We start from the raw sequence: 57,671 nt of genomic DNA, 5'->3' as shown, positions 1-57,671 counted from the left end.
TTTATTACATTCTTAAGACCTTTTTCTTTCAGAAAACAGACTTTATCAAAACAAAAGTTGCCGGCTTCAAAGGAACTTGAAACTGAATAAAATAAGTACACATGAGTTGATGTGATTCATTTTTTCTCTAACTTTTTGAGAGTTACATCATTTCACTGTCCCCGTCCCATCAACATTCTTTTCCAAAGTTATCAAGCAATGCACGCACTTCATCTGTTGATTTCGTGTTCATTAATTGATTTCTTAATTCACCAGCTCCACGGAATCCTTTGACATAAATTTTGAAAAAGCGATGAAGCCCTGTGATTGAACGTGGCAGTGCTTCCGCATATTGATCTTGAAGATCAAGCTGCAGTCTTAAAAGATCAAGGTATTCTTTACTGCTATGCTCTTTTGGCTCTTTTTCAAAAGCAAAAGGATTTTTAAAAATACCTCGCCCGATCATAACGCCATCAATACCATATTGTTCAGCAAGCTGCAGCCCAGTTTGACGGTCAGGAATGTCTCCATTGATTGTTAGTAGCGTATTTGGTGCGATACGGTCACGTAATTTTTTGATTTCCGGAATTAGCTCCCAATGCGCATCTACTTGGCTCATTTCCTTTCTTGTACGCAAATGAATAGAAAGGTTCGCAACATCCTGTTTTAAAATATGCTCTAGCCACTCCTCCCACTCATTTACATCCTTATAGCCAAGTCGTGTTTTCACGCTTACAGGCAGTCCGCCCGCTTTTGCTGCTTGAATAAGTTCTGCCGCAACGTCTGGACGCAGAATAAGGCCACTACCTTTCCCTCTCGATGCCACATTCGGTACAGGGCAGCCCATATTAATATCGATGCCTTTAAATCCTAGCTCTGCCAAGCCAATACTCATTTGACGGAAATATTCGGGATTATCCCCCCAAATATGTGCCACCATTGGCTGTTCATCTTCTGTAAAAGTCAAACGGCCACGCACACTTTTCATGCCCTCTGGATGACAATAGCTATCCGAGTTTGTAAACTCTGTGAAAAATACATCCGGTCGACCGGCTTCACTTACTACGTGACGAAAAACAACATCTGTCACATCTTCCATTGGTGCAAGTACAAAAAATGGTCGTGGTAAATCACGCCAAAAATTATCTATCATTTCAAACTCAAATCCTCTCACTATGGATACAACTTCAAACTCTCGGTCAAAAAATATAAAGCCAAATGTTCCACTTCTTTTACACTTATATCATGCTTAATAACTTATTATCAAACACAAGTACATTTGGACATTTATAATTTGTGAAAAACTATTGGTAAAAAGTTAAAGGAAATCTTAATACTAAATAATTTAACACCACAAATTCTCCATTCATTAGTTGAAAAGATTACTTGTACTTCAACTGGCGATATTCATATCAATATAAATTTGTTAATCTGTTACAAATAAAATAAGGAAAAGGCAACTCCCGTATAGGGTTAGTTGCCTTCTTTTAAAATGAGTTGAGAGACACACTCCACATGGCTCGTCTGCGGGAACATATCCACAGGCTGCATGGATTCTACTTCGTATAATGCGCTCAAATCTTGAAGGTCCTTCGCCAATGTAGACGGATTGCAAGATACGTACACAATGGTTTTTGGTTTAACTTTCAAGATTGTCTGAAGTAAGGATTGGTCACAGCCAGATCTTGGCGGGTCGACGACCAGAACGTCCGGTTTCCAGCCTTCTTTCGTCCAGCGTGGAAGGATATTCTCGGCTTTGCCTGTTTCATAGTATACATTTTTGCGATTATGTTTTTTTGCATTTTTCTTGGCGTCCTCAATCGATTCTTTAATAACGTCCATTCCTCTGACTTCCTTGGCATTTTCAGACAGCCATAGTCCTATGGTTCCAACGCCGCAATAAGCGTCAACGACCTTTTCCTTGCCGGTTAAAGCTGCTGCTTTTTTCACTTCATCATATAAGCGAACAGTTTGGACCGGGTTAAGCTGGAAGAATGTACGGGCTGAAAGCTCATATGAAAGGTCACCCAATGTTTCGTTGATGACTTTTTCGCCTGCCAGGTGAATCGTTTTTTCGCCAAAGATAAGCGACGTGTTTTGGTTGTTAATATTTTGAACGACTGATTTCACTTCAGGCAGTTGGTCACGTATTTGTTTAAGCAGCTGATCTTTTTGTGGAATTTCCTCTGCTCCTGTAACAAGGACAACCTGCACTTCGCCTGTTTCAAACCCTACCCGTGTGATGACTGTACGGATTACACCTTTTCTTTTTCTTTCGTTATAAATCGAGATGTTCAGGTTCTTCAGGATCTTTTTCACTGTACGTGTAACCTTATTTGTTGCCTTATGCTGTACAAGGCAGTTCGGGATATCGATCAGTGTATGGGAATTCAATCCATAAAGGCCAGCAATCAATTTACCATCTTTTTGTCCGACTTGGTACTGACTTTTATTGCGGTAATTCCAAGGATCTTCCATACCGATCGTTTCTTGTATATTTAATGAAGAAACCGGGAAATTCGAATGACGTTCCATTGCTTGAATGACGATATCGCGTTTTTCAACAAGCTGCTGGTTATAGCTTAAATGCTGTAACTGACAGCCACCGCATTCTGCGTAAACCGGACATGGTGCTGCAATTCGGTGCGGTGATTCTTTCCGGATGGTTTTAATTTTCGCCTCGGTGAAGTTTGGCTGTACCTTTGTGACCAATGCTACAATTTCTTCACCTGGTAAGGCTCCCGGGACGAAGACGACTTTCTTTTTGAAATATCCGACTCCCTCTCCGTTAATGCCTAGCCGTTTAATGGTCAGTGGAAGGGTTTGGTTCACTTCTAGTTTTGTATCTTGAATGTTTGTCATTTCTTTTCACTCCGTTTTTCGATGCTTCTCCACAAATAGAGGGAAGCGTAGCTTAGATATGGAGCCCATTTAACACTATAGGTTTCCATTTCTTCTTGGGTTGGCTTTTGCGGTAGGCCATATAGTATTTTCAAGGCATTTTGAATGCCAATATCGGCTTTTGGAAAAAGGTTCGGCCGTCCGAGTCCAAAAAGCAGGAAGTTTTCAGCCGTCCATCTGCCGATCCCGCGTATTTTTATTAGTGTATCCATAACCTCTTGATCGGATAGGTTAGCCATTAAATCAAGATTAAGATGGCCTTGAATGATTTGCTCGGAAAGTCCGATCACATATTCTGCTTTCCTGCCACTGAACTGAATGGCCCTTAATTGCTCAATTCTTAGTTGGGCGGTTGTTTCCGGTGTTGGATAAAACCATGCCCCATCTATCTGATAGCCGAATGTTTTTACGAATCTTTCTGTGAGCGTATGCGCAAAAGATAAGTTTAACTGCTGATGTATAATGCATTTGACGAGGCAACTGTAATAATCGAAATCCAAGACTATGGCTGTACCGCGGTGCTCTTCGAAGATTTCCCGTAAATCGGATTCCCGGAAATGCTGGGAAACCCCTTCTAATGGTTGATGCCAATGAAAAACCTTTTTTAACTGTTCGATTGCTTTAGACTTGTACGCCTCCGAATGGCCTTTAATGATAAAAGCTGGTTCTTCGATATTCCCAATTGCTTGAACCTGCAAAACGATAGGTTCTTTTTCTATATATAGCGGAACTTTTACCGTCCTGTTAGTAAAATCAACTACCTGAAGTGGGTCTAACGATAATCGTTCGAGAACTAGATCGAAATTATATGGTCCTTGGACCAGTAATTTTTCTGTCCACACAAGCGATCCATCCTTTAGCAGTTTTCCACGTATTATAGCATGTTTCCTGAAATATTACTTGAAATTGAGGAGAATGGAAAAAAGCGGGACCTGTATTTTCCCTGCAGGACCCGCCTTTTATTAATAAAGCATTCGGTTTGGCAATTGTTTTTCAATCATTAAATCATCAAGGCTCCTGAATGTGTACCCCTGTTTTTCAAGATCCGTCAAAATCGAGTCCATTGCCTCCGCATTATCTTTTGATACGGTATGCAGTAATAAAATTGCGCCGGGATGAATCTGCTTAAGCACTTCATCATGAGCGAACGCAGCACCCCTTTGTTGGTCAACGATCCAGTCTTTATAGGCGAGTGACCAGAAGATGTGGTAATATCCCTCTTCTTTTGCGAACTCCATGGTTCTTTCATTAAATACCCCACGGGGCGGCCTTAAGTAATTCATCCCCTGTTGCCCAGTTAATTTCTCCGTAGCTTTTTTAACCCGCTCCAGCTCGGTGCGAATGACATCGTCCGTTACACTGGTCATATCAGGATGGTTCCATGAATGGTTCCCTACGATATGTCCCTCATTCGCCATACGGACAACAAGCTCTGGTGCCGTTTTTAAGTAATGACCCGTGATGAAAAAAGCTCCAGGAGCCTTATGTTTCTTCAGAACATCTAGAATTTGTGCTGTATAGCCATTTTCATAACCGTTATCAAACGTTAAATAGATAGCTTTTTTCTTCGTATCACCTTTATAAATCGCATCATATTTAGGCAGCATCTCATTGAAGTTTTTTCCAGCATCGGCTGGTGTCCCATTTTTCCCTTTATTGAAACCCCAGTTATAGGACTCCGCCCAAGCCGGGCTTGCCAAAGAGCAGATCAAGCATATGAAAGCTGATAAAATCACCATTTTTTTCATTGGAATATCCCCCATGTCCATTTTTCTTAGTGTTTGGAACATGTAGATTTATATGCATGATATTGTGAAGGTCGGATATTTGGCTTGAAGGTCGAATTCCTCTCGCTTTAGGTCGATTTATTGGCCCGAAGGTCGAATTCCTTCCGCTCATGGCCGAATGATTCCCACCTGCGTGGAATCCAACATACAAACCTGATTCACCACGCAAAAAAGGGCCTTTCCTCCGAAAAGGATTGGCCCCCCATGTTATTTTATCCTTTAAATAGCGCTTGTGCCGCCTTCCAAACAATGACGATTGCGAAAATGATAACGATTACAATTCCGACTACGTCTAGGAAAGTTTCAAGACCGGAGAAGATCGTGTTTGCTACAGGAAGTTGGATGAAAGCAAAACCGGATAACATGGCAATAAAGAATAAGAAATAGCTATTCTGCATGAAAATCCCCCCTTTCTCTTCTAATGTATGTGCGAGGGTTCCAAAAGATTGTACTTTTTTGAGGTAATTATCGCCTTTTTTTTCATATACATTAGCAAGGGGGCGAATACGATGCTGGAATGGATAATAACCATAGGTTTTATTGGTTGTCTTGGTTTAGGTGCAGGAGTGTTTGTTCATTTTGTAAAAAGTGGATTGAATTTAGAGGATTCATCAAGGATTGATCCATTGCCGGATATAGAGGATTGAGGATAAAAAAGACGCTCAACCGATTGGTGAGCGTCTTTTTCCATTCTATTATTTAAATACAGGCTCTTTGAATTGAGCAAGTTTTTCCAATGAAGATTGCTGAACATCTTTATGCAGGCTGTTTCCATGTGAATCCATGGTAACCACAGCAGTAAATCCTTCAACGTTCAGATGCCACATTGCTTCTGGAATACCAAATTCAGTGAAGTTTACACCCTCGACTGATTTAATGCAGTCTGCATAATATTGAGCAGCTCCGCCGATCGCGTTTAGATAAACGCCACCGTGTTCGCTAAGGGCTTCTAGTGTTTTTGGCCCCATTCCGCCTTTACCGATAACTGCACGGATACCAAATCGTTTCATGATATCGCCTTGGTACGGTTCTTCACGAATACTTGTTGTCGGTCCCGCAGCCTTCACATGCCATTTACCTTCTTCGTCCTTCAGCATAACTGGTCCACAGTGATAGATGATTTGTCCATCAAGGTCGATTGGTGCTGGGTTTTCAGATAAGTGCTTGTGAATTGCGTCACGGCCGGTATACATTCTACCGTTAATATGGACTACGTCCCCAACTTTCAATTCACGGATTTGTTCTTCCGTAATCGGTGCTTGCAGGGTGATTTCACGGGAAGCTTCAACGTCTGTTTCTACAGCTGCTGCCACTTCTTCCTTTGCGGCTTTTTCTGCTTCTAGAGCAAAGTCGATTTTCTCACCATCTTGATATAGCCATTCATTGATATCGCCTGTTTCTGGATTCACTTTCACTCCTAAACGACGGAAAGCCCAGCAGTTGTATGCAACGGATACGAAAAAGCTTGCCGGGATACGGTGCATGACACCGATTTTACAGCCAAGCAGCGTGGTTTCCCCGCCAAAGCCCATCGTGCCGATTCCCAATTCATTGGCTGTCTCCATGATGTAATCTTCAAGTTTACGAAGATCCTCATTCGGATTCACATCTTCATTACTGCGGAAAAGTTGAGCCTTTGCCAGATCATATCCGGATGAACGGTCCCCTCCGATACCTACTCCGATGAAGCCTGCACTGCAGCCTTGTCCTTGAGCTTGGTACACCGAGTGAAGGATACATTTACGGATCCCGTCCAAATCACGGCCCGCTTTTCCCAATCCTTCAAGTTCCATAGGAAGACTGTATTGGATATTTTTGTTTTCACAGCCGCCGCCTTTTAAGATGAGACGGACATCAATATAGTCTTTTTCCCATTGATCGAATTTCATGACAGGAAGACCTTCCCCAAGGTTATCCCCGCTATTTTCACCCGATAAAGAGTCAACGGCGTTTGGACGAAGCTTTCCGCCTTTAGTCGCTAATATGATTGCATTTCGGATTGCTTCTTTTATTTCAAGTTGGTTCACGCCAACTGGAGTTTTAATTTTGAAAGTCGGCAGACCAGTATCCTGACAAATCGGCGATACATTGTCGTCAGCCATTGTAATATTATTCGTGATCGTAGCCAAGCTCAACGCAGAACGAGTTCCTGCATTTTCACGTTGTTTTGCGCCTTTGACCGCACGACGAACATCCTTTGGAAGATTCGTTGAAGTTTCAACGATTAGACTGTACATGCTTTCTTGGAATTTTTGAATATCCAAATTTCTCTTCCCCCTCTTATTTCCCCTAGATTTAATCATTTCCCCACTTCTCTATAAAGAGCGAATGATACAACACCCGTTTTATTATACATCTAACATAATCTTTCGAAAACAAGTAATTCATTTTCTTAAAGTGAAAAGCAATCTGGCTAAAATTGATCAAGTCGGCAAGAATGGCCCCTGAGAATAAAAGTATTCCCAATCATTACCTATTACAGGTGATGATTATCTAACTAAAAAAGGATGACGCTAATTTGCTCGTCATCCCTTCATGAATATTAACCTGGAAAAAATCATACTATCGATACAGATATTATTCTTCTTCGCGCGTTTTGAATTGTTCAACCTTACCTTCCAAATCATCTAACATGCCTATTAAGCGGTCTATATCTTCCAATTCAGTATTTTCCGGTTCGATATGATCAAGAACCTCCATGAACATCGTGAGGCGTTCTTTTAAGTATGTTAATTGTTCGTTTTTACCTGTTATGGATTTTCCCATGAGGCACTCTCCTTCCGTTCTTCTTTCATCGTAACGAAATCCGCTTGAATGTGCAATGGCAGGCTAAAAATACAGTTCTCCGCCATTTGACAATATTTGTCCCCATTGTTCATAATGGGTTAGTGCATTATTACGTAAGGAGTTATAAATATGGCTATAATCAAGCAAGATCTTTTAACACCAATTACACCCAAGTATGATCCTTGGGAAGCATATATGGACGTTGAACAATATGGAAAGCTCAGTCTGACCAATGTGGAATTCACCACCACCACCCTTTGTAATATGCGTTGCGAACATTGTGCTGTCGGTTACACACTTCAGCCCAAGGACCCGGATGCCCTTCCTCTTGAATTACTGATTCAGCGCCTTGATGAGATTCCTCTGCTTCGTTCCCTCAGTATAACTGGTGGAGAACCGATGCTATCAAGAAAACAAGTGAAGAATTATGTATTGCCTTTATTGAAATATGCCCGTAGCCGTGGGGTTCGGACACAGATCAATTCCAATTTGACCCTTGATTTGGAGCGGTATGAGGAAATCATTCCATATTTGGATGTCCTACACATTTCCCATAACTGGGGAACAATCGATGAATTCATTGATATCGGCTTCGCCATGATGGACCGTAAACCGTCCCGGGAACAGCGAAAGAAATTATTTGATAAAATGATCGAAAATTCACTTGCCCTTACAAAAGCTGGTGTGCTCGTTTCCGCAGAAACGATGCTTAATAAACGTACCTTGCCGCATCTTGAGCATATCCATAGACAGATCGTCGATGAAATGGGATGTCAAAGGCATGAAATTCATCCGATGTATCCAAGTGACTTTGCATCGGCACTTGAAACGTTATCATTGGAGAATATGCGTGAAGCGATTCATCATTTGCTTGATATCCGTGATGAAAATGTATGGATGCTTTTTGGAACACTGCCATTCTATCCTTGCAATAACAACGAAAAGGATATAGAGCTGCTTAAACGCCTTTATGGTTCACATAAAGTGACCGTTCGGAATGACCCTGATGGACGCTCTCGGTTGAACGTCAATATTTTCACCGGGGAAGTCATCGTGACAGATTTCGGAGATGCACCTACTTTAGGAAACATCATTGATCGGCCATTGACCGAATCGTATGACACATGGATGAATTCAAAACTTGCCAATGAATTGAACTGCCACTGCCCGGCGGTAAAATGTCTAGGCCCGAATGTTCTTGTCAAAAATGCTTACTATCCTAAGGAAGACTTCAAGATCAGGAAGTCGATCATATGAGAAAAAACTCGCCCATCCGGCGAGTTTTTCTATTTTACCTGGGTTGCTGCGAGACTGTAAAGCTGAAGGAAACATGGTCTTGAACCGGTATCCATGCCCCTATGCCTTGTGAAGTGATGTTTTTGATCGTAATCGTTCTTTTATTACCTTTTAGGTTCAAATACACTTCGCCATATGTGACCTTCCCTTTTTCATTGACGGCGGAAGCATAACTGGATAAGTAACCGATCCTATTTGAAGCAACATTGTATACTTCATCTTTTTTGGTACCCGCTCCAATGATCGTTTCGAAAGCCAATGGCAAATGGGTCTTTTCCGTGGCTTTTAACAGCATCATTTTTTGAACATCCTCGGACTTAGGGATTTTCGCTGTCAAACCGCCGCTTACTGCCTTTTGACCTTCCTGGACGTAACGGATCCTATATGGCACTTCACCGCCGCGATTATCATAGTAATTCATGTTGATTTTTTGGTATTCCCAGTTTGGAGCCGTTTCTGATGACTCATAGTTCAAGGCCCAATGGCCAAGATAAATGGTCGCTCTGTAACCAAAAGCAAGCGGAGCCTTTGCAACTGCTGATTCATTCAACATATGAATGAGTTCTGGATTTTCAATTTTTATATCCGACGAATCAATCAATTGTTGGGCAAACTTACTCGGCTGCAGCATCGGGAGATCCTGGGTCGGGTTCGGATACGTATTCTCCTTTGCTATATTCAATACAGAAGGCGGGATATTCACCTTATTCGGTGTTGCTTTATCCCTTGGTATATCGGCTGCATAACTTACATTCGCCTGAATAAAGGCAATTAGGGCAATCATCGTAATAAGAATAATTCTTCTCATGCTGTAGCACTCCTTTTTAAGGGTTCAATCATTTTGTTTATAGATTTTGTTTTTAGTCAACATTCTATACATTTCAATACGATGTCGATTTTGTAATGTATTTGTAAAGTTCAGAATATTTACTTTTCTATACAAATCGTTTATAATAAATTTACATTATAAAAAGGAGGCGAAATCGATCGTTCATACCTATTACAACTTCAGGAGGTATGCTTATCGAACAATCCATGACACCCTTTTCAAGGATGACAGAAAACGAATTCGCCTATACTTAAATTTGATATAAAAGGATGGTGTGACACTCTAGAATATTTCTCAACTTTTACAAAAGCATGATGAAAAATTTTGGATTAACTTATGAATGGTAATTTACTAATATAGAAATGACTCTGCTAAATCTAACCTGAGCAGAGTCATTTTTATTTATATAAAAAAACCTTCCGAGTCGGAAGGTCTGGAAATCTTATAATAAGTAAAAACCAATCCCCATAATGAAGTAAGCAGCTAATAGTGTAAGGCCTTCAAACCAGTTCGTTTCCCCGTCATTGGATATCATGATCATCAGAAAGACAGCTGAAACCATTGAAATCAGCTCTGGCCATGTAAAAATAAGCGGCATATGTGTCGGATACATTAACGAAACCAGTACGAGGACAGGTGCTACGAACATCGCTACTTGAAGTGTGGAACCAACTGCAATCTCAACAGCTACATCCATTTTATTTTTATAGGCCATTATGACAGCGGAAGCATGCTCGGCCGCGTTACCTACAATCGCTACGATTATGACACCGATGAATAACTCCGTCCACCCGAAGGTTTCCCCCACTTCATTGAACGTATGGACAAGTTTTTCCGATACGTACGCAACAGCCAGAGTAGCAACAGCAAGTATTGTTATCGCCTTTTTCTTGTTCCATTCCGGTTCTTCCTTTTCATGCTCCTCTATTTTCTCCGTATGCTGATATACCCCGCGGTGAGTAACCAATTTAAAGAACAATGCAGCAAGATATAATAAGATTAAAATAATGGAAATTCCGACACTCAACGACATCGTGCTTGATGCACTCATCTTTTGTGTGAACACTTCCGGTATAACGAAGGCTACAATAACAGCAAAGATTAACAGACCGGCATTATGTCTGGCATCGAATACATTAAATTTCTGCCGTTTGTATTTGGTCCCGCCAATAAAGAAGGAAAGTCCTGCCACCAATAATAAGTTTCCTAAAACCGAACCAGTCAAAGATGCCAATACGACACCCACCAGCCCCGCTTTCAATGAAAAGATAGATATGATCAATTCGACTGCATTACCAAAGGTTGCATTCAAAAGCCCGCCAATCCTTGGTCCCATAACAATCGCTAAACTTTCCGTCGCTCGGCCCATGAAGCCCGCTAGCGCAATGATTGTTAAGCAATATACGATGAACATGATTACGCTTGGCCAATGCAATAAAGAACCAATGACAGATATAGGGACACCTAATACGATAAGTCCCAAAAATATTTTATTCACGAAACTTCTCCTCACAATCTTTTATGTTCTTTTATGTAACAAAAACTTCGTGCTTTAACAAAGGTACATTTTATCATTGCTTCTCATCTTGTCAATATTTACCCAAATTTCTATTGCTTAATCCTCTTCCAAGGATGTAACATCAACAAGGTAAACAATTCTTAGGAGACATGGATTTATGAATCAAAAATTGCTTATAAGTGTTTTAATCTTTATGGTCGGCATATCAGGTTTTTCTCAAGGAATGCTATTACCCATCATTGCCATCATTTTTGAAAATGACGGGATCAGTTCTTCCTTAAACGGCTTTCATGCTGCGTCACTTTATATCGGAATTCTGTTGATTTCTCCTTTTATGGAAGCACCACTCCGTAAATATGGATATAAGCCTTTGATATTATTTGGCGGAATGACAGTCATCCTTTCACTTGCCTTGTTTCCTGTATGGAAATCATTCTGGTTTTGGTTCGTGCTTCGTTTCTTCATTGGCATCGGGGATCATACGCTTCACTTTGCTACTCAGACATGGATCACCGCTATTTCACCTAAAGCAAAGCACGGAAGGAATCTTGCCATTTATGGCCTTTTTTTCAGTCTTGGCTTTATGGTTGGCCCGCTGATGACGAAGCTTCTCGAAATCAATCAGTCATTGCCCTTCATCATCACATCCATACTTAGCCTGATCACTTGGTTAACTGTGTTCCTAATTAGAAATGAGCTTCCTGAACAGGATGAATCTGAAAACACATCATTCCTTGGCACACTCAAAAGGTTTACGAAAGTGAGCCGCATAGCTTGGGTCGCTTTTTTACTTCCGTTCACCTTTGGCGTGCTCGAAGCATCATTGAACAGCAATTTTCCAGTATTCGCCTTGCGATCAGGAATCGACTTAACTGCAGTATCCATTATCATCCCAGCATTTTCAGCTGGTACTCTGCTTACACAGATTCCTCTAGGAATGGTCAGTGACCGCTTGGGCAGGAGAAAAACCTTGCTGATTATCCTTTTTTTAGGATTTATCATATTTACACTTGCAGGAATTTATTCCCTCTCAGTACTTGGCCTTTTCATTTGCTTTATGCTTGGCGGAATGATGCTGGGTTCGACTTTCTCGCTAGGAATCAGTTATATGGCAGATCTTTTGCCTAGAAATCTTTTACCTGCAGGAAATTTGTTATGCAGTATCTTCTTTAGTCTCGGAAGCATCGGCGGACCATTTTTGGGTGGCTTGGTCATTGAACATATACAAGGGGGGAATTTTTTCTATATGATCAGCATCATGCTTTTCCTTGTCTTCATTTCATTAGCCCGGTTTAAGGAAAAAATGCCTGCAACAGATATGTAGTATAGTTTATTATCTGAACAACCCCATTTATTATTCAATTTGTTGGAGTTTATCAATAGTGCCTTTATATTGAAATAAATGGCACTTTATATTTTTTCCTAGATTAGAATCATTCTTCTTTATTTTTGAATAGGATATGTGGTAATATAATATTAGCAAAAAGGAAATCACGTATATAAACCTCTGAAATCATTGCTGTCATCGCAATTACGATGGCAGCTTTCATATTTTATCCAGAGATTTGACGTTGATTATCTTTCTCAATTATACGAAGCGCAAATGATAATCTATATCAATTACACAAAAATAGAGAAGAATGTGGGAGGGAATCTTATGACTACAGATACTAAACATTTAACCCAACCGGCTACGTGCAAAACCTCTTGGTTGGAAAAAGTAAAACCTCATTTAGAACTTATTGCTGCATTATTCAGCGGTTTATTAATAGTGTTCGGCTGGGCTCTTTCAAAGACCGGAATGGAGTCCACCTCCATCGTCATATACTTGGCCTCTTTCCTGATTGGCGGATATGCCAAGGCAAAAGAAGGCATAGAAGATACGATTGCTGACCGGGAATTGAATGTTGAGATGCTAATGATTTTCGCAGCCATTGGTTCTGCGATCATTGGATACTGGACAGAAGGTGCCATATTGATTTTCATCTTCGCTTTAAGCGGTGCACTTGAAACGTATACGATGAATAAAAGCCATAAAGAAATTTCGGCGCTTATGGACTTACAGCCTGAAGAAGCCCTACGCATCACTAACGGATATGAAGAAACCGTATCCGTTTCCCAGCTGCATATCGGGGACCTGATTTTAGTGAAACCAGGTGAAAGAGTACCTTCAGACGGAAAAATCACAGACGGACGCACCAATATCGATGAAGCGGCCATAACTGGTGAATCCATTCCTGTCAGTAAATCACTGGATGATGAAGTCTTTGCCGGAACGGTTAATCTTCGTGGAACGATTACCGTGGAAATCACCAAACCAGCAAGTGAAACGTTATTTCAAAAAATAATCACTCTCGTTCAATCCGCTCAAAGCGAAAAGTCCCCTTCTCAGCTGTTCATTGAACGGTTTGAAGGGACTTATGTAAAAGTCGTATTGACAGTTGTCGGCTTGATGATGTTCGTACCCCATTTCGTATTGGGCTGGAGCTGGACAGAAACATTCTACAGAGCGATGATCCTGCTCGTTGTTGCTTCTCCTTGTGCCCTTGTGGCCTCTATTATGCCAGCTACACTATCAGCCATTTCAAATGGTGCACGTCATGGGATTTTATTTAAAGGCGGTATCCATCTCGAGAATCTAGGTAACCTGCAGGCAATTGCCTTAGATAAAACAGGCACATTGACAAAAGGTAAACCAGAAGTGACGGATGTTATCATCCGCGAAGATTTAAACGAAGAAGATTTCTTATTTCATATTGCATCCATTGAAAATTATTCAAACCACCCTTTGGCAACATCGATCGTACGTTATGCTAAAACGAAATTGGAAAAGGACATCATGAAACCGGATAACATGGAAGATATCTCAGGTCATGGGGTTCAAGCTTATTTTAATGGTGTACTTTGGCAAGTAGGTAAAGCTGATTTCGTCGGTCGTAATGAAGCCGAACGATTCCAAAATGGCGTTGCGCTGACATTGGCAGAACAAGGAAAGACGATCGTTTATGCAAAAGATGATAAAGGGATTGCCGGTATACTCACTTTGAAAGATGTTGTACGTGAAGAAACGATTGCTGCCATCGAAGCTTTGAAAAATGAGGGCATCCATACTGTCATGCTGACAGGCGATGGTGAAAAAACGGCTAAAGCGATTGCGGCGGAGAGCCATATTGATGAATTTATTGCCGAATGCCTACCTGAAACGAAAGTGAATGAAGTGAAAAAAATGAAAGAGCACTTCGGCACTGTAGCAATGGTTGGGGATGGCATTAATGATGCACCTGCTCTGGCAACTGCTTCTGTCGGAATCGCAATGGGTGAAGGTACGGATGTTGCCTTGGAGACAGCGGATGTTGTTTTGATGAAGAATGACCTGCCTCGTATCGCGGAAGCCGTTAAATTATCCAAGAAAATGAATCGAATCATTAAACAAAATGTCATTTTCTCAATTTCTGTCATCATGATCCTGATAGCATCCAACTTCCTTCAATTCTTAGACCTGCCATATGGCGTCATTGGCCACGAAGGAAGCACAATACTGGTTATACTGAACAGCTTAAGACTTTTGAGAAATTAAAAATGGAAAAGGAGCCCTTAGGGCTCCCTTTTTTTATGGCACTTTCATTTAGTGATATCCGTTTTTACCGTTTGCTGAACCTGATGTTTTATGGTTCGAACCTTTTTTTCCTTTTTGCTTTGTGCTGCCATCCTTTTTACTCATGAAAGAACTCCTCCTCTATAAAAGTTGTCTTTTCAGAAATAGTATCTGCAGCAGGATCATACGCTATTACGGGAACTCCAGGAAGCTCATTCACATTCTGGATTTTCCTTTTCACTTAAAAGGGCATTTATTTCCCCGCCCAATATAATGATGAGTCCCGATAAATAAAACCAAACCATTAATATGATTATCCCTCCAAGGCTTCCATATGTCGCGGAATAATTAGCAAATCTCTCCACATAAAATGAAAACAAAAAGGAAACGAGGCACCATCCTGTAGTTGCAAAGACAGAACCAGGCAGCACGGTTAGGCATTTCAGTTTTTTGTTGGGCGCTATCCAATAAAGAATCGTGAACACAATTAAAAATACAAGCGAACTAATCACCCAGCGCAGTCTATTCCAAATCGTTAGAAACTCATCGGATTGTCCAATTTCGGCAAATAGGAATATTCCAATCTGTTTTCCGAATACCGGAAGCAATAAAACGACAATAAAAACAAAAATCATCGCTAAAGTGAGAAGAATCGACATTCCCCGGGAAATAAAGAAAGTTCGACTTTCTTTTACACTATATGCATGGTTAAAAGCTTTAATGATTGCATTCATTCCATTCGATGCAGACCAAATCGTTCCTATGACACCAATTGACAATAAAGTACCATTCGCCTCCATCACTTCCGATAGGTTAGCCTCAATGATTTTCATCGAATCTTCAGGTGCATATGTACGGACAGTATTTAATATATCTTCTTGGGAAAATGGCAGATAGGCCAATAAAGTGAACAAAAAAATTAGTAACGGAAACAGCGAAAGTAAGAAGAAATAGGCCAGCTGTGCAGCTAGTCCCGACACATCATCCATCTGTAACCGTTTTATGAAAGTTTTGAAGAATGAGCCTTTCAGCCATTCTTTTTTATTGGCCATACCTCCACCCCATTTTCTAATTTAAGGAAACACGTTCTTTCTGATCATCACTTGAAGACGATTCTTCCTGACCCTCTGAAGCAAAGACTTCCTTCGTCTCCATCACCACTTGCGCAACTTGCGATGGAATATCTTTCATCTCCTCTACCTTTTGGGAAATGAAGGATACATCATCGGTAATTTTTTCAACAGTGGAACGGACTTTTGATGATGTTTCACGTACTTGTGAAAGTACCCTATTGGGATTCTTTACGAATTCCTTCATATTACTCATGCAACCTTTGCTGTTTTCCAATAAAGACTCACGCGTGTTCTTATCAAAAAGGCTTACCGCGGCCCCTGCTAACGCCCCTAATAAAACTGCTTGCATAAATTTACTTTTCTTGGCACAATTATATTCTTCTCGAATGTTGCTCATATATTCTCCTCCTCTTCATATATTGGTTGATGGATAATGGTAGCTATCTCCATTATACAATGGATTAAAAAGTTTTTTCCTATCTTTTCCCACTCTCTCTCACTTTAAAACGTGGAGACACCCTTGTGAATTGGAGCTCATGCTTCGTTTTCTACTTGAATATTCATTGACTTCTAGGGGTAATCATGCAAAGATGAAAATAATTTAGGAACGTATGAAAGGATGAGTGAAATGGATTTAACACAAAACACTGCCGAAAGTGTCGAGTTTATGGTTGAAGCAATTAAGGATAAGTTAAAAGTGATGAACTTCGGTGCAATCAAATCCACCCATTTTGATATCGAAATGTACGAAGAACTGCATGATATTTATAAAATGGTGATGAAAAAAACGAATTTCAGTGTCCGTGAAATGGAAGCTATCGCTGAAGAACTTGGAAGACTCCGTAATAAGTAACATTCAGGTCCTCACATATTGGTGAGGATTTTTTCATTTTTTTATAAAATCTGCTACATTTGTTATATAGATTATTGTTGAAAAACAGAAGGGAGTTGTTCGCATGGTGGAAAGAAGAAAACCTATCAGTATCGCAGAAGCAGTGGAAAAAGTGATGAAACATCAACTAAAAGGACATGTGGAGCTGATTCCTCTTGACGAAAGCCAAGATCGTTTTTTGGCTCAGGATATAACAGCTACAAATGATGTTCCGCATTTTAACCGATCGCCATATGATGGATTTGCCCTAAGATCCAATGATACCGTTGAAGGGTCCTTAAATAATCCACTAGAGTTCGAAGTGGTTGAAGAGCTTGCCGCGGGTATGGTATCAACTATTCCCGTACAACAAAACCAAGTAGCAAGAATCATGACTGGCGCTCAGATGCCAGCTGAATGTGATGCCGTAATTATGCTCGAGCTCACAAAGGAGTTTGAAAAGGACGGAAGAAAATACATATCGTTTAAACGGTCCCTTAAGGAAGGGGAAAACGTTTCTTTTCAAGGTGAGGACGCAAAGAAAGGAGATATTCTCGTAAAAAAAGGCTCGGCGATCAATCCAGGGATCATCGGCTTGCTGGCAACATTCGGTTATGCTGAAGTGCCAGTTGCCACAAAGCCTGTCATCGGATTATTCGCTACGGGTTCGGAACTTCTTGATGTTAATGAACCATTGCAGCCCGGGAAGATCCGCAACAGCAATTCGCATGCCATCTCCGCCCAAATTCGAAGGGCTGGAGGAGAAGTCCGTTATTATGGAAAGCTTAAGGACGAATTTGAATTAAGCTACGAGGCCATTTCAACTGCCTTGGAGGAAGTCGATCTGCTCATTACAACAGGCGGCGTTTCCGTCGGTGATTTTGACCTCCTCCCTGATATTTATAAAAAACTTGGAGCCGATGTCTTATTCAATAAAGTGGCCATGCGACCGGGAAGCGTGACGACTGTAGCGGTATATAATAATAAATTTTTATTCGGTTTATCCGGTAATCCATCCGCCAGCTATGTCGGCTTTGAACTATTTGTAAGACCGATGATCCGAACTATGCTGTTTTCTGAAAAGCCCCATTTACGAAAAGAGAGGGCACAATTGGCAGAGGACTTCTTAAAGCCCAATCCATTCACACGTTTGCTGCGGACCCGGTTATTTTACGAATCTGGCCAGTTGAAGGTAATTCCTAGCGGTGTGGATAAATCCAATATTACAACAAGCTTGGCAGGTGCCAATTCACTAACCGTCTTACCTGGGGGGACCCGTGGTTTTCAAACGGGAGATATCGTGGACATCCTGCTACTTGATGACCAAGAAGGATGCAAATGGTCTTGGTGAAGAAGCCCTTTATTTTTCAGGTGGTTGGCTATCAAAATAGAGGAAAAACGACATTCATAACGAATATGATCGAAAAGCTTCGCGCAGTAAAAGTAGAGACAGCCGTTTTAAAGCACCATGGACATGGCGGAAAACCAGATATCATAGGTATGAAGGATTCCCAAAAACACTTTCAGGCTGGGGCTGCCGCTTCACTTGTTGAAGGAGATGGAACAATAGAGTTGCTCGGCAATTTCAAGACTGGAGCCCCTATTACTGAGCTCATTCAATTATTGGGTCTTTTTTCTCCCGATGTGATTTTAGTAGAAGGCTATAAGCAAGAGGATTTTCCTAAGGTCATTCTAATCAAAGAAGAAAGTGACCTCCTCTTATTGGAACGGCTTACGAATGTCAAAGCAGCGGTGGCTTGGCCAGAATGCCTGGAACGAACCAGAAATCATGCCTTAGTACCCGTCTTTCCTTTGAATTCTGATCAATTCTTTTCATGGCTTTTAGAACAAATATGAAGGAGGACACAATGTTCATTCAATTTCCCTTAGAAAAACGACGCAAGATGATCGAACGTATCCAAGAGTATGTGTATCAGGAACACGGAAAGGAAATCGGTGAAATCGCTGCTGAAAATCACTTGCAGTTCATTTTCGAAAACATAGCTCCCTTTATTTATAACGAAGGTATCAAAGATGCTAAAAAAGTCATTGAGGACAGATTAGGAAATATTGAAGAAGATTTGTATTCATTGGAACGACCGATTGATTAAGACAAAAAACAGCATCATACTTGATGCTGTTTTTTTCCATTCATTGTTCGGTCAGAATAAGCGGACCGTTCTTTGTTATGGCAATCGTGTGCTCATATTGGGCCGAGTATTTCCCGTCTGCTGTGGAAGCCGTCCATCCATTTGCATCCCTACTGGCTTTATATGTTCCTACGTTGACCATGGGTTCGATTGTGAATACCATGCCCTCTTTAAGACGTGGACCTTTATTCGGCAGCCCATAATGCGGAACCTGCGGCTCTTCATGAATGACATTACCTATGCCGTGTCCGATGAAATCACGAACGACCGAGAAGCCTTCCGCTTCGACATATGTTTGAATGGCATGACCAATATCACCAATCCGCTTGCCTTCCACACACACTTCAATCGCCTTATATAAAGATTCCTTCGTCACATGCACTAAATGTTCCGTTTCCTTTGAAACCTTACCGACCGTATACGTCCAGGCCGAGTCGGCTAGAGCCCCGTTGTTATTGACGACCATATCAATCGTTACGATATCTCCATTTTTCAAAGGTGTTTTTCGAGGGAAACCATGGCAGATTTCTTCGTTTATGCTTGCACATGTCGCATATTCATACCCTTTGTACCCTTTTTGTTCCGGCTTTGCCCCATGTTTTTTTAAGAATCCTTCGACAAATTCTTCTATTTCCCATGTTGTCACACCGGGAACAATCATTTTCGCAATCTCCCTATGACAAGCTGCCAAAATTTTACCTGATTCATGCATCGCTTGAATTTCACGTGCAGATTTTAATACAATCAATCGTGACACTTCCTTTTTTATTCGTCTCTCCTTTTATTTTACTGCAAAGCAGGAAGTATATGAATCCTTTACATCTTATAAAATAAAAAATCCCGGCATCTGCCGGGATTCTTTATTATTTCAATAAGTTAAGCGATTCCCGAGTAAATGCCGGTAAATCTTCTGGTGTCCTGCTTGTTACAAGTTGATTGCCGCAAACTACAACCTCTTTGTCCAAATATGTGGCACCCGCATACTCCATGTCCACTTTAATGGATGTATATCCTGTTGCATGACGTCCTTCAAGTGTTTTTGCCGTAATCAGTAACTGTGGCCCATGACAGATCGCGAATACAGGTTTTCTATCATCCATGAATGACTTCGCGAACGTTACGAAGCGTTCGTCTGCACGTAATTGGTCAGGCGAGAAACCGCCGGGGATGAATAATGCATCGAAATCCTCTGGCTTCACTGAATCGATGCTTTCATCAATCTTGACTTCCACTTCCCCTTGTTTCCCTTTAACCGTTTTCCCTTTTTCCATTTCAATCGTCGTTACCGTATGTCCGGCTTCTTCAAATGCCTTTGCCGGTTCACTGTACTCCGAGTCCTCAAACATATTCGTTACTACACATGCGATTTTTTTACTCATAAAAAATTCATCTCCTCAATTTTAGATCGAATGAACTTACTTTGTACTCTAGTTATGTTCCCTTCTGCACACTAAATAAAACACAGAAATCATAATGCTCCCATATAATCCTCTTCGTTTACGCGATAAATCCCACTTCTATTCCCAATCATGGATATCTTCCTGGATTAGATCAAAAAAAGATAAGGGGCCGCTTACCTCTTATCTTTTCCATGATATCAATGTTTAGGATACTGCCCTACAACGTGTATGGTATTGATGACTCTCTTGTTGATCCATCTCCGGTTTTCTTCCGTATTTAAACTTTCAAACACCCGCTTACGCCCTTCTTCCGTGGTTACATAGTAATTAGGCAGGTTATTCAAAGATAATGTGATGATGTCGTTTTTACATTTGCTGCACGAACAAAAAGTTTGGTATTCTACACCTGACATGAGAACCTGAACCCATGTCACAACGATTTCTTCCATCACATTTGTATATTCTCTTTGCATATAGGCTCCTTCAAAAACCAAAAACCTGTCCCTTCCAGACAGGTTTTCACTCATTTATTGCTGTCCGTGGAACAATCAGGATTTCAACTCTCCGGTTTTTCGCTCTTCCTTTTTTCGTATCATTAGAAGCAACCGGCTTGAATTCCCCATGCCCCTTAGCGCTGAACATTTCAGGATCCAACTCTTTATTTTCGAGGAGAAGTTTCATGAAATTCACGGATCGCATCACGCTCAGATCCCAATTGGATTCGTACTGGTGAGTCTTAATAGGAACATTATCTGTATGTCCGCTTACAATAATGTTTCGGGGTAAGTCCATAACCAGTAAAGATGAAATTTCCTTAGCGATCTTTTTGTTTTCACTTCTAACTTCCGCAATACCTGATTCAAACAGCACATTTTCCCGAATTGAAATCAACATACCTTCATCCGTTAGGTTCGTCCCCAATTTATCCGTTAAATCATTCTTTTTGATATAGGCATTTACACGCTCCTGAACTTCTGCAAGCTCTTCTTCCTCGTTTTTCCCTAACTTCTTGAGATCTTCTGCCCCTGCCTTTTGTTCTGGTGATGTCGGCTCATTGCTGGGGGAATCACTTGGGAAATCCATAAATCCCGTTCCGCTCGTAAAAACCTGGTTAAATACATTCGACAACTGTTGGAACCTGACTGCATCAACCGAACTTGAAGCGAATAAGACGATGAAAAGTGCAAGAAGCAAGGTTAAGATATCTGCATAGGGAACCAGCCATGATTCATCAATATGCTCTTCATGCCTTTGTTTCTTTTTCCGCCTAGCCATCTTCTCTCACATCGCCTTCTAACCACTTTTTGCGATCTCCAGCAGGCAAATAAGAGGTTAGTTTCTGTTCAATCGTTCTTGGTGCTTCCCCTTCAATGATCGATAAAATCCCTTCTATCATCATTTCTTTGATCCGGACTTCCTGCTGCGATTTCCGTTTTAGCTTATTAGCAAATGGATGCCATAACACATAGCCGGTGTAAATCCCCATCAAGGTTGCAACGAACGCGGCAGAAATGGCATGTCCCAATGCCTCCGTGTCAGCCATATTGCCCAATGCAGCGATCAACCCGATGACCGCACCCAATACTCCAAGTGTCGGTGCATATGTTCCAGCTTGACTGAATATCGCTGCCGCGCTTAAATGGCGTTCTTCCATCGCGTCTATTTCCTCTGCTAAAATATCACGAATATAATCTGCACTCTGACCTTCGACAGCAAGATTCAAGCCATTTTTCAAAAAGGTATTATCCACTTGATCGGAAATGCTTTCCAATGCCAGTAAGCCTTCTTTCCTGGCAATGACCGCCCATTCCGAAAAAGTTTTTATTAATTCTTCAGGCTTTGTCAATTTTTGTTCCAAGAATAAAATCTTGAATATTTTTGGCAGTCTTTTTAATTCTGACAAAGGGAAAGCCGTTACGACAGCAGCTATCGTCCCTACAATAATGATCAAAATAGCCGCCGGGTTAATCAACGCCGTAACACTAACGCCTTTCAACACCATTCCGACCAAGATGGCCACAATGCCAAGAACTACGCCCAAAACTGATGTTATATCCATAGTACTCACCCATTCATTTAAAGTCTCGTCTTCTCCTTATATCGGATGAAGTTTGGAAAAAATGAGGATTTTTTTACTATTCCATTCTAAATTTCATTAAACGATCACAAAATCTACCTGCTTTACTCCTTGCAAAGATTCGATTCAACAGTATTTTTCAACAAGTCGGATAAAATTTTCTTCGTGAATCGATTTTCAAGTCATTCCGTGAGTGACTTGCGGCATAGCGCCTGAAATTTATTCTTTTACTCGTGAATTTAACGCTTTTACTCGTGAGTTTCAGTGTTTTACTCGTGAATTCAACGCTTTTACTCGTGAATTTTGCCGTTTTACTCGTGAGTTTCAGTGTTTTACTCGTGAATTTCAATCAGCTTTTGATGTTTATTTATTTGTTGTGATTTTTTCCATATTGAAACAAGGACAAAGCATGTCAGCTTTGTCCTTGTTCTTGTTTTCCCTGACTTCTTCCATCCAGCCATTTGATGATGGGGGATAGAAAAAATAAAATGAATAATATCCTGAATAAATGAAAGCTTGTGACTACGGATAAATCTACATGAACAGACATGGCTGTGACTGCCATTTCCGCCACGCCGCCTGGCGCCATGCTCAAAAACAGTTCGTTTGCCTGTAAAGATAAGAGCGGCGCAAATTGTATCGACAGATAATAGCAAAATCCGATTAACAGGACATTACTGACGAATACCGCTCCGAACATCTTTCTGAAAAGTCGGGGGTTATCAATCTTCAGTGTGTAGCCTAAATGAGCGCCAATCAATAGTTGTGACAAGTTCAACCAAAAGTCAGGAATTTGCGGAGCACCCGGACCTCCTAAATTAAATAGAGCAGCCGCCATGAGGGGCCCTAGTAAAAAAGGCAGCGGGAAGTTCACCTTCTTTGTGATGAAGATGAATAATAGCAAGATTGCCAACATCATGAGGGCTAATTTCGCATCATACTCAAATAAGAAAAATGGCCGCTCCGATATGGCTGCAACTGCACCAGATTCGGCTGACATGACATGTGTCACGAGCCAAGGAACAATGGATATTACCAGGATGACCCGAAGTGTTTGCATGAAACCTACAACCGTTTCATCACTATCCTTCATTTCCTCACTTAAAACCACCATCTGGGAAAGGCCTCCCGGAAAACTGCCAAGCATGGAAGTGCTGAAAGATAGATTCATTCTTTTCCCAACGAACCAGCCCGTCAACACCGTAAATAAAATGATTGCGATAGTCGTAAAAAGCATAACCGGTAAATATTCAATCATCTCATGTAACGATTGTTTGGTGAATGAACTGCCCAGTTGTAAACCAAGGATGACCAATCCGGTGCTTCTAAAGGTTTTAGACCAAAACATATACTTCCCTAATTTCACTTTCGCAATCATCACCACAAATAATGGTCCGAGCATCCATGGTAAGTATATTCCAAGGCAATCAAACGCATATCCGCCTAAGAAAGCTAGAATAGCTGTAAACATGACTCTAAAACTCTTACTCTCACTTAAATATGTACTCACCACAAATTACCTTCTTTAACTATGTGAATTAATCATCTATATCTTAACATAAAATAAGGGCTTTTAACGGCCGGCTTTCAGCAAGGAATTGTATCCAAGCTCGCGCCTACACATATGAGGGGCCAATATTTTGTCGCAGCAAGCTTACGTTTTACTAAAGGCAATATGTTGCCCCGATGTCAGGATGGCTTGGTTACAATTGGACATTTGCCGTTCTTGGCACCTTTGCCATCGCCAGCGCATTTTAATATTTCATCATGTTTTCCCTATATAAATGAGACTAATGTGAAGCTTCCACTATTTACTAGATTTCCCACCCCCACAAATTCATGATAAAAGGTAGAATGATTATATAGGGGTCAAACTCTTATGGAGGGGTGACTAAATGTTATCAAATACAGAAATAGGCATTGATTTAGGAACTGCAAATACACTAGTTTACAGTAAAAATAAAGGAATCGTATTTAATGAGCCATCGGTGGTGGCCATTGATATAGAGACTAATAAAGTATTGGCAGTCGGTGTGGATGCAAAAAACATGATTGGAAAAACACCTGCAAATATCGTTGCAATCCGTCCACTTAAGGACGGTGTCATTGCGGATTTTGATGTAACCGCGCAAATGCTTCGGGAAATCATGAAAAAAGCAAGTAAGGACCTAGGCTTATCGATCCGAAAGCCTAGTGTCGTGGTCTGTACGCCATCAGGTTCCACATCAGTGGAGAGGAGGGCCATTCAGGATGCAGTCAAAAGCTGCGGAGCCAAACAGGTCCACCTCATTGAGGAACCGGTAGCGGCAGCAATCGGCGCTGGCCTGCCTGTCGAAGAGCCCATTGCTAATGTGATCGTCGATATTGGCGGCGGCACGACTGAGGTGGCAATCATCTCATACGGCGGTGTCGTTTCTTGCAATTCAATCAGAATTGGCGGAGATCAATTGGATGAAGATATCAGCCAATATGTCAGAAAAAAACATAATGTGTTGATCGGTGAAAGAACAGCTGAGGAAATAAAAAAAGAAATCGGCTATGCACTCGTTGAACATTCCGTAATCACCATGGAAGTCAGGGGCCGTGATCTTGTAACGGGTCTTCCAAAGCCGATTACAATTTCATCCTCTGATGTTCAGGAAGCCATCCAGGAATCGCTTCTTCATATATTAGAAGCAATCAGGGCCACTTTGGAAGATTGTCCACCTGAATTAAGCGGGGACATCGTCGATCAAGGCGTCATCTTATCCGGAGGGGGCGCACTTCTCAACGGAATCCAAGAATGGCTGACGAATGAAATTGTCGTACCAGTCCGACTTGCAGATAATCCGCTTGAATCAGTGGCCATCGGAACCGGCCTTTCACTTGAAGTCATTCACAAATTACAAAAAGCCGTATACTAAAAAGATGAAGGAATCCCTACTCGGGATTCCTTTTTTTCTCGGGCAAAAGTTCATATGATTCTCCGCTATATAGAGATATATAACTTCCCTGATATATTTTAATTGATTTGAGTAGAGAATAAGGAAGAGGTTTTTTTACATTCAACAGTATGCATTGCATTTGGAGAAGGATTAACTTATCAGGTCTTAACACATGCAATGTTACATAAAGTGTGATATAATATAATTATGTTACATTGGTAAGAGGAGAAGATCTATGGAATATGTAGAAGCCTTTAAGGACATCAATCAAATCAGCAAAATGAAGACTTACTTACGAGCTCACTCCAGTCGGGATTATTTATTGTTTGTAATCGGCATCAATACCGGTATGAAGATAAATGAAATGCTGGAAATCACCGTCGCCGACGTTCTCGATGAATCGGGAAAAATCAAGGAGTTTTATGAGCAACGGATGGAAAATGACGAGGTCAACCAAATTTATTTGAACCTGAAAGTTCGTACTGCCTTACAAGAATACCTTAAAGGCTCGAAGGTTATCGAAGGTCAATTTTTATTTCTTTCCCCTAAGACAAAAAAGCCGATCACACGCCAACAGGCGCACCGAATCATCCATGATGCTGTGGAAGGTGCTGGCCTGACAGGTAAATTCGGAGCAAGTTCGATGCGCAAAACTTTTGGCTACCATGCCTATAAACAAGGAGTGTCACTAGCTTTGATACAGAAGCATTACCATCATTCAAGTCCATCGGAGACACTAAAATACATCGGCATATCAAAGGAAAAGAAATTCAATACGAATATTGACGTTAACTTATGAACATTCTGCTATCTTCAATAAACTCTAACCAAATTTTAAGGAGGAATTCCAGTGAAAATTAGAGAAAGTGAACTTCCTGGTATTGGCCAAAAGTTCGAAATCATAACGAGAAATGATGAAAAGTTAGTGATCGTCATTCACGATGACGGCCGTCGGGAATTGTACCATTTTGATAATGAACATGAAGATGTCATTTCCAGCATCACCCTTAATGACCAGGAATCGCGGCAACTGGCTTCCATAATAGGCGGCATGGTTTATAAACCACAAGCACTTGAAACGATTGAAATGTCATTGGGCGACTTAGTGATTGAATGGTTTAAAGTGGAACCAGGTTCTAAAGCCATCAATCAGACAATCGGTTCGATCGATATCCGGAGCAATTATAACGTAACCGTGATAGCCCATTCGAAAAAAGGAAAAAAACAACTGAGCAACCCTGGTCCTGAGTCCATCATCGAAACAGGCGATACACTCGTGATATCCGGTGAAAGAAAAGATATCCGTAACCTGACTAGAGAATTATTGACCGACGAAAGGAGTGATTAAGCTCATATGGACCATTTAGTCTTTGAAGTGGGTACTGCCCTACTTCTAGTAGCGTTCGCTGCTCTCTTTGCAGGTAAATTTAAAATATCTAATGTTCCAGTATTAATTATCATCGGGATGCTCGTTGGCCCCCATGCCCCAACCTTCGGGGTCATTGACCTCCGTTTCATTGAAAGTGAAGAAATCATCGCTTTCCTCGGCCGTGTCGGTATCTTATTCCTTCTGTTCTACTTAGGCCTTGAATTTTCCGTTAAAAAACTAATGAAGTCCGGAAAAAATATCGTGACAGGCGGAACGTATTACATTGTAATCAACGCCGGTTTGGCATTGCTTTACGGTTTCCTTCTCGGTCTTCCTTTAAAGGAAGTACTGATCTTAACGGGGATTATCAGCTTTTCTTCAAGTGCCATTGTGGCGAAGGTACTTGTTGACCTTAAAAGGACCGGTAACAATGAAACGGAGCTAATTCTTGGTATCATCATGTTTGAAGATATCTTCCTCGCTGTGTATTTATCAGTCGTATCAGGATTGGTATTAAGCTCTTCCGGTTCCGTTTGGGGAACGTTACTTTCAACTTTTATCGCGATCGGATATATGCTTGTGTTTTTTGTTATCGCCCGAAAAGCATCTGGGTTCCTAAACAAATTATTCAATATAACCTCCGATGAAATATTTATTATTGTCGTGTTCGCTTTACTGTTCTTCATCGCAGGTTTCTCGGAAACCATTCACGTAGCGGAAGCCATTGGTGCATTACTGCTCGGCCTTGTCTTTTCTGAAACGGAACATAGCGATAGAATCGAGAAGCTTGTCATTCCATTTAGAGACTTCTTCGGAGCCATATTCTTCTTCAGCTTTGGCTTGAGTATCGATCCGACGACCCTTGGTGGAGCTGTCTGGATGGTTCTGGGAGCCGTCATCATCACTATAATCGGTAACTTTGTGGCTGGAATGATTGCAGGACGCAAATCCGGCTTATCTCACAGGGCCTCCGCAAACATCGGATTGACGATTGTTTCACGTGGTGAATTCTCCATCATTTTAGCCAACCTAGGCATTGCTGGCGGTTTAATGCCTATACTAACCCCGTTTGCGGCACTTTATGTTTTAACCTTAGCGATTCTTGGTCCAATCCTTACAAAAGAATCCAACCACATCTATAATATCCTGAATAAAGTCTTCAAATGGAGCCCCCCGAAGGTTCAAAAGGAACCTGAAAAAGAAGTTCAATAGCTAAAAAGGCCAGATATGCTGTCTGGCCTTTTTTCTGATTACTTTTAAAGTACACCTTTGATGTTAAATGGGGCTTTCTGTATAAGTGCCATTAGATATTTAACATACCTTGTACTAATATTAGCAATATTATTCATAAGCTTTGAAGTACCAACAGCACAAGCTCACGTGGTTAAGAATATTTGTTTTCCGATTCTTTACTCCCGATTTTCCTCGACATGATACTCACATACCTGTGAATTCAGCCAATGGAGAAGTGAATGGGCTAATGTAAGTAACCATTAACTTATCATTCATATACTCGGGTTTCGTTAATGCATGTTATATCAAGCATTAGCGCACGGATTAAACATGAAAAGGACCTCTTTACGAAGTATCTTTCAATTTCTTTTAATTAGAGGATTAACTTACCTGAACAGAGGGAAAAGAAGCAGATAACCTAAGTAACTAATCAGGAGTGAGGCCCGGATGAATAAGTCGTTAAAATTTTCCAAAAAACTCATCAAAGAAATAAAGGAAGATCGTGTAACGGGGCTGGCAGCAGAACAAGCGTATTACTATTTACTCGCACTATTCCCTTTGCTCATTTTATTGCTGTCCCTACTTCCTTATCTGAACATTGATATTCAGACAGCCTTGGATACGCTCAAAACCTTCATGCCAGTTGAAACGATGGATGTCATCGAGAAAAACATCATCAACATATTGAGTGAGCGTAACGGCGGCTTACTGACTTTTGGTTTCCTTGGCACCATATGGTCCGCATCAAACGGAATGAATGCATTCATCCATTCCATGAATATCGCTTATGATGTTGAAGAAACAAGGAATTTCATTAAAGCCCGTTTCATTTCCATTGTTTTGACTTTAGGCTTGGTTGTTGCATTCATCGTCATGTTAGGTCTTCCCGTCTTTGGGAAAGTCATCATCGATTTAATACAGCAAGTCATTTCAATTCCAGAAGAAATGCAAATCTTATTCAGCTTATTACGGTGGGTTATCGCCGTTGTGGTCATTTCACTCGTCCTGACTTTTTTATATCGTTTTGCACCGAATAAAAGTTTTCCCATTAAACATGTCATTCCTGGGGCAGTGACCGCAACTGTACTTTGGTTAGGAATATCACTTGGATTCTCATTCTATGTCAGTAATTTTGCCAATTATTCTTCCACTTACGGCAGTTTGGGAGGCGTCATCATCTTGATGCTATGGCTATATTTAAGTGGTTTGATCTTTGTGATAGGCGGAGAAATCAATGCGATACTTCATCGTCAAAATTCCATACCAAAAAAACCATCGCGCACGATCGTACATCCCGTTCCACTTAAAAGGTAAAACATGAATAAACCCGAAAGCGGCTGCCCCATTTGGACAGCCGCTTTCCTATTCATCCTTTATTGACAAACTCTTCATATCTTTCATCATGGGCAAGCCATGCTGAGTATTTCCGCTTCATGTATTTTTCCGCTTCCCCAAATGTATCGAATGTTTTTTTCTGTTGTTTTCCGTTGATTTCAACAATCCATTCTTCCTCTTCATCTTCATAGATGAATATGTCCTGTTTTTCTCTCGTTGAATATAAGCAGCCCTCTGGGGATTCTTTTACATTCAATTGATTTTTATGAGCATCACGTTTTAGCGGCTCGGCAAAGAAGGTTTTTTCGACGTATTGGCTATATGCCTTTTCGGACATGGTACACCCCGCAGCTTTTTGATGGCCACCCCCATCGTACTTGCCAGCAACTTCAGAAACATCTATGTCATCGTGGATTGTCCGAAAGCTGATTCTTTTACTTCCGACCATCAGGATGGCGATATAATCCAGATGTGAGAATTCTTTCGATAGTTCATTTCCAAGTTCTGAGTGATAGGACTCTGCGTGGACCACACCAGCTGTATGCGGGCCGACCGTAGCTTGATAAACTTCTCTTTTTTTCCTGTTTATGTACCGATCTACTCGACTTTCTTCTACATTCAGAAGAGTTTGCTCCACTTCGTCAAAAGTGAAACTTTCAGCAGTAGAAAGCTTATGTGCGATTTTCATTTCAAATTCTTCAATCGGAATCATGAAAAACAGGTCATTTAACCGTTTTGCCGTCGCATTTTTATTAACTTCCCATTCCCATGTATCGTATTGGCGGACCAATTCGACAAATTCAGCTACGATGCTTGAAGGTTCCAGCAGATTATTTTCAACTGCATACTGATAGAATAATGAAGTCGCTGCTGTCTGTTTACCGTCTTCCTGCTCGACCGTTACAGATGCCCAATCATGTTCGTTCAAATGCAGCGCTGACTTATGATGGTCTATCAACAGCGCTTTGCCTCCGTCTTCCACAAACTGCGAAATCATCTTTTCATTATCTTCATCAACCGAAAGATCGGTAACAATTAAGGTATCTTCAATTTTTGCCTGCTCAAGAAATGCTCCTACATTCTGATTAAGGCGACCGATCGAATTGTAACTTACCACTACTTCTTCTCCAAATGCCAACTTAGCTACAATGCCGCAGCCGACTCCATCTAAATCATTATGTGTAAAGAGATGGTACACACAAACCCCTCCTAATAACTAATAAATTTACTTTTCCCTAAAGATATCAATTTCAATAGCAATCTTTACAATTGTAGCATAATCATATCCGCATATTTTACCATGCTTCCATTCCTCCATGATTTTGTTCTTTTTTTTTTGAAAAACTCCTAATAATTCGTTATTTACCAGATTTTATATTGAATCAAGGCATGTTTTCATTGATCACTTAAAAAGTCACTATCTGGGGTTAACCAAAGCTTGGAAGCCTCCAGTTTGTTATTGAAAAAGTCCAAGGATGTCGAACGTGTCATTTGATGAAATTGAAGGAAACACGCTAGAAGTCATCGATCAAACCCATACAATAAATGGTCAATAAGAAAGTTTACTCAAAAAAATCCGCAGGGATGTTCTTCCCTGCGGATTTCCTGAATGAAATTACTGTTCAATCAATTTTCCAAGGTTCGCCATTTCAATCGCACTAACGGCCGCTTCATAGCCTTTGTTACCAGATTTTGTACCGGCACGTTCGATGGCTTGCTCGATATTCTCAGTTGTCAACAAACCGAAGATAACTGGTACACCTGTGTCCAAGGAAACGGCAGCCATTCCTTTAGCTGCTTCATTGCAGACATAATCATAATGTGTAGTGGAACCCCTGATTACCGTTCCAAGACCGATCACTGCATCATATTTGCCTGTATTCACAAGTTTCTTCGCAATTAATGGAAGTTCAAAAGCACCTGGGACCCAAGCGATGTCAACATCATTTTCATCCACACCATGCCGCTTAAGTCCGTCCAATGCTCCGCCTAAAAGCTTGCTTGTGATAAACTCATTAAATCTTCCTACAACGATTCCAACTTTCAATCCTGATCCGATTAATTGTGCTTCAATAATTTTCCCCATGTCCAATTCCTCCTAGTTTTTAAAAAATATCTTTTTTCATGTGTAGATTTCATTGCGCAAAAATCATCCCTTACGCATTCGGAATGTTCAGTTCAAGTTCCTGTTTCCCACTTGTATCGCTTTGTTTAAGGTAACGAATTAAATCGGCTATCGTGATGAATTTCAGGTTGAATTTCTCAGCGATGACTTCTAAATCTGATACACGTGCCATCGATCCATCTTCATTCATGATCTCACATATGACACCAGCTGGAGCGGCGCCGCATAACTTTGCCAAATCCACCGATGCCTCCGTATGCCCTGCCCTCCTTAATACGCCGCCTTCTTTAGCGACGATCGGAAAAGTGTGACCAGGTCTTTGAAAATCTTCAGCGACAGAATCTTCTTTAAGAAGTTCAAGTATGGTCAAAGACCGTTCAAAAGCACTGATTCCTGTAGAAGTGCTTTTATGATCGACACTAACCGTAAACGCAGTGCCATGATGGTCGGTATTTTCTCCTACCATTGGATGCAGGCTCAATTTTCCTGCCAGATCTTCAGTAATGGTTGTACAAATCAAGCCTCGTCCATGAGTCGCCATGAAATTAATCGCTTCCGGTGTTGCCTTTTCAGCCAACACAACAAAATCCCCTTCATTTTCACGGTCTTCATCATCGGATACGATTACTACCTTGCCAGCTTTCAAATCTTCGATCGCTTCTTCAATTGTATGGAACATCATTACACCGCCCTTTTATTAGAATCCGTGTTCTGCCAAAAACTCTAAATTCAGTCCTGGTTTTGAATCGCCTTTTTTCATTTGATGTATAATATATTTCCCTATCATGTCGTTTTCGATGTTAACGATATCGCCAGCCGCCTTATGCCCCAATATGGTGTCCTGATGAGTCAAGGGGATCAGTGATACAGTCAAAAGGTTTCTTTCGATCCCAAATATCGTCAAGCTCGTTCCATCAATGGCAACGGACCCTTTCGGAATGCAATAGTTACTGAGTCCTTCTTCCAATTGGATTACATAATAGACGGCATTTTCTTTACGCTCTTTTTTTATGATTGTTCCTGTTCCGTCAATATGGCCTGAAACAAAATGACCACCAAACCTTCCCTGTGCACTCATGGCTCGTTCGAGATTTACAGGTGATCCCAATTTTAACGTCCGGATCGAGGAAGCTTTGACCGTTTCCGGCATTACGTCCACCGTAAACAAACTTTTCGTGAAGGATGTTACCGTTAAGCAGACCCCGTTGACTGATATACTATCCCCGAGATGAACATCTTCAAGGATTTTCTCAGAACGAATCGTCAACTCCATACTGCTTGTTCCTTTTTTCAAGGAATGGACGGTACCGATATCCTCAATGATTCCCGTAAACATGTTTTTCCCCCTTTTATAAAATATAAAAAACCCCTTAGAAATGACCTAAGGAGTTAGCAGGAGAAATGAGTGAAAAAAATTGTATACCTAAAAAGCCCAATATTTTCATTTTTGAAAAATTAGGCACACGTATACATTTGGGTTTCACACGTCCTTCTCCCATCCAGACTGTACTGTCGGCTTTGGAATCTCACCAAATCCTGCCTTTATCAGGCTCGCGGGCTTAGAATTTCTTCATCACCGCCGGTTGGGATTTTCACCCGACCCCGAAGGACTAAAATAATATGAATCTTTGAATATTTTAACACCATAAAGTGAAGATGTAAAATTTCTAACCTTAAATGGTTCAATTGTTACAGGAATTCCTCTCATTACGGAAAAATAAACTCCACGTACCCCGATGTGCTCCAAAAAGGTTAATCAGGCTAAAGGTGTGGAATAAGGTAAAAGGAATCACAATTCATACAAGGAGGAAGGCCATGCTCATTACCATCATCAATTTGATTTTCTATCTATTCGTCGTCACATTGAATTTTTTAGCCAATTTCCTGCCATTGAACGACCAAACATCAGGAGAGATTTCCGATAAACTGGATGTACTTTTCACTCCAGCCGGTTATGTATTTTCCATATGGGGCTTCATTTACTTTTTGCTCGCCATCTGGGTATTCAGGCAGTTTTTAAGGAAACATCAAAACAGCCCTGCTTATAAGGCATCCTTCCCTTGGTTTGCTTTAAGCTGTGCGCTCAATGGCGCTTGGCTTTTGGCTTGGCACTATGAACACTTTCTGTTATCCGTATTCATTATCATTGCTCTGTTGACTACTTTAACGGTCATTTATACAAGCATAAAAAAAGTGGAGCACACTACTTTTGATTTATTTCCATTTTCCGTTTATACAGGCTGGGTAAGTGTTGCAACCATGGCTGACATTGCTTATTACCTCACCTATATTGAATGGGACGGCATTGGAGTTTCCAATGTAGCTTGGACGATCGTCTTGCTGATTGCAGCAACAATCCTGGCCTTTGTCTTTGCAAGTAAAAACCGGGATTGGTGCTATCCTCTCGTATTCGTTTGGGCGTTCATAGGCATAGGGATACGAAATGGTGCTGCCTACCCGATAATCTCAGATACTTCCTTTATCCTGGCTGCTATCACCTTTATCATAGCCATCACCATCTTCATTAAGAATAGAAGGAACTGAAAAGTAAATATGGTGGCCTAAAACGCTTGCTGGAGATCATGCCAAACATCCTGCCAAGCTTCAAGGCCAACTGAGAGACGGACCAGCTGGTCACTGATGCCCATTTGCTGTCGCGATTCTTCAGGAACGGCCGAGTGCGTCATTGTGGCGGGATGTTGAATCAATGTTTCGGCATCCCCTAGGCTGACGGCAATTTTGATTAGTTTCAATTTATTGAGAAATTCCTGCGCATCCTTTTTCGTGCCATGCAATTCGAAAGAGATGAGGCCGCCGCCATGTTTCATCTGTTTTTGCATGATATAATGATCTGTTGAAGCTTCATCCCCTGGATAGTATACCTTTTTCACCTTTGGATGTTTCTTCAGTTCGCGAAAAATCTCCATTGCATTGGCGGAATGCCGATCCATCCTTACAGGTAAGGTCTTTAACCCCCGCAATAGTAACCAGGCATCAAATGGTGAAATGATTCCACCAATATCTTTTTGTGTCGTGCCAGCTACCTGATTCATAAATTCCTTCTTACCTACTACTAGGCCCGCGACAACATCCCCATGTCCGCAAAGATATTTCGTAGCGCTATGAAGAACGATATCACAGCCATATTCAAGCGGTCTTTGTAAGTATGGTGTCGAAAATGTATTATCGACTACGACCGTCACATTATATTCCTTCGCAACCCTTACTACCATCTGTAAATCAATCATTTTCATCGTTGGATTGATTGGAGTTTCCACATAAATGCAGGTCGTTTCCGGCCGCATCATTTTCCTTACCTGTTCCTCTGTGTCCATTTCACAGAAATCATGAGCGATGCGATATTTATTTTTCATTAATTGCAGAAGGCCAAACGTACAGCCGTATAGCCCCTGCGAACAAAGGATATGGTCATCTGTTTTAGTTAACGCAAAAAGTACTGCCGAGACTGCAGCCATACCTGAACCGAAAGCAAGCCCCGCTTCCCCTCCCTCCAAAGCGGCAATCTTTTCTTCAAGCACCTGTACCGTTGGATTCCCGAGGCGTGAGTATATATAGCCATCTTCCAAACCGGCAAAACGCCTTTCCCCTTGCTCGGCCGTTTCGAAAGTGAAAGTTGAGGTTTGGAATAGGGGTGTAGTCAAGCTTCCTAAGTGCTCCTTGGAGTCATATCCTCCATGAATGACTGCCGTTTCAAATTGTTTATATTTTTCTGCCATATTGTCTCCTCCTATCCTGTTTCTATTTCTATTTTATGTCAGAAAACTACATAAAGGAAGCGTTTTCATCAACTGATCATGCCTATTATCACGGCTACCTCTTGCTGGATGAACCTGTTCATTGGAACGTTGCAGTTGGAGGATCACTCAATTTCACCGCATTTTTTTGGTTAACTGGGAATCTGATCATGTTCAACCGGCCAAAAATGGCGGGTGGAGCGGATGCTGCAAAATAAGCATCCAGTAATATGTAAAACTAGATGCCTTGTCTTTCCTTAATCTTTTTCCTATTGATAAAAAAAGAGACAGCCGCCTCGGCCATCCCTTTTCCAAGCAATTATTCGTCGTCTACGATGTTTCCACCATAGAAGGTTACTCTCGTTAGTGGTATCTCCAGTTCACGAGCCATTTTTTTCAACTCGCGCTCTTCTCTTTCCGTTACAATCGAAATAACGGTGCCATCTGCACCCGCGCGGCCTGTTCTTCCAGATCTATGGATATATTGGTCGATGTTATCAGCCATATCAACATGAACGACCGCAGTCAGACCTTTAATATCAAGTCCCCGTGCGGCTACATCCGTTGCCATCAACATCGGTGATTTTCCGGAACGAAGCTTACGTAGCGCTTTCTCACGGTCGACTTTATTGGATTCGCCATGTAGGACGCCCATTTCAACCCCTTTATAGCTAAGCTTTTCATGTAAGACACTTAGTTCTGCAATATCGTTCAGGAAGGCAAGGGCTTTGACATCTTTTAACCTCGTGATTTTTTCAAGAATCTTTGACTTTTCCCGTCTCTCTACAACAAAGTAAAGATGGTCCACTTTTGATTCCATTTTTTCATGCTTATCGACCTTGATCAACTCCGGTTCATTCATGAATCCGCGGGCCGCTTTTTCCGTTTCCTCTGGCAGAGTCGCTGAAAACACCATGATTTGTCGATCTTTAAGCGTTGTTTTGATGATATTATTGATCGTACCCAAATGCTCTGGAATAATCAACTGGTCGCCTTCATCAAGTACGATCGTCTTTACTTCATGCATTTTCAATTTCTTTTGGGCAATCAATTCGTAAATCCGTCCTGGCGTCCCAGCAATGACCTGTGGATGCTTCTTCAGTTTGTCCAGCTGCCTTTTTACATTAGCACCGCCGATGAATGCTGCACCTGTCATGCCGCTCCCCTCTGACCAAATACGAATTTCTTCATTGATTTGCATGACCAGTTCACGGGATGATGCCAAAATCAAAGCTTGTGGTGATTTTTTATCAGGATCTATTTTTTCTAGCAATGGCAGTAAATAAGCTAATGTTTTTCCCGTTCCAGTCGGTGATTCAGCCATGATGTCTTTTCCTTCAACAATCACGGGAATCGCTTTCGTTTGAATCGGTGTAAGTTGTCCAAACCCGGACTTTTTCCAAACCTCTTGGATAAATGGTTTTCTATCGTTCACTAATGCAGGTAATTCGCTCATATCGTTCTCCTTTAATATAAAACTTTTCCTATCTTTCATAGTACCATTTATTCTTGTCCAGTAGCCAACGGAATACGAATTGTAACCGTCGTCCCTTTGTTAATCTCACTTTCAAAATACATCTCCCCATCAAGGCGATGTACGATCTTCCTGCAAATTGCAAGCCCGATCCCTGTGCCCTTTTCCTTCGTGGAATAAAAAGGTTCACCAATCCGTTCAAGGCGCTCGGGTACCATGCCTATGCCATTATCACTAACGCTGACTACAGCGTGATCATCGATGATTTGCAGGGATATATCGATTTTCCCATTATCGACAATCGCTTCAATGCTGTTTTTTACAATATTGATGATGAGTTGTTTAAGTTCAATTGAATCAGCCATAACATAAATCGGCTCGGCGGTTTTAACCCTCAACCCCATCTCGATATTATTCAAATTCGTCTCTGCTTTCATCAGCGTGAAGACCTGTTGTAAACTGTCGGCAAAATCGATCCTTTGGAAAGCCACATCCTGTTTCTTCCCAAGAACCAGCAGTTCACCTGAGATAATATTAATTCGGTCAATTTCCTCCAACATGATTTCAGAATGCAGCGGGTTGACTTCCTTTGTCATATCCATTAGCTGTACGAACCCTTTTAACGATGTCAGCGGATTCCTTATTTCATGTGCGACCGCCGCAGCCAGATGTCCGATTACGGATAGCTTTTCAGACATGATCATCAATTCCTCTTCTCGCCGCGATTCGGTAATATCCCTAACGATTGCATATACTCCAAGCATTTCCGACTGCACGATGATCGGTAAAAAAGTTACACGGATGATCCGCTTGTCTTCATTCTTATTCTGGATGGTCGTTTCAAAATTAGCTGCCTCGCCTTGAAGGGACTGTTTAAAGAAAACAGTTACTATATCCCTTTCGCTCCAGTTGATGAGACGATCGGCACTCCTGCCCTTCAAGTTATCACTTTGGTGACCCAACAGCTTTTCAGCTTCCGGGTTAATCGAAACGACCTTTCCTTCGAGGTTCAATTCAATGACACAATCCGGATTATGTTTGAACAGCGACTTGTACTGTTCATCCTTCAGATTGAATTCCTGTTGGGACCTCAGCATTTTTCCCGTCCAATAGCGGATGATGAAGTATAAGACAATCCCGGTTATGAAAATGAACATCCATCCTTTTGAATGTTGAAACATCGCATAAATTTGTACATCTGCCTTTGCCTGGTTCATCGAGATGTAATCCGTAACAATAATCCATAAGACCCCAATGATTATATATATAATAGCTACTTTACATGCAATTTTATGAGATTGGTTCATGTTTTATCCTTTGTATTGTTTTTGGTTTATTATTCCCAAATCGCTCAAAAAAAGCCCTCATGTTTTTCACACAAGGACTCTTTTGATATTGTACCATATATATTGTATTCATTGGTTTATATCTCTTTAAAATACAGCACCATTTTAATTGGATGTTTTACTATCAAGAGAGATTTTTGATGGCTTGATTGAGTTCTTCTTCTATTTCTTTAGAAGGTTTCTCGGATAATAAGCTAAAGATCACGACCGCTATTGAACCAGCGATGAAACCAGGAATGATTTCGTATACTTCAGCGAACTTATCGATCATTTCCCAGACGATCACGGTTGCCGTACCGACGATCATACCCGCCAGCGCACCCCATTTCGTCATTCGCTTCCAGTACAGGCTTAGCAGAATGACCGGACCGAAAGCCGCTCCAAAACCAGCCCATGCATAACCCACCAATTTAAGGATCGTACCACTTGGATTAAAAGCTAATAGGAGGGCAATGCCCGCTATTGCTAATACACCAAACCGCCCAACCAGCACTAATTCCTTATCAGATGCATCCGGCCGGATGAACTGCTTGTAGAAATCATCGGTCAGAGCACTTGCAGATACTAACAGCTGGGAAGCAATCGTACTCATGACCGCCGCTAAAATCGCCGCCAGTAAGAAGCCTGTAATTAAAGAAGGAAATAGTTCTTTTGCTAAAATGATGAAGACAGATTCAGCATTTCCCACCCCTAAAGGACTGCTTGTCAGGTTAAAATAAGCAATCCCCACCAGTCCGGTGAACATTGCTCCTACGATAGCAAAAACCATCCAGCCCATACCGATCCGTCGTGCACTTTTCAATTCTTTCACGGAAGAAATCGCCATGAATCGAACGATGATATGAGGCTGTCCGAAATAACCAAGGCCCCATGTCAGAAGTGATATGATGCCAATGGTTGATGTACCTTCAAAAGCATGTAATAAATTCGGGTTAATCGATTTTATTTCATTGAAGGTAGGATCCCAGCCACCAATGTTTACAATAGTGACAACTGGTACTAGAATTAAGGCAATGAACATGATCGTACCTTGTACGAAGTCCGTCCAGCTTACAGCGAGGAAACCACCGAACAATGTATAAAGAATAACAACGCTCGCCGTCAGCCAGATTCCCCATCGGTAATCCATATTAAAAGCGGAGCGGAAAAGCTCCCCGCCTGCTACCATCCCTGAAGAAGTGTAAAAGGTGAAGAAGATTAAGATCACCGATGCTGATACTACTTTTAAAATCCGTGATCCATCTTTAAACCGATTTCCCAAAAAGTCGGGAATCGTAATCGAATTATCGGCCACTTCCGTATATGTCCGAAGACGCGGCGCTACGAATAACCAGTTTAAATAAGAACCAACATACAGGCCGACGACAATCCAGCCGGCACTTAAACCACTTATATACATGGCACCTGGAAGACCCATCAAAAGCCAGCCGCTCATATCGGAAGCACCTGCACTCAATGCAGTTACAGCAGGCCCTAAGTTCCGTCCGCCAAGCATATAATCGGTCAAGTTGGCCGTTTTCCGATAAGCCAAATAACCAATTAACAGCATACCTGCCATGTAAATTCCAATTGATATTATAATTCCATAATCCAAAAATGAATCCTCCTATTATAGGTTAATTTTCATCTAGAAAGCTTATCAGAAAAAAAAACATATGTTAAGAAGTTCTTGCACCTTTCAACCATTTCACTTTCAATATAATTAAGAAAATTCATTTTATTAGAATAAATTATTAGGAGGAATACGCCATGGAGTCCTATATCAATCAGCCAGATGGAATCTTTCCCTCTGTTTGCTCTCTAGATTGTCCTGATCAATGCGGTTTACTGCTTCACAAAAAAGATGGAAAAATCATTAAAGTTCAAGGAGACCCCGATCACCCAGTAACTAAAGGGAATATTTGCAACAAAGTACGTAACATGACAGCCCGCCTCTATGACCCCAATCGCCTAACGCAACCATTGAAGCGCATCGGAACGAAAGGGGAAGGTAAATTCACCCCAATCAGCTGGGAAGAAGCCATAGACACAATCACTTCCAAATGGAGAGTTTTGATTGAAAAACATGGTCCGGAAAGCATCCTTCCCTACAGCTTTTATGGGAACATGGGGAATCTCAGCGCAGAGGGGATGGATCGCCGTTTTTTCCACAAACTCGGGGCAAGCATGCTTGAGCGTTCCATTTGTAACGCGGCCGGATCAGTCGGATACAGCTATACAATGGGCGGTTCATTCGGCATCGACCCGGAAGAAACGATCCATACAAAACTTTTCATCATGTGGGGCATAAACGCAGTGAGCACAAATATGCATCAAGTTACGCTTGCCCAGCAAGCCCGGAAAAACGGGGCCAAAGTAGTCGTCATTGATGTACATAAAAACCAAACCGGTAAGTGGGCTGATTGGTTCATACCGATTCTTCCCGGTACCGATAGTGCCCTCGCCCTTGGTTTAATGCACATTCTATATGCCGAGAATCTAGTAAACCAACCTTTTCTCGATGAATACACTGTGGGTGCTGATAAACTGCGCGAACATGTCCGGCAATATGATCCTGCGACAGTCTCGGCGATCACTGGCGTTCCAATTGATGACTTATATGAATTAGCGAGGATGTACGGGACCACCACCCCCTCATTCGTTCGAATAGGCAATGGCCTGCAGCACCATGACAATGGCGGAATGGCAATACGTACCATTGCATGCCTGCCAGCACTTACCGGCCAATGGATGATAGAAGGCGGCGGAGCGACCAAAGGGAATTCAGGATACCTGGCGTTTAATACAAATGCCTTGAGACGCCCTGATTTATTGCATAATAAAGCGACTCGGACCATTAATATGAACCAAATCGGTCAAGCCCTTTTGAAAAAGGAAAACCCGATTCGCTCCATGCTTGTATATGGATCCAATCCGGCGCTAGTCGCGCCAAATGCAAATAAGGTGCAGGAAGGACTGATGCGGGATGATTTATTCACAGTCGTCCATGATCTATTCTTAACCGAAACAGCCATGTTTGCCGACCTCGTCCTCCCTGCCACATCATCTTATGAAACCGAGGATTTTTATAATTCATACTGGCACAATTACGTCCAAATACAAAAACCTGTAGTCGAAAAATATGGCGAGTCGAAATCGAATGTTGAATTGTTCAAACTGTTAGCTGCTGGAATGGGCTTTGAGGAACAAGCTTTCAAAGATTCTGAGGAAGATATGATCCGTCAGGCCCTGGATTTCCCTGAAAACACGTATTTAGAAGGCATCACCTATGATACTCTTTCAAGTAATCAATTTGTCAAAGCAAAGATGAGGCCGATGTTCCCAGGCAAACTGCCGACACCAAGCGGAAAGATCGAACTTTATTCGGAACGAATGAAACAGCTTGGGTATGAACCGCTGCCAACATATACGCCAATCATAAAAGATAGTGACCTGCCCTTTTTATTCATTCCGGCACCTAACCACAACTTCTTGAATTCAACCTTTTCCAATAATGCCAAACATATATCGTTGGAAAAGGAACCGAAACTGCATATGAATGCAGCTGATGCCAAAACATTAGGGATAGCCTCTGGTGATATGGTTAGAATCTGGAACGATCGCGGTGAATGTGTGCTCAAAGCTGCTCCTGGTGAAAATGTGTTACCCGGCGTCCTTGTCAGCCAAGGCTTGTGGCAGAAAACACCTGAAACGAAGCAACTTATCAATGCCCTTACCCCAGACCGCCTTTCAGACATGGGTAATGGCGCCGTTTTCTTTTCAGGGCGGGTCGATCTTGAAAAAGTCCACCAATCCATTTAATAAAAGGATCAAAGTTAAGTTATATATCCGCGATTCTGTGATTATATCGTCGATTCTCGCTTTATATCGTCGGAATTTGGAGTTTTATTGTCGATTCTCGAATTTTATCTACGTTTTTGGAATTTTATCTACGATTCTCGAATTTTATCGACGAATTTCGAATTTTATCTCCGATTCCACGAAAAAGGCTGTTCCACATGGAACAGCCTTTTTCAACTAGCTATTTACTCTTCATCAAACCAACCTGTTGGCTGGATATCCAAGTTGTTATTGATTTGCTTCACTTCCGTGTAAGCTTCATAACCGAAAGTGCCTAGCTCGCGTCCATTTCCGCTTTGCTTGAACCCGCCCCATGGCGCTTCGTTATAAGTCGGATGGTAAGAGTTTATCCATGTGATGCCGGCACGCACTTTTTTAATGACACGATATGCTTTTGCGATATCGTTCGTGAACACAGCTCCCGCTAAACCATATTTCGTATCATTGGCAAGATGTAGGGCTTCCGCTTCATCCTTGAATTTTTGAACGACAAGCACCGGACCAAAAATTTCCTCCTGTACGATACGCATATCTGGTGTCGTATCGACAAAAATCGTTGGTTCGACAAAGTACCCGTTTTCCAAGCCTTCTCCTTTAATTCGATTCCCACCAACGATTAATTTGGCTCCTTCTTCTTTTCCAATTTGGATATACGATAATATCTTGTTCATATGGACTTCCGAAACGACAGGTCCCATTTGGCTTTTTTCGTCAGAACCTGAACCCACTTTGATCTGTTTCGCCTTCGCAGTCAGACTTGCAATGAACTGATCATAAATGGACTCTTCCAAAAGTAAACGGGAACCGGCTGAACATACTTGTCCTTGGTTACAGAAAATCCCGTATAGAGCATAATCCACGGCAGTCTCAAAGTCAGAGTCCGCAAACACGATATTAGGGGACTTACCTCCAAGTTCCAATGTCACTTTTTTTAGGTTCCCCAGCGAAGCTTCCATGATTTTGCGACCTGTTGCGGTTCCGCCCGTAAAGGCTACTTTATCGATTTCCTCATGCTCGGCAATGGCCTGCCCGACAACTTGTCCCGCTCCTAATACAAGGTTTGCCACACCTTTTGGCAATCCGACCTCTTCCATGATTTCAAACAGTTTGACGGCTGTCACTGGTGTAACCTCTGATGGTTTGAACACAACGGAATTCCCTGCAGCAAGCGCCGGAGCCAGCTTCCAGGCTGACATCAAGATTGGGAAGTTCCATGGAATGATCTGCCCACAAACACCGATTGGTTCCCTGATGACCATCGCTTGCTGACCGTCAGGCACTTCATACGTCTGACCCGTCGGTTTTGTAGCCAATCCTGCATAATATCTAAAACAAGCTGCTGCATCATCGATATCATAACGAGCTTCCCGTAAAGGTTTACCATTATCAGCTGTTTCCAACGCTGCTAATTCTTCTGCTTTTTCTTCCAATTTGTCTGCTATTTTGAATAAAATACGAGCTCGCTCGACTGCCGGAGTTCCCCACCATCCGCCTTCATAGAAAGCATATTTAGCTGCCTCGACCGCTGCATCCACATCTTCCCGTGTTCCTTCTGCAGCTGTGGCAATAACTTCTCCCGTGGCCGGATTCAATACATCCCTTTTCTCACCTGAAGTCGAATTCACCCATTCACCATTAATGTACATCTTTAAGTCCAGTGCTCCTGTTCCTTTTTTCCTGTTATTTTGTAACGTTTCCTGCATGTAAATTCCTCCTCGGTTTTAAGTAATCTACCTATATAAAATAATATAGTTGCAAGATTCATGCCAGTTTGAAATATTAGGTAAATTGCATATTCCTTCCCTTACCCGCCTCATTTAAATTCAATCTTGAATTCCTTATTCATATTTGCATAAGAACCTTTAGCTACCCTTCTCCTCTTTTGCCAGAAAATCTTTATAAAAAAAGAGATGAGCAGCTGCTCATCTCTTAATTTCTTCACTTCATTAATTTCGATTAATAATGATCAATTTCATTTCGGTCATTTCTTCGATTGCATATTTTAACCCTTCGCGGCCCATCCCGCTTTTTTTGACTCCGCCATATGGCATGTTATCGACGCGGTAAGTTGGGATATCATTAATGATAACACCGCCGACTTCCAATTGTTCTGCTGCTGAAAGCGCCAAATTGATATTAGTCGTGTATATCCCAGCCTGCAAGCCGAATTCGGAATCATTGACCAATTCAATGGCTTCCTCAACGGATGAAACCTTGTTAATCAAAACAATGGGTGCAAACACTTCCTGACAAGATACCTTAAGCATAGCATCCACTTCAAGCAACACAGTAGGGTGCAGGATATTGCCTTCTGATTTGCCTCCTGCTGCAACAATCGCACCGTGTTGCTTAGCTTCATCGATCCAGTCGAGGCTTCGTTGTACATCTCCAGGACTGATTAACGCCGAGATATCTACCGATGGGTCCAGAGAATCCCCGAGCTTCAAGGCCTTCGTTGCTTCTGTGAATTTTTTGACGAATTCATCATATACCTCTTCATGAACATATGCTCGTTGTAAGGAAATACAGACCTGCCCTTGGAAAGCGAATGCTGCCGATACACAGCGCTGGATGATTTTATCGATATCTATTCCTTTATCCACGATGACGGCTGCATTTGAACCTAGTTCAAGACTCACCTTCTTCAATCCAGCCTTATTGCGAATCCCGATTCCTACAGCCGGACTGCCTGTAAATGAAATGCTATTCACGCGTGAATCAGTCACTAATTTATCACCAATTACCGACCCGCTTCCGGTAACTACATTAAACGCACCATCCGGTAAATCCGTCTCGGCTAAAAGCTCCGCAAGAAATAGTGAAGATAGCGGTGTCTGGCTCGCAGGTTTCAAAACGATCGTATTTCCGGCAGCAATGGCCGGGCCGACTTTATGGGCAACCAGGTTCATCGGGAAATTAAAAGGCGTTATCGCACCCACCACGCCAATCGGCTCACGAACGGTGTATCCAATCCTTCCTTCCCCGTCAGCTGTAGCATCCATCGTCAATGTTTCCCCATGAATCCTTTTTGCTTCTTCTGCTGCAAATTTATATGTGGCAATCGTCCGGGATACTTCTCCCATTGCCGTTTTAATTGGTTTCGCTGCCTCTTTTGCAATAATTTCAGCAGCCTCGTCTTTGCGGCTTTCCAAAAGACTCGCAAGCTTTTCAAGTATCGCAGCCCGCTTATGACTTGGTAAAGCTGCCATTGCCTTTCTTGCTTGATAGGCTGATGCTATCGCCAACTCGACATCTTCAAGACTTGCCGAAGGAATTTCTGCAAGAACTTCACCGCTATAAGGAGATTTTAGAGTCGTGAACTTTTTAGCTTCTTGCCATTTACCATTAATGAATAATTTCTTTTTTAGCGTTTCCGTCATGACCATCCTTTTCACCTCTTATAAAATTTCTTTTTCAACTGCTGTAAATGTCTCATCAAGGATTTCTATAATTCTTTCAACTTCCGCTTTAGTAATGATTAAAGGCGGTGCGAATACAAGTGTATCTTGATCAAACGTAACAGAACGGCAAATCAAACCATTTTTAGCCGCTTCAGCCACAAGTCTTGGGGCTAGTTGAGTTTCAAAGCCTTCCCCTGTTTGTTTATCCTTAACGATGGAGATGCCTCCAATCAGTCCTAGTGCTCTGACGTCCCCAACGATTGGGTGTTTGCTTTGAAGCTTCTTAAAGCCGGCAAGCAACTCTTCACCACGCTTTTTCGAGTTTTCGATAAGATTTTCACGTTCAATTATTTCGATGTTTTTCAAAGCAACCGCACAAGCCATCGGATGACCGCTGTATGTGTAGCCATGTAAAAGCGTGCCTTTTGATAGGGAAATGAAATCCTGATGCATCTTATCATTAAGGACCACACCGCCTAACTGTGCATATCCGCTCGTCACACCTTTTGCAAAGCACATCATATCCGGCACAACACCAAAGTGTTCAATTCCAAAATAAGTCCCTGTTCTTCCGAAACCTGTAATAACTTCATCCGTCACCATTAAAATGCCGTATTCATTACAAAGCTCCCTTACTTCCTTAAAGTAGCCTTCAGGAGGAAGATTCACGCCACCGGCTCCTTGAATCGGTTCAGCGATAAATGCCGCAATCGTTTCTGGTCCTTCCTGTTCAATGACCTTACGCAACTCTTCAATGGATGAACCGTCTACATGATAAAAATCCGGAGCGGTGGAATTCGTGAAGTCACGGAACGGTTTCAGGCCAGTCGCACTTGTAGCTCCCATAGCTACTCCATGATAGGATTTAGAGCGGGAAACGATTTTTTGACGATTAGGCTGCCCTTTTAAAATCCAGTAATGACGAGCAAGTTTGATCGCCGTGTCATTCGATTCCGATCCACCTGAAGTGAAGAAAACAGCATTCAAATCCCCAGGAGCGATGGAAGCGATTTTGGCTGCCAAACGGATCGCCGGCTCATTGCTGAAAGTAGCGAAGCTTGAAGTGAAAGCTAACTTCGCCATTTGTTCTTTCGCCACATCAGCCAACTCTTCTTGTCCGTGTCCAATATTCACGTTCCAAAGTGAAGCCATGCCATCAATGACTGTCCTGCCCGTGATGTCCGTAAGATATATTCCCTTACCTTCTTTAAAGATGAAACTTGGACCATCTGCCTGCTGTTGTTCAATTGCCGTAGTCGGATGAATAAAATGCTTTTTATCCAAATCTATTAATTCCTGAATACCTGACTTCTCTTTAATCATGTAAAAAACACCCTTCTTTTGTAATGGATTTTTTATCATTTGCTATTTATATATTTATAGATATTGCAAGATGCATGCCAAAGTATATGAACCTTATATAAAAGGGATTTAAGCTAAATTGATTCATAAACAAATCAAAAAGAAATGGTTTTGATTCATATATAAATCATTCGATTCATAAACAAATCGATAAGTCCCTCATCCTTTTCACTCGATGCTAATATAAGTGATATTTATCGTATTTCATCATAATTCTTAGCGGTGTTACATAACCTGACATAAAACGTTGAATTTTCAGAAGATTTGTATTATCATCATGTTATTAATATTTCATTCCATTTTGTGCCGCTTGGTTAATCTAAAATGAAAGAAGTTGATATATATGCAGGTAGGTTTTGAACTTCACCAAAAACAAACCTTGAAATTGTCATTAACCCCTGAATTACAACAGTCGATCAATATCCTTCAATATTCCGCCCATGAACTAATAGATTTCCTACATAGACAGGCTAACGAGAATCCAGTTCTCGAAATAACTGAAATAAACAAAGAACCCCTCGCATCTCTCACTGAATCTAGTATTCGTTCACAAAAAATAAACTCTCAGATACGGTCCTCTAAAATTCGATCCAAGGGAGATAATGACTACGACCCGATCAATAATTATTCCGTCAACACAGAAACATTGGAAAACCATCTACTGGAACAAATTAGTATGCTTAGGTCCTTGAAAGCGATTGAAAGGAAGATTCTCCAATTTTTAATCGGAAACTTAAATGAATACGGATTTCTTGTATTGGATGCAAATTGGACTGCTTCGCTTTTTTCCGTGTCCGTGGATGAAATAGAAGATATGATTCAAGTATTGCAATCCCTTGATCCCATTGGAGTAGGTGCTAAAGATCTGACTGATTGTTTACTCATTCAGCTGCGTGAGCATGATATTTACAATGAATTGGCGTGTACGATCGTTCAAAATCACTTAACAGATTTAGCTGAAAAACGCTACAGGAAAATTGCGGGCCTACACAATGTGACCATTCAGGACGTACAAGAGGCCACTGATTTCATCCGTACGTTAAACCCTCGTCCCGTCAGTCATTTTTCCAATGACATGACTCAGTACATCGTTCCGGACGTTTACGTGGAAAAAGATAAAGAAGGATATTTAATAACGATCAACGACAGCTTCACACCCAACCTTTCCATCAATCCTTATTATAAGGATTACGTCGCTATGAAGCCGGGCAATCGAGCTAACGATTACATCAATGGCCACATAAATGATGCTCAACTACTTATTAAAGGACTTGAACAAAGGCAAATGACACTTTACAAAGTGACTGCGACAATCGTTGCGGAGCAACAAGAGTTTTTCATGACAGGGATTGCTGGATTAAAACCTATGACACTGAAAGATATTTCTGAAAAACTACAGCTTCATGAATCTACTATCAGCAGGGCCACGAGCAACAAATACATCCAGACGCCACACGGCCTCTTTAAACTAAAGAACTTCTTTACTAGAGGGTTAAATCGCGTGAACAGCCAAGAAACCGAATCAACTACGACCATCAAAGAAAAAATAAAGGTCTTGATTGCTGATGAGGATAAAATAAAGCCTTTTTCAGACCAGAAACTTTGTCAAATATTTGAAAGTGAAGGAACGAAGATTTCCCGTCGTACCATTGCAAAATACCGGGAAGACCTTGGCATTCCAGGCTCCTCAAAACGGCGCAGATTTTAGTTCATATGGCAGCCTCTTTTCATTTTATAAAGGCTCTTTCGAAAGAGCCTTCTATAATACTTCCTTTCATTCCCTTTTTAGAATCCGGATGCCTTCCTTCAAACTTAACAGAGTTTTATTTTTCACCCCATTTATCGTTGAATATAAGTTCATCCATCGCCCTTCTCTTTTCCCAATTGGCTAGTTCAAGAATGGGTTTATCCGGGTATTGATCCGTATATCCAATCGACATAAGTGCAATGGGTTCTACGTGCGGCGGAATATCCAAAATGTCACGAATATCATTTTTCTTATAAAAACTTACCCATCCCATTGCCAACCCTTCCGCATAGGCAGCTAGCCACATATTTTGAATCGCACAGGCGGTGGATAAAATATCCGTTTCCGGAATGGAGTTCCTCCCCAAAACATGGGAGCCACCCCGTGTCGGGTCACATGTTACGCAAATGGTATATGGTGCTTCTTTTAACCCCTCCACTTTCAAACTAAGAAACTTATTCTCTTTACCGCCTTCATAATGAATGGCGAGCGCCCTTCTTTCTTTATCCGCTGCCCATGCCAAACGGTTCTTGGTTTCCTGAGATGAAATCACAATGAAACTCCAAGGTTGCATGAATCCTACAGACGGAGCATGATGTGCAGCATCCAAAATTCTGCGGAGTATATCTTTTGAAATGGGCTTAGGTAAAAAACTCCTTATATCCCTTCTGTTATAAATGGCTTTATATACGGCAGCTTGTTCTTCATTAGTAAACATCGTTTCCCCCCATGCTTCCGACTCCCCGGAAGTTTATCTGAAAATCCAATAAAAAGTGCACAGGTAAACCTCTACAATGTAGATTTACCTTTCAAGATATCCCTGATTCAACTTGTTCCATCTACCACAAGATCCGCTCTTTCTCGGGGCCTTTGCGCGTCCACATAGAGATCTTCATGAACCATCCAATTATCCTCCCACATCTGACGCGCATCTTCACCATCCCGCTCGAGGCCACGTTTCAAACGTAATTCACGAGGACATTCAACCCAAATCGTGAAATTCTCGGCCCCTGCCAATTCTTTACGGATTGAATACGTTCCTTCAATAATGACAAGGCCTTCAGCCGGAACCTTATGCCATTCAGCCATCGTGTCCGTTTCCCAATCATACCGTTGATATCTTGCTTCCTCCCCTAAGGTAAGCGGTTGCAGGATTTGGTTAAAAACCCGCTCCCAATCATAATCTGCACCAATTTCTTTTTGGCAGGGGGGCAGTTGGATCCTTTGCGATGATGGCAAATAAAAGTCGTCCATATGAACAACCGCACTACCCGGACATGCTGCTTGGATACGGGAAGCTAGTGTACTTTTTCCAGACCCACCCCGGCCATCTATGGCCATTATATATGGAGGTCGTGTTTTTGAAATTGCGTGAATTTCGGCTATAAGACTTTGAATCGTATACTGTCCGTTAAGCGTTGGAAAGTTCATGCGCATTCCTCCTATACTACTTATTTCTATTCGTCCTCCCTTGTATTCCTTCCTTGAGAGAAAATATGAACAAAAAAATAAGAAGAAAATGCACCTATTGACTAAAATCCAAGTCCCTCTTCGTGTTTTTCAAAAACTTTCCAAACCGTCGCCATTTAGATCAAGGAATGAAATTCCGATATCGACGCAGCAAAGAAATACCGCTTATGCGCTGCAGGATGCCCAGTCGGATTGGACGAAGACAAAAAGAATGGGCTGATGCTGTTCTACTCATCGAAGGTTCTCCGGAACAGCTAACTTTCGTGCCCCATTGGATACTATAGCCCGGTTGCTAATACGTTTTCTTGTTCTGCCAGCATCACGACTATCTTATCCTGGATGGCCGTGATGCCTTTTTCTTCTACAAAATTATTCAGGATGATGGAAAATATGACTTTTTCCCCTCTTTTGGTCGTCACATAACCTGATAACGAGCTCGTTCCTGAAATGGTCCCTGTTTTCGCGCGAACGTTCCCAGCTGCATCCGTCCCTTTCATCCGCTTTCTTAACGTACCGCCAACCATCCGATCTTCGTTCCCCGCAATCGGCAAAGCATTGGAGTAAGCAGAAAACCAAGGTTTTTCCTGTACGGCATATAGCAGCTTCGTTATTTCATTCGCTGGAATCATATTGACTTGGGAAATGCCCGATCCATCACGCATCTTGATCGTTCGCGTATCGAGCCCCATACCCTTCATCTGATTTCGGGCGACTTTCAATCCATCTTCCCAGCTTCCGTCCCCGTTCGCCTCTTTGCCCATTTCCTTTATCAAAACTTCGGCATGGCTGTTGTTGCTCAATTTCATGAAAGGTATAAGAAGTTGGGAAAGCGGCATAGAGTGGTGTGTGGCGATCAAGTTCGCTTCTACTGGCGTATTCCCTTTTCTCCTGTCTCCTAATACTTTAATTCCTTGTTTCTTCATTGATTTTTCAAATAGGTTCAGTGCATATTCTGTTGGATCTTTCACCGAGATCCACTCTTTGATCTCTCCGGCATGCTCCGGGATGGTTCCGGTCACCGTAACGACATGTGTGTCATGAGACCGATCGACCTCAATTTTCTTTTTGCCGTCTGCCGCTACTGTTTTCGTTTTGTTGATGATCTTCACATAATCCGTCTCCGGTTTCAGCTTCACCGTTGCCACACTTCCAGCCTTATCACCTGGTGTTACCTTCACGATAATGGTTCCGGTATCATAGTCTTCATCCGGGGAAGCGGTTAAGGCAGAAACAGCTGCCCCGTAATATTCCTGTTCATCGCCCCAAACGAGATCTTGCGAATAACGAACATCATCATACCAGGAATCATCGCCGAAAAGATCTCCATGGACGAGCTTAACTTGTTTTCTCTTTAGTGAAGCTGCCAATTCATCAAAATCTTTTTCCAATAATGTGGGATCTCCCTTTCCTTTCAGATACACATTTCCCTGAAGAACATGCCCAACCTGCACTCCCTTCATATATAATTCCGTTTGAAATACATGATCTTCCCCTAATGTTTCCAGTGCAGCTGCAGCAGTCAAAAGCTTAAGGTTAGAAGCAGGACGCAATCGCGTTTGCGAACCTCGTTCATATATCATTTCCCCCGTTTCTGCTGAACGAATGGATATTCCCGTTAGTGCGCCTGACAATGCCGGGGAATCATCCAGAATACGTTGGATTTCCATACCAAGGTTTCCCTCTTCATTCGCAGCCTGCATCGATTCTCCATTAAAAAAACAAATCAAAAACAGGAAGAAGATAAAACTTAACTTCCTTTTATATGTCAAAACTATCACTCCTACTCTAAAAACTAACTCCTACTATCTTGTCCATTTTCCATTCTTATAAAAGGAAAAGATTTACTCGAAGTTCCCTATTACACGCACTCAAATAACGATCTGATGATTTAAACGCCGTTCCATAGTTTCATATATCTGTACGATAAACTGGGAACTTTTATGAAAGATGATCCGTATAAGTATAAAGACATAGTAAGGAGTGAACATATGTATTCAAAGATACATCCACCAACGAAGAAGATTTCCAAAGAATCCGTGAAAGTTTGGCGAATGACTGAAGCCATTACCAATCTCATCATCCTCGCCGTCCTTGGCACCCTATTGTTTGTTGATAATTATTTTGAATGGAGAGAATGGATTGGATGGATTTTAAACGGACTTATCTTTTTACTAATTATCCATGCCATCTGGTCCATCTTCATTGAACCAACCTTGTTGCAAAAATATTGGCGTTACGACGTGAACGAAGAATTCATTCAAACAAAACAAGGCTCTTGGAATGAAACCCATGAACTCATTCCGATGACGAAAGTTCAGTCCGTCAAATTGAACCAAGGTCCGTTTTTGCGAAAATATAACCTTTATTCACTTAGTATCGGAACTATGGGGGATTCTCATGACATACCTGCCATCCCAGAGAAAGAAGCGTATGAATTACGAGATAAAATTGCCCATTTCGCAAAAATTAAGGAAGTGGACTAATGATGGAAGAACATACAAAACGGTTACACCCTTTCATAATCACTTTCGAATTATGGAAATTGCTGAAAGGGAACGTTTTTTTCATAATCATGCTTTATGTACTGAACTTCGGTTCTGAAAAGATATATATGAAGGTACTCCAAATCGGTTTTCTAGTTTATCTGGTTGGGAAAGTCATTTCCATCATTCTTAAATGGTATACCTATAACTATCAAATAAAAGAAGGAACCATATATATTACCTCAGGACTTATCTCGAAATCGTATCGAACGGTCCCGCTTCAAAAAGTCCAGAATGTTCAACAACGTACGACGTTATTCCACAAAATTTTCAGCCTGACTTCTTTAACTTTCGAAACAGGAATGACTGGCGATCAGGGGACTGTCCCTTTCGAAGTGATTTCTCGAAAAGAGGCTGAACGGCTTGAGCGGGAGTATTCGTCAAAACAAGAACTTTTCGATATTGAAGCAGATATTCCAAAAGAGCAAATCGTGGAGAACATGGAATCATTCACTGAAAAAAAGATCCATTTCACCCCAACCAAACAAGATATCCTGAAAGCCTCCTTTACATCGCTTAGCTTTCTGGCTCTTATTCCCATTGTGGCTACGATATATAATACACTCGATGATTTTATCAATTTGGAGAATGCCGAAGGGTTCCTTGCCACGTTATTGGATACGTGGTGGGTCATGACCATCGTCATTACAGCCCTTATATGTGTTGCCGTCGCCTTCGGAATCGTCTCCACATTCGTTAAATATGGAAAATATGAAATTTCTTCCGATCACGAGCGCATATATATCAAGAAAGGTGTACTGGACGAATCCGCTTTTTCGATTCAGAAAGAAAAGGTGCAAGCTGTTGAAATCACCCAATCACTCATTAAAAGAATGCTAGGTTTGGCAGAAGTTAAACTGATAAGTGCAGGAAGTACGGGCGATGAAGAACTTGAAACGAATACGCTCTATCCTTTTTTATCGATTGAACGGGCTTATGGGATGGTAGAAGAGATTTTACCCGCATATAAAGTGGAACGGTCAATGAAGTCGCTATCGAAACAAGCCTTCAAAATCCGCATGCTGCGGCCGAGCTATTTCTGGATTCTTTCGACTGTGGCAATCTATTATTTCAAACCGGCCATGTGGTATGTATCATTGATTTTACTCGTCCTCATTTACACATTGAGAATACTGGATTACACAAATAGCCGTTACTTGTTAAATGATGAGTTCATCCAATTTAAATCCGGGAGTTTGGGAACATCGCTATTCATTACCAAAAGAAGCAAGGTCATTCAAATTGAAGTGGAACGTTCGAAGTTGCAAAAGCTTTTCGGGCTCGCCTCCATCGAAACGATCAACCGCTCCAAGCCTGTGCACCATACAAAGCTTCAAGACGTATCCGTTGAATATGCTGACGAGTTTTACACGTGGTATACAGGCAGGACAATGAATATTCAAATCGAATAATAGGCCACCAATTATGGAAGAGTTGACTAGGGCAGTCAGCTCTTTTTTTCATCTATATCCCCTCTCGCCTACCCGTATAATACCTTTTTTGAAATCCGCACTCCCAAGCACAACTAATTATGGGAATTTTCTAACTTAAAGCTTCAAAAAAGTGAATGCAGACCGAAATATCTTATAGAAGCCAAAATTAAATTAAAGGTACATAAGGAGCATTGTCCATATGAAAAGACTTACAAACTGGTATTTTAATTCGCTAAAAAAACAAATATTGATTCCTTTTTTAGCTATGATCATGATTAGCGGATTGGCCATCTCTTACATGAGTTATAAAAATAGTATCGATTTGACGACCGAGGAACTTACCATAACGACGAAGGAGCAAGTCAAGTCAATGGACGATTCTTTCGAAATTTTCTTTCAAAAAACGGAAGATCAATTGGATAGGATGAGTAAGTATCCTATCATGGGTGCTTATGATAAGAACCCCGATTCCATAATAAGTGAGTTTTCCAATACCCAATCCAGCAACTCAGAAATAAATGGCTTATACCTTGGCACAGAGAACGATGGGAAAACATTAATATTCCCAAAAGCTGAATTACCGGCTGACTTTGATCCAAGACAAAGGGAGTGGTATCAATCCGCATTGAAAGAAAAAAACAAGACGATTTGGACCGAACCATATACAGATCAGGCTACGAATACACTTGTCATTACCGCAGCAAAGGCCATATATGATGGTGATGAATTAATAGGCGTGCTCGGTGTCGACATCTCTATCGACACGTTGGTCACGATGGTTAACCAAATGAAATTCGGTGAAACGGGTTATACGGTTTTGGTGGATAAGAAAGGCTCATTCGTTACCCATCCAGTTAAAGAAAAAATTCAACAAGATATATCGACGGAAAATATTTTCAAAAAAATGAAAAGTGAATCTGGATCCATGATCGAAGAATTTGAAGGAGAAAGCCAGATCATCGGATACGCCACAAACCCAACCACGGGATGGCGAATAGCTGGAGTAATGGAAGAAAACGAAGTGAAAGACAGATCAAGTTCGCTGATAATCGATAATATCATCACACTGTTAGTCGTCTTCACTGTCACTGTACTTTCTGCTGTCTTCATCACCCGATCGTTAACGAATCCCATTAAAAAGCTGCAAGAATCCATCCGAAAAATGGCTGACGGCGATTTCACATCCAAAATTTCCAACTCCAGGAAAGATGAGATTGGACAACTTGCAGAAGACACCAGCATCATGACCCGGAATATGAGCCATATGTTAGAGAAGGTCAACAACCTTTCCGATAAAGTATCCGATTCCTCCATGACGCTTGTGGCTAGTGCAGATGAGAATTCAGCTGCAGCAAATGAAGTGGCCATGACGATGGAACAAATAGCAGCCGGTGCCATCGATCAGATTGAAGTCAGTCAAAATAACGAAAATGCTGTAAAGCTTTTAGCTGACAAAATCAATGATCTTGAAGCGCAAACGAGCAAAATGGCCATGGAATCCGAGAACATGTTCAAGGCTTCCGAAAACGGAATCACGCAAGTGAAGGACCTAAAACAGCAATTCAATGAAACGTCCCTGATATCCAATAAGATGAGCACGGCAGTCCAATTATTGGATGCACGTTCCCATGATATTAGCGCGATCGTAAAGACCATAAGCGGAATTGCCGGACAGACAAATTTACTCGCTTTAAATGCTGCCATTGAGGCAGCCCGGGCTGGTGAGCATGGAAAAGGGTTTGCCGTTGTTGCCAATGAGGTGAAGAAATTGGCAGAGCAAACGGAACACTCCCTGAAGGAAATCTCGGAAATCATTCGAGCCATGCAAACCGATACAACCAATACTGTCCATTTAATAGATCAAGTCAATCAAAAAATCCGTTATCAGGATACTTCCGTAACGGATACGGAAAATGCCTTCAGTCATATTGCATCCATTATCGCGAGCACATTCAGCAATTTTGACGAAATAAAGAAAATGATGAACGATATGGTATCCGAGGTCACACGGATGGCCGGCAATGCAGAACAATTAAACTCAATCAGCCAGGAAACTGCGGCCGGAACTGAGGAAGTATCTGCTTCCATCGAACAAACGAATGCTTCCATGGAGCAATTAAATGCCTTGGCTAATGAATTGGATGCCCTCTCCCAGGAAATGCACAATGAAATAAAGACTTTTACATTTTAATCAAAAAAAAGGACGGTCCATAGGGATCCGTCCTTTTTTTACTTTATGATTTATAGAGTTCTTCTACTGTGCGTCAGCGTTTCATCCGTTTCTGTAATTCCTGAATAAGAGGAATTTGATTTACGTGCATCTGAATCGACTAACACAAGCAGCTTGCCACTCTTTACATCGGCTTCATAACGATCCGCGTCTTCTTCTGGTATGCCCATGCCGATTAATGTACCGGCCAAACCGCCTGTCCCAGCACCCACAGCCGCACCCGCTAATGTTGCTGCAAGCGGTCCAGCTGCCAGTACTGGTCCGATTCCTGGAATCGCCAACGCACCAACACCTGCTAATAACCCGGCAGTTCCGCCCAAAACACCTCCGGTCGCTGCACCTGCTGCCAGTCCTTCTTCAACCTTTGTACCCGTTTCGTCATTCACTGTCTTTAATTCTTCTTTATCTTTCGCTACTACTGAAATATCTTCACGATTATATCCTTCGGCCTGCAGGCTCTCAACAGCCTTAATTGCCTCTTCACCAGTTTCATATACACCAATTATGCGCTTATCCATATCTATCATCCTCCTTAAAGAATGTAAATTGTCGCTCCCCCTTTACATACCCTAGGAAATGAAAGATCTAAACGTTTTTTAACAGGAAAATATTTTTAGTTAACCGTAACTTAGAAAGGGTATATATAATGATAGTATGCATATTTTAGGAGGTTTTCTGTTTGCTCATCGAGTTACTTAAAGACTTAGTATCAATTGACAGTTCATCGAAAGAAGGAGCCAATGAAGCGGTTGAATACTGTGCGAATTGGCTTAAAAAGCAAGGTCTTGCCGTGAATGTAATCGTTAATAACGGGTATAGAATGCTAGTTAGCGAGATTGGCAGCGGAGATAAGACCCTCATTTGGAATGGCCATGTCGATGTTGTCAGCGGGACGCCGGATCAATTTTTCCCCGAGATTCATGAAGGTAATTTATATGGACGCGGGGCTGCCGATATGAAAGCAGGGGTTGCAGGGATGATGTGTGCATTTTCCGAACTGAAAGATAGGAACCTCGGTTTGAAAATCCAGCTGCAAATCGTATCGGATGAAGAAATTGGCGGGTTGAACTGTTCTGGATATTTAGCAAAACATGGTTACAGAGGGGACTTCGTAATCTGTGCAGAACCGACGCAATTGGGAATCGGCCTCCAGGCAAAGGGGGCCCTTCGCCTCGATATTGAAGTATCCGGTAAATCCGCACACGGAAGCCGTCCATGGGAAGGCGTGAATGCGATCGAAAAGGCATATGAGCTCTATCAAAAAATAAAGGAACTTCCTTTCACCCGGGATCATACGCCCCTGTATTCATCACCTTCACTTAACCTAGCAAAAATAAAAGGTGGAGATGTCTATAATAAGGTACCAGATGCCTGCTTGCTCAGCCTTGATATTCGCTATCTTCCTACGCAAACCATGGAAGAAATCATTGCTCAGATTGAAAGTGTGACAGGTAAGAATATCTACCTTAATATGTACAGTAAGCCTGTAAAAACAGAAGAGTCAGAACCATTCATCACGCTGCTGCGTCCAATTATCGAAAAGAACACCAATCAAGAGGCTGTCATTTTTGGACAACACGGTTCCGCGGATACTGTCTTTTTCGCGGCATATGGTATTCCGGCCATTGAATTTGGACCAAAAGGGGAGAACTGGCATGGCGACAGGGAATGCGTGAATCTCGAATCTGTTGCAGTCTATCAAAAAATGCTAATCGATTTCGCATCTGAATTTGTGTTAGCTTAATTCTACTCATATTAAAAGCCGGCATCTCGTAGATGTCGGTTTTTTTACTTTCTAAAAATATATAGAAATAAATTAT

52 protein-coding genes, 1 pseudogene and 1 riboswitch are annotated in these 57,671 nt (G+C 41.6%); of the genes and pseudogenes, 21 read left to right on the top strand and 32 right to left on the bottom strand.

Going from position 1 to position 57,671, the window contains the following annotated elements; translation table 11 throughout:
• Positions 1–169: 169 nt before the first annotated feature.
• From ACFWE9_RS05980 to ACFWE9_RS05960, 5 genes are all read right to left on the bottom strand, one after another.
• Positions 170–1,132, bottom strand: a complete 963-nt coding sequence (locus ACFWE9_RS05980; RefSeq protein ID WP_230160619.1) for a tRNA dihydrouridine synthase — start codon at positions 1,130–1,132, stop codon at positions 170–172.
• A gap of 320 nt (positions 1,133–1,452) precedes the next feature.
• On the bottom strand, positions 1,453–2,841 hold the full coding sequence (gene rlmD, locus ACFWE9_RS05975) for a 23S rRNA (uracil(1939)-C(5))-methyltransferase RlmD (protein WP_230160468.1): 1,389 nt from the start codon (positions 2,839–2,841) through the stop codon (positions 1,453–1,455).
• Positions 2,838–3,722 carry a DNA-3-methyladenine glycosylase family protein gene (locus tag ACFWE9_RS05970; RefSeq protein ID WP_377356028.1) on the bottom strand — a complete coding sequence of 295 codons (885 nt, stop codon included), beginning with the start codon at positions 3,720–3,722 and terminating at the stop codon, positions 2,838–2,840. The genes rlmD and ACFWE9_RS05970 overlap by 4 nt, the downstream gene beginning before the upstream one ends.
• 120 nt (positions 3,723–3,842) lie before the next feature.
• The gene (gene pdaA, locus ACFWE9_RS05965) at positions 3,843–4,628 is read right to left on the bottom strand and encodes a delta-lactam-biosynthetic de-N-acetylase (RefSeq protein ID WP_377356026.1); all 786 of its coding nucleotides are present in this window, start codon (positions 4,626–4,628) and stop codon (positions 3,843–3,845) included.
• 251 nt (positions 4,629–4,879) lie between these two features.
• Positions 4,880–5,065, bottom strand: coding sequence for a hypothetical protein (locus ACFWE9_RS05960; RefSeq protein WP_230160471.1), 186 nt, complete (start codon positions 5,063–5,065; stop codon positions 4,880–4,882).
• A 111-nt stretch (positions 5,066–5,176) separates the two neighbouring features.
• Between ACFWE9_RS05960 and ACFWE9_RS05955 the strand changes: the two genes are divergently transcribed.
• Entirely contained in the window at positions 5,177–5,314 is a 138-nt protein-coding gene (locus tag ACFWE9_RS05955; RefSeq protein ID WP_230160473.1) for a hypothetical protein, read from the top strand.
• Positions 5,315–5,362: 48 nt separating this feature from the next.
• Here ACFWE9_RS05955 and ACFWE9_RS05950 read toward each other — a convergent pair whose 3' ends face one another.
• Together ACFWE9_RS05950 and ACFWE9_RS05945 are read right to left on the bottom strand one after the other, a co-directional pair.
• The gene (locus ACFWE9_RS05950) at positions 5,363–6,931 is read right to left on the bottom strand and encodes a fumarate hydratase (RefSeq protein WP_290370620.1); all 1,569 of its coding nucleotides are present in this window, start codon (positions 6,929–6,931) and stop codon (positions 5,363–5,365) included.
• A 313-nt stretch (positions 6,932–7,244) separates the two neighbouring features.
• Complete coding sequence (locus ACFWE9_RS05945) at positions 7,245–7,433, bottom strand: SE1561 family protein (RefSeq protein ID WP_061143624.1); 189 nt, start codon at positions 7,431–7,433, stop codon at positions 7,245–7,247.
• Positions 7,434–7,589: 156 nt separating this feature from the next.
• Between ACFWE9_RS05945 and yfkAB the strand changes: the two genes are divergently transcribed.
• Complete coding sequence (yfkAB, locus tag ACFWE9_RS05940; protein ID WP_377356038.1) at positions 7,590–8,711, top strand: radical SAM/CxCxxxxC motif protein YfkAB; 1,122 nt, start codon at positions 7,590–7,592, stop codon at positions 8,709–8,711.
• A gap of 34 nt (positions 8,712–8,745) precedes the next feature.
• On the opposite strand, the gene ACFWE9_RS05935 is transcribed toward yfkAB, so the two are convergent.
• Both ACFWE9_RS05935 and cax read right to left on the bottom strand, forming a co-directional pair.
• Entirely contained in the window at positions 8,746–9,558 is an 813-nt protein-coding gene (locus ACFWE9_RS05935) for a YfkD famly protein (protein ID WP_230160477.1), read from the bottom strand.
• 463 nt (positions 9,559–10,021) lie between these two features.
• Entirely contained in the window at positions 10,022–11,077 is a 1,056-nt protein-coding gene (gene cax / locus ACFWE9_RS05930) for a calcium/proton exchanger (protein ID WP_230160479.1), read from the bottom strand.
• A gap of 178 nt (positions 11,078–11,255) precedes the next feature.
• Here cax and ACFWE9_RS05925 point away from each other — a divergent pair, with 178 nt between their 5' ends.
• Positions 11,256–12,422, top strand: a complete 1,167-nt coding sequence (locus ACFWE9_RS05925) for an MFS transporter (RefSeq protein ID WP_377356023.1) — start codon at positions 11,256–11,258, stop codon at positions 12,420–12,422.
• 333 nt (positions 12,423–12,755) lie between these two features.
• Complete coding sequence (locus tag ACFWE9_RS05920; RefSeq protein ID WP_230160483.1) at positions 12,756–14,675, top strand: heavy metal translocating P-type ATPase; 1,920 nt, start codon at positions 12,756–12,758, stop codon at positions 14,673–14,675.
• 230 nt (positions 14,676–14,905) lie between these two features.
• Here the strand turns inward: ACFWE9_RS05920 and ACFWE9_RS05915 are convergent, their stop codons facing one another.
• Both ACFWE9_RS05915 and ACFWE9_RS05910 read right to left on the bottom strand, forming a co-directional pair.
• Positions 14,906–15,745 carry a YihY/virulence factor BrkB family protein gene (locus ACFWE9_RS05915; protein WP_230160485.1) on the bottom strand — a complete coding sequence of 280 codons (840 nt, stop codon included), beginning with the start codon at positions 15,743–15,745 and terminating at the stop codon, positions 14,906–14,908.
• A gap of 16 nt (positions 15,746–15,761) precedes the next feature.
• A complete protein-coding gene (locus ACFWE9_RS05910) occupies positions 15,762–16,163 on the bottom strand; it encodes a YtxH domain-containing protein (protein ID WP_377356020.1) in 402 nt (133 codons plus the stop codon).
• 231 nt (positions 16,164–16,394) lie between these two features.
• On the opposite strand from ACFWE9_RS05910, the gene ACFWE9_RS05905 reads away from it, so the two are divergent.
• The 4 genes from ACFWE9_RS05905 to ACFWE9_RS05890 all read left to right on the top strand — a co-directional run bounded on the left by ACFWE9_RS05905 (position 16,395) and on the right by ACFWE9_RS05890 (position 18,748).
• The gene (locus ACFWE9_RS05905; protein ID WP_053344366.1) at positions 16,395–16,619 is read left to right on the top strand and encodes a DUF1128 domain-containing protein; all 225 of its coding nucleotides are present in this window, start codon (positions 16,395–16,397) and stop codon (positions 16,617–16,619) included.
• A gap of 103 nt (positions 16,620–16,722) precedes the next feature.
• Positions 16,723–17,988 (top strand): molybdopterin molybdotransferase MoeA, encoded by a 1,266-nt coding sequence (locus tag ACFWE9_RS05900; RefSeq protein WP_377356018.1) that lies wholly within the window; start codon positions 16,723–16,725, stop codon positions 17,986–17,988.
• Positions 17,976–18,494 (top strand): molybdopterin-guanine dinucleotide biosynthesis protein B, encoded by a 519-nt coding sequence (gene mobB, locus ACFWE9_RS05895; protein WP_377356016.1) that lies wholly within the window; start codon positions 17,976–17,978, stop codon positions 18,492–18,494. The genes ACFWE9_RS05900 and mobB overlap by 13 nt, the downstream gene beginning before the upstream one ends.
• A gap of 11 nt (positions 18,495–18,505) precedes the next feature.
• Complete coding sequence (locus ACFWE9_RS05890; RefSeq protein ID WP_289323608.1) at positions 18,506–18,748, top strand: DUF2164 domain-containing protein; 243 nt, start codon at positions 18,506–18,508, stop codon at positions 18,746–18,748.
• Between the two features lie 40 nt (positions 18,749–18,788).
• Here ACFWE9_RS05890 and map read toward each other — a convergent pair whose 3' ends face one another.
• The 5 genes from map to motA form a co-directional block, all read right to left on the bottom strand.
• Complete coding sequence (gene map / locus ACFWE9_RS05885) at positions 18,789–19,535, bottom strand: type I methionyl aminopeptidase (RefSeq protein WP_230160496.1); 747 nt, start codon at positions 19,533–19,535, stop codon at positions 18,789–18,791.
• Between the two features lie 115 nt (positions 19,536–19,650).
• Complete coding sequence (locus ACFWE9_RS05880; protein WP_377356013.1) at positions 19,651–20,166, bottom strand: type 1 glutamine amidotransferase domain-containing protein; 516 nt, start codon at positions 20,164–20,166, stop codon at positions 19,651–19,653.
• A 218-nt stretch (positions 20,167–20,384) separates the two neighbouring features.
• On the bottom strand, positions 20,385–20,660 hold the full coding sequence (locus ACFWE9_RS05875; protein ID WP_230160499.1) for a late competence development ComFB family protein: 276 nt from the start codon (positions 20,658–20,660) through the stop codon (positions 20,385–20,387).
• Positions 20,661–20,706: 46 nt separating this feature from the next.
• On the bottom strand, positions 20,707–21,462 hold the full coding sequence (motB, locus tag ACFWE9_RS05870; protein ID WP_230160502.1) for a flagellar motor protein MotB: 756 nt from the start codon (positions 21,460–21,462) through the stop codon (positions 20,707–20,709).
• Positions 21,455–22,246 (bottom strand): flagellar motor stator protein MotA, encoded by a 792-nt coding sequence (gene motA, locus ACFWE9_RS05865; RefSeq protein WP_230160504.1) that lies wholly within the window; start codon positions 22,244–22,246, stop codon positions 21,455–21,457. Before motA ends, motB begins: the two co-directional genes overlap by 8 nt.
• A gap of 251 nt (positions 22,247–22,497) precedes the next feature.
• On the opposite strand from motA, the gene ACFWE9_RS05860 reads away from it, so the two are divergent.
• Positions 22,498–22,644, top strand: coding sequence for a hypothetical protein (locus tag ACFWE9_RS05860; RefSeq protein WP_377356010.1), 147 nt, complete (start codon positions 22,498–22,500; stop codon positions 22,642–22,644).
• 32 nt (positions 22,645–22,676) lie between these two features.
• Here the strand turns inward: ACFWE9_RS05860 and ACFWE9_RS05855 are convergent, their stop codons facing one another.
• Positions 22,677–23,774, bottom strand: a complete 1,098-nt coding sequence (locus ACFWE9_RS05855) for an AbrB family transcriptional regulator (RefSeq protein ID WP_377356008.1) — start codon at positions 23,772–23,774, stop codon at positions 22,677–22,679.
• 385 nt (positions 23,775–24,159) lie between these two features.
• On the opposite strand from ACFWE9_RS05855, the gene mreBH reads away from it, so the two are divergent.
• From mreBH to ACFWE9_RS05830, 5 genes are all read left to right on the top strand, one after another.
• On the top strand, positions 24,160–25,167 hold the full coding sequence (mreBH, locus tag ACFWE9_RS05850) for a rod-share determining protein MreBH (protein WP_230160508.1): 1,008 nt from the start codon (positions 24,160–24,162) through the stop codon (positions 25,165–25,167).
• A gap of 256 nt (positions 25,168–25,423) precedes the next feature.
• Positions 25,424–25,987 (top strand): tyrosine-type recombinase/integrase, encoded by a 564-nt coding sequence (locus ACFWE9_RS05845; protein ID WP_230160510.1) that lies wholly within the window; start codon positions 25,424–25,426, stop codon positions 25,985–25,987.
• Positions 25,988–26,038: 51 nt separating this feature from the next.
• Entirely contained in the window at positions 26,039–26,536 is a 498-nt protein-coding gene (locus tag ACFWE9_RS05840; RefSeq protein ID WP_230160512.1) for a cation:proton antiporter regulatory subunit, read from the top strand.
• Between the two features lie 6 nt (positions 26,537–26,542).
• The gene (locus ACFWE9_RS05835) at positions 26,543–27,769 is read left to right on the top strand and encodes a cation:proton antiporter (RefSeq protein ID WP_377356005.1); all 1,227 of its coding nucleotides are present in this window, start codon (positions 26,543–26,545) and stop codon (positions 27,767–27,769) included.
• A gap of 468 nt (positions 27,770–28,237) precedes the next feature.
• The gene (locus tag ACFWE9_RS05830; RefSeq protein WP_230160516.1) at positions 28,238–29,104 is read left to right on the top strand and encodes a YihY/virulence factor BrkB family protein; all 867 of its coding nucleotides are present in this window, start codon (positions 28,238–28,240) and stop codon (positions 29,102–29,104) included.
• 52 nt (positions 29,105–29,156) lie between these two features.
• Here ACFWE9_RS05830 and ACFWE9_RS05825 read toward each other — a convergent pair whose 3' ends face one another.
• From ACFWE9_RS05825 to ribE, 4 genes and pseudogenes are all read right to left on the bottom strand, one after another.
• Positions 29,157–30,323 (bottom strand): DHH family phosphoesterase, encoded by a 1,167-nt coding sequence (locus ACFWE9_RS05825; protein ID WP_230160518.1) that lies wholly within the window; start codon positions 30,321–30,323, stop codon positions 29,157–29,159.
• A gap of 417 nt (positions 30,324–30,740) precedes the next feature.
• Positions 30,741–31,211 (bottom strand): 6,7-dimethyl-8-ribityllumazine synthase, encoded by a 471-nt coding sequence (gene ribH / locus ACFWE9_RS05820; protein ID WP_230160520.1) that lies wholly within the window; start codon positions 31,209–31,211, stop codon positions 30,741–30,743.
• Between the two features lie 79 nt (positions 31,212–31,290).
• Positions 31,291–31,929: pseudogene (gene ribB, locus ACFWE9_RS05815) on the bottom strand (3,4-dihydroxy-2-butanone-4-phosphate synthase); the annotation flags it as partial.
• 18 nt (positions 31,930–31,947) lie between these two features.
• On the bottom strand, positions 31,948–32,586 hold the full coding sequence (ribE, locus tag ACFWE9_RS05810) for a riboflavin synthase (RefSeq protein ID WP_377356003.1): 639 nt from the start codon (positions 32,584–32,586) through the stop codon (positions 31,948–31,950).
• 147 nt (positions 32,587–32,733) lie between these two features.
• Positions 32,734–32,864, bottom strand: a riboswitch (FMN riboswitch).
• A 201-nt stretch (positions 32,865–33,065) separates the two neighbouring features.
• Here ribE and ACFWE9_RS05805 point away from each other — a divergent pair.
• Positions 33,066–33,794: a TspO/MBR family protein gene (locus ACFWE9_RS05805; RefSeq protein WP_377356001.1), complete on the top strand. Its 729-nt coding sequence runs from the start codon at positions 33,066–33,068 to the stop codon at positions 33,792–33,794.
• A gap of 17 nt (positions 33,795–33,811) precedes the next feature.
• Here the strand turns inward: ACFWE9_RS05805 and megL are convergent, their stop codons facing one another.
• The 4 genes from megL to putP all read right to left on the bottom strand — a co-directional run bounded on the left by megL (position 33,812) and on the right by putP (position 39,419).
• Positions 33,812–34,987, bottom strand: coding sequence for a methionine gamma-lyase (megL, locus tag ACFWE9_RS05800; RefSeq protein ID WP_230160526.1), 1,176 nt, complete (start codon positions 34,985–34,987; stop codon positions 33,812–33,814).
• Between the two features lie 337 nt (positions 34,988–35,324).
• On the bottom strand, positions 35,325–36,461 hold the full coding sequence (locus tag ACFWE9_RS05795) for a DEAD/DEAH box helicase (protein ID WP_230160528.1): 1,137 nt from the start codon (positions 36,459–36,461) through the stop codon (positions 35,325–35,327).
• A 47-nt stretch (positions 36,462–36,508) separates the two neighbouring features.
• Positions 36,509–37,786 (bottom strand): ATP-binding protein, encoded by a 1,278-nt coding sequence (locus ACFWE9_RS05790; protein WP_377355998.1) that lies wholly within the window; start codon positions 37,784–37,786, stop codon positions 36,509–36,511.
• Between the two features lie 163 nt (positions 37,787–37,949).
• Positions 37,950–39,419: a sodium/proline symporter PutP gene (gene putP / locus ACFWE9_RS05785; protein WP_377355996.1), complete on the bottom strand. Its 1,470-nt coding sequence runs from the start codon at positions 39,417–39,419 to the stop codon at positions 37,950–37,952.
• A gap of 155 nt (positions 39,420–39,574) precedes the next feature.
• On the opposite strand from putP, the gene ACFWE9_RS05780 reads away from it, so the two are divergent.
• Positions 39,575–41,626 carry a molybdopterin-containing oxidoreductase family protein gene (locus ACFWE9_RS05780; protein ID WP_230160534.1) on the top strand — a complete coding sequence of 684 codons (2,052 nt, stop codon included), beginning with the start codon at positions 39,575–39,577 and terminating at the stop codon, positions 41,624–41,626.
• A 224-nt stretch (positions 41,627–41,850) separates the two neighbouring features.
• Here the strand turns inward: ACFWE9_RS05780 and ACFWE9_RS05775 are convergent, their stop codons facing one another.
• The 3 genes from ACFWE9_RS05775 to ACFWE9_RS05765 all read right to left on the bottom strand — a co-directional run bounded on the left by ACFWE9_RS05775 (position 41,851) and on the right by ACFWE9_RS05765 (position 46,389).
• Entirely contained in the window at positions 41,851–43,368 is a 1,518-nt protein-coding gene (locus ACFWE9_RS05775; protein ID WP_230160536.1) for an aldehyde dehydrogenase family protein, read from the bottom strand.
• Positions 43,369–43,611: 243 nt separating this feature from the next.
• Positions 43,612–45,045, bottom strand: coding sequence for an aldehyde dehydrogenase family protein (locus ACFWE9_RS05770; RefSeq protein ID WP_377356036.1), 1,434 nt, complete (start codon positions 45,043–45,045; stop codon positions 43,612–43,614).
• A gap of 18 nt (positions 45,046–45,063) precedes the next feature.
• Positions 45,064–46,389, bottom strand: coding sequence for an aminotransferase family protein (locus ACFWE9_RS05765; protein ID WP_377355994.1), 1,326 nt, complete (start codon positions 46,387–46,389; stop codon positions 45,064–45,066).
• 382 nt (positions 46,390–46,771) lie between these two features.
• On the opposite strand from ACFWE9_RS05765, the gene rpoN reads away from it, so the two are divergent.
• Complete coding sequence (rpoN, locus tag ACFWE9_RS05760; RefSeq protein WP_377355992.1) at positions 46,772–48,136, top strand: RNA polymerase factor sigma-54; 1,365 nt, start codon at positions 46,772–46,774, stop codon at positions 48,134–48,136.
• Between the two features lie 115 nt (positions 48,137–48,251).
• Here the strand turns inward: rpoN and bluB are convergent, their stop codons facing one another.
• The 3 genes from bluB to dacB form a co-directional block, all read right to left on the bottom strand.
• Positions 48,252–48,893: a 5,6-dimethylbenzimidazole synthase gene (bluB, locus tag ACFWE9_RS05755; protein WP_230160544.1), complete on the bottom strand. Its 642-nt coding sequence runs from the start codon at positions 48,891–48,893 to the stop codon at positions 48,252–48,254.
• A gap of 107 nt (positions 48,894–49,000) precedes the next feature.
• Positions 49,001–49,606, bottom strand: coding sequence for a uridine kinase family protein (locus ACFWE9_RS05750; RefSeq protein ID WP_230160546.1), 606 nt, complete (start codon positions 49,604–49,606; stop codon positions 49,001–49,003).
• Positions 49,607–49,923: 317 nt separating this feature from the next.
• Entirely contained in the window at positions 49,924–51,345 is a 1,422-nt protein-coding gene (gene dacB / locus ACFWE9_RS05745; protein ID WP_377356034.1) for a D-alanyl-D-alanine carboxypeptidase/D-alanyl-D-alanine endopeptidase, read from the bottom strand.
• Positions 51,346–51,633: 288 nt separating this feature from the next.
• Between dacB and ACFWE9_RS05740 the strand changes: the two genes are divergently transcribed.
• The 3 genes from ACFWE9_RS05740 to ACFWE9_RS05730 all read left to right on the top strand — a co-directional run bounded on the left by ACFWE9_RS05740 (position 51,634) and on the right by ACFWE9_RS05730 (position 55,812).
• Positions 51,634–52,128: a PH domain-containing protein gene (locus ACFWE9_RS05740; protein ID WP_230160550.1), complete on the top strand. Its 495-nt coding sequence runs from the start codon at positions 51,634–51,636 to the stop codon at positions 52,126–52,128.
• Entirely contained in the window at positions 52,128–53,600 is a 1,473-nt protein-coding gene (locus ACFWE9_RS05735; RefSeq protein ID WP_377355990.1) for a PH domain-containing protein, read from the top strand. Before ACFWE9_RS05740 ends, ACFWE9_RS05735 begins: the two co-directional genes overlap by 1 nt.
• Before the next feature lie 220 nt (positions 53,601–53,820).
• The gene (locus ACFWE9_RS05730; protein WP_377355988.1) at positions 53,821–55,812 is read left to right on the top strand and encodes a methyl-accepting chemotaxis protein; all 1,992 of its coding nucleotides are present in this window, start codon (positions 53,821–53,823) and stop codon (positions 55,810–55,812) included.
• A gap of 50 nt (positions 55,813–55,862) precedes the next feature.
• On the opposite strand, the gene ACFWE9_RS05725 is transcribed toward ACFWE9_RS05730, so the two are convergent.
• A complete protein-coding gene (locus ACFWE9_RS05725; RefSeq protein WP_377355986.1) occupies positions 55,863–56,369 on the bottom strand; it encodes a general stress protein in 507 nt (168 codons plus the stop codon).
• A gap of 161 nt (positions 56,370–56,530) precedes the next feature.
• Between ACFWE9_RS05725 and ACFWE9_RS05720 the strand changes: the two genes are divergently transcribed.
• Entirely contained in the window at positions 56,531–57,595 is a 1,065-nt protein-coding gene (locus ACFWE9_RS05720; protein WP_230160558.1) for a M20 family metallopeptidase, read from the top strand.
• Positions 57,596–57,671 lie beyond the last annotated feature (76 nt).

Source organism: Peribacillus sp. NPDC060253 (genome assembly GCF_042727425.1).
GTDB lineage: Bacteria > Bacillota > Bacilli > Bacillales > DSM-1321 > Peribacillus.
The sequence above is the reverse complement of the archived record's forward strand: the minus strand, read 5'-3'. Positions and strand labels throughout refer to the sequence as shown.

Bases quoted from the DNA above. Each gene is read 5' to 3' on its own strand.
- ACFWE9_RS05980 (WP_230160619.1), bottom strand. From the start codon at position 1,132: ATGATAGATAATTTTTGGCGTGATTTACCACGACCATTTTTTGTACTT.
- rlmD (WP_230160468.1), bottom strand. From the start codon at position 2,841: ATGACAAACATTCAAGATACAAAACTAGAAGTGAACCAAACCCTTCCA.
- pdaA (WP_377356026.1), bottom strand. From the start codon at position 4,628: ATGAAAAAAATGGTGATTTTATCAGCTTTCATATGCTTGATCTGCTCT.
- ACFWE9_RS05960 (WP_230160471.1), bottom strand. From the start codon at position 5,065: ATGCAGAATAGCTATTTCTTATTCTTTATTGCCATGTTATCCGGTTTT.
- ACFWE9_RS05955 (WP_230160473.1), top strand. From the start codon at position 5,177: ATGCTGGAATGGATAATAACCATAGGTTTTATTGGTTGTCTTGGTTTA.
- ACFWE9_RS05945 (WP_061143624.1), bottom strand. From the start codon at position 7,433: ATGGGAAAATCCATAACAGGTAAAAACGAACAATTAACATACTTAAAA.
- ACFWE9_RS05935 (WP_230160477.1), bottom strand. From the start codon at position 9,558: ATGAGAAGAATTATTCTTATTACGATGATTGCCCTAATTGCCTTTATT.
- ACFWE9_RS05925 (WP_377356023.1), top strand. From the start codon at position 11,256: ATGAATCAAAAATTGCTTATAAGTGTTTTAATCTTTATGGTCGGCATA.
- ACFWE9_RS05920 (WP_230160483.1), top strand. From the start codon at position 12,756: ATGACTACAGATACTAAACATTTAACCCAACCGGCTACGTGCAAAACC.
- ACFWE9_RS05915 (WP_230160485.1), bottom strand. From the start codon at position 15,745: ATGGCCAATAAAAAAGAATGGCTGAAAGGCTCATTCTTCAAAACTTTC.
- ACFWE9_RS05910 (WP_377356020.1), bottom strand. From the start codon at position 16,163: ATGAGCAACATTCGAGAAGAATATAATTGTGCCAAGAAAAGTAAATTT.
- ACFWE9_RS05905 (WP_053344366.1), top strand. From the start codon at position 16,395: ATGGATTTAACACAAAACACTGCCGAAAGTGTCGAGTTTATGGTTGAA.
- ACFWE9_RS05900 (WP_377356018.1), top strand. From the start codon at position 16,723: ATGGTGGAAAGAAGAAAACCTATCAGTATCGCAGAAGCAGTGGAAAAA.
- mobB (WP_377356016.1), top strand. From the start codon at position 17,976: ATGGTCTTGGTGAAGAAGCCCTTTATTTTTCAGGTGGTTGGCTATCAA.
- ACFWE9_RS05890 (WP_289323608.1), top strand. From the start codon at position 18,506: ATGTTCATTCAATTTCCCTTAGAAAAACGACGCAAGATGATCGAACGT.
- ACFWE9_RS05880 (WP_377356013.1), bottom strand. From the start codon at position 20,166: ATGAGTAAAAAAATCGCATGTGTAGTAACGAATATGTTTGAGGACTCG.
- ACFWE9_RS05875 (WP_230160499.1), bottom strand. From the start codon at position 20,660: ATGCAAAGAGAATATACAAATGTGATGGAAGAAATCGTTGTGACATGG.
- motB (WP_230160502.1), bottom strand. From the start codon at position 21,462: ATGGCTAGGCGGAAAAAGAAACAAAGGCATGAAGAGCATATTGATGAA.
- motA (WP_230160504.1), bottom strand. From the start codon at position 22,246: ATGGATATAACATCAGTTTTGGGCGTAGTTCTTGGCATTGTGGCCATC.
- mreBH (WP_230160508.1), top strand. From the start codon at position 24,160: ATGTTATCAAATACAGAAATAGGCATTGATTTAGGAACTGCAAATACA.
- ACFWE9_RS05845 (WP_230160510.1), top strand. From the start codon at position 25,424: ATGGAATATGTAGAAGCCTTTAAGGACATCAATCAAATCAGCAAAATG.
- ACFWE9_RS05835 (WP_377356005.1), top strand. From the start codon at position 26,543: ATGGACCATTTAGTCTTTGAAGTGGGTACTGCCCTACTTCTAGTAGCG.
- ACFWE9_RS05830 (WP_230160516.1), top strand. From the start codon at position 28,238: ATGAATAAGTCGTTAAAATTTTCCAAAAAACTCATCAAAGAAATAAAG.
- ribH (WP_230160520.1), bottom strand. From the start codon at position 31,211: ATGGGGAAAATTATTGAAGCACAATTAATCGGATCAGGATTGAAAGTT.
- ribE (WP_377356003.1), bottom strand. From the start codon at position 32,586: ATGTTTACGGGAATCATTGAGGATATCGGTACCGTCCATTCCTTGAAA.
- ACFWE9_RS05805 (WP_377356001.1), top strand. From the start codon at position 33,066: ATGCTCATTACCATCATCAATTTGATTTTCTATCTATTCGTCGTCACA.
- megL (WP_230160526.1), bottom strand. From the start codon at position 34,987: ATGGCAGAAAAATATAAACAATTTGAAACGGCAGTCATTCATGGAGGA.
- ACFWE9_RS05795 (WP_230160528.1), bottom strand. From the start codon at position 36,461: ATGAGCGAATTACCTGCATTAGTGAACGATAGAAAACCATTTATCCAA.
- ACFWE9_RS05790 (WP_377355998.1), bottom strand. From the start codon at position 37,786: ATGAACCAATCTCATAAAATTGCATGTAAAGTAGCTATTATATATATA.
- ACFWE9_RS05780 (WP_230160534.1), top strand. From the start codon at position 39,575: ATGGAGTCCTATATCAATCAGCCAGATGGAATCTTTCCCTCTGTTTGC.
- ACFWE9_RS05775 (WP_230160536.1), bottom strand. From the start codon at position 43,368: ATGCAGGAAACGTTACAAAATAACAGGAAAAAAGGAACAGGAGCACTG.
- ACFWE9_RS05770 (WP_377356036.1), bottom strand. From the start codon at position 45,045: ATGACGGAAACGCTAAAAAAGAAATTATTCATTAATGGTAAATGGCAA.
- ACFWE9_RS05765 (WP_377355994.1), bottom strand. From the start codon at position 46,389: ATGATTAAAGAGAAGTCAGGTATTCAGGAATTAATAGATTTGGATAAA.
- rpoN (WP_377355992.1), top strand. From the start codon at position 46,772: ATGCAGGTAGGTTTTGAACTTCACCAAAAACAAACCTTGAAATTGTCA.
- bluB (WP_230160544.1), bottom strand. From the start codon at position 48,893: ATGTTTACTAATGAAGAACAAGCTGCCGTATATAAAGCCATTTATAAC.
- ACFWE9_RS05750 (WP_230160546.1), bottom strand. From the start codon at position 49,606: ATGAACTTTCCAACGCTTAACGGACAGTATACGATTCAAAGTCTTATA.
- dacB (WP_377356034.1), bottom strand. From the start codon at position 51,345: ATGCAGGCTGCGAATGAAGAGGGAAACCTTGGTATGGAAATCCAACGT.
- ACFWE9_RS05740 (WP_230160550.1), top strand. From the start codon at position 51,634: ATGTATTCAAAGATACATCCACCAACGAAGAAGATTTCCAAAGAATCC.
- ACFWE9_RS05735 (WP_377355990.1), top strand. From the start codon at position 52,128: ATGATGGAAGAACATACAAAACGGTTACACCCTTTCATAATCACTTTC.
- ACFWE9_RS05730 (WP_377355988.1), top strand. From the start codon at position 53,821: ATGAAAAGACTTACAAACTGGTATTTTAATTCGCTAAAAAAACAAATA.
- ACFWE9_RS05725 (WP_377355986.1), bottom strand. From the start codon at position 56,369: ATGGATAAGCGCATAATTGGTGTATATGAAACTGGTGAAGAGGCAATT.